General features: G+C 68.3%; 30 protein-coding genes and 1 pseudogene (1 of these 31 only partly in view). 8 read left to right on the top strand and 23 right to left on the bottom strand.

Annotated elements, in window-relative coordinates; genetic code table 11:
• The 4 genes in view from G9Q41_RS20210 to G9Q41_RS20195 are tightly spaced (at most 55 nt apart) and all read left to right on the top strand, a layout consistent with a single transcriptional unit that may run on beyond the window.
• On the top strand, positions 1-906 hold the 3' portion of the coding sequence (locus G9Q41_RS20210; RefSeq protein WP_165633832.1) for a WXG100 family type VII secretion target. It extends 723 nt beyond the left edge of the window; 906 of the gene's 1,629 nt are visible here — the last part of the coding sequence; its start codon lies off the left edge, out of view; it ends in the stop codon at positions 904-906.
• A 35-nt stretch (positions 907-941) separates the two neighbouring features.
• Positions 942-1,412, top strand: coding sequence for a YbaB/EbfC family nucleoid-associated protein (locus tag G9Q41_RS20205; protein WP_207631740.1), 471 nt, complete (start codon positions 942-944; stop codon positions 1,410-1,412).
• Between the two features lie 44 nt (positions 1,413-1,456).
• Positions 1,457-2,053, top strand: coding sequence for a hypothetical protein (locus G9Q41_RS20200; RefSeq protein WP_165633831.1), 597 nt, complete (start codon positions 1,457-1,459; stop codon positions 2,051-2,053).
• Between the two features lie 55 nt (positions 2,054-2,108).
• Positions 2,109-19,157 (top strand): protein-glutamine glutaminase family protein, encoded by a 17,049-nt coding sequence (locus G9Q41_RS20195; RefSeq protein ID WP_165633830.1) that lies wholly within the window; start codon positions 2,109-2,111, stop codon positions 19,155-19,157.
• A 75-nt stretch (positions 19,158-19,232) separates the two neighbouring features.
• Here the strand turns inward: G9Q41_RS20195 and G9Q41_RS20190 are convergent, their stop codons facing one another.
• Complete coding sequence (locus G9Q41_RS20190) at positions 19,233-22,070, bottom strand: AAA family ATPase (protein ID WP_165633829.1); 2,838 nt, start codon at positions 22,068-22,070, stop codon at positions 19,233-19,235.
• 265 nt (positions 22,071-22,335) lie between these two features.
• On the opposite strand from G9Q41_RS20190, the gene G9Q41_RS20185 reads away from it, so the two are divergent.
• A complete protein-coding gene (locus G9Q41_RS20185; protein WP_165633828.1) occupies positions 22,336-25,164 on the top strand; it encodes a LuxR family transcriptional regulator in 2,829 nt (942 codons plus the stop codon).
• Between the two features lie 62 nt (positions 25,165-25,226).
• On the top strand, positions 25,227-27,614 hold the full coding sequence (locus G9Q41_RS20180) for a right-handed parallel beta-helix repeat-containing protein (protein ID WP_165633827.1): 2,388 nt from the start codon (positions 25,227-25,229) through the stop codon (positions 27,612-27,614).
• Between the two features lie 129 nt (positions 27,615-27,743).
• On the opposite strand, the gene G9Q41_RS20175 is transcribed toward G9Q41_RS20180, so the two are convergent.
• The 4 genes and pseudogenes from G9Q41_RS20175 to G9Q41_RS20160 all read right to left on the bottom strand — a co-directional run.
• The gene (locus tag G9Q41_RS20175) at positions 27,744-28,787 is read right to left on the bottom strand and encodes a family 2 encapsulin nanocompartment cargo protein polyprenyl transferase (RefSeq protein WP_165633826.1); all 1,044 of its coding nucleotides are present in this window, start codon (positions 28,785-28,787) and stop codon (positions 27,744-27,746) included.
• Positions 28,788-28,800: 13 nt separating this feature from the next.
• Complete coding sequence (locus G9Q41_RS20170; RefSeq protein WP_165633825.1) at positions 28,801-30,213, bottom strand: family 2B encapsulin nanocompartment shell protein; 1,413 nt, start codon at positions 30,211-30,213, stop codon at positions 28,801-28,803.
• 62 nt (positions 30,214-30,275) lie between these two features.
• The gene (locus tag G9Q41_RS20165; RefSeq protein WP_165633824.1) at positions 30,276-32,624 is read right to left on the bottom strand and encodes a germacradienol/geosmin synthase; all 2,349 of its coding nucleotides are present in this window, start codon (positions 32,622-32,624) and stop codon (positions 30,276-30,278) included.
• Positions 32,625-32,627: 3 nt separating this feature from the next.
• Positions 32,628-33,771: pseudogene (locus G9Q41_RS20160) on the bottom strand (family 2B encapsulin nanocompartment shell protein); the annotation flags it as partial.
• 1,507 nt (positions 33,772-35,278) lie between these two features.
• Here G9Q41_RS20160 and G9Q41_RS20155 point away from each other — a divergent pair.
• The gene (locus tag G9Q41_RS20155) at positions 35,279-36,058 is read left to right on the top strand and encodes an SDR family oxidoreductase (RefSeq protein ID WP_165633823.1); all 780 of its coding nucleotides are present in this window, start codon (positions 35,279-35,281) and stop codon (positions 36,056-36,058) included.
• 1,137 nt (positions 36,059-37,195) lie between these two features.
• On the opposite strand, the gene rfbH is transcribed toward G9Q41_RS20155, so the two are convergent.
• From rfbH to G9Q41_RS20110, 9 genes are all read right to left on the bottom strand, one after another.
• Complete coding sequence (gene rfbH, locus G9Q41_RS20150) at positions 37,196-38,497, bottom strand: lipopolysaccharide biosynthesis protein RfbH (protein WP_165633822.1); 1,302 nt, start codon at positions 38,495-38,497, stop codon at positions 37,196-37,198.
• 11 nt (positions 38,498-38,508) lie between these two features.
• Positions 38,509-39,480: a Gfo/Idh/MocA family oxidoreductase gene (locus G9Q41_RS20145; RefSeq protein ID WP_165638177.1), complete on the bottom strand. Its 972-nt coding sequence runs from the start codon at positions 39,478-39,480 to the stop codon at positions 38,509-38,511.
• Positions 39,477-40,016 (bottom strand): flavin reductase family protein, encoded by a 540-nt coding sequence (locus tag G9Q41_RS20140; protein WP_165633820.1) that lies wholly within the window; start codon positions 40,014-40,016, stop codon positions 39,477-39,479. The genes G9Q41_RS20145 and G9Q41_RS20140 overlap by 4 nt, the downstream gene beginning before the upstream one ends.
• 15 nt (positions 40,017-40,031) lie before the next feature.
• The gene (locus G9Q41_RS20135; RefSeq protein WP_207631589.1) at positions 40,032-41,318 is read right to left on the bottom strand and encodes an NDP-hexose 2,3-dehydratase family protein; all 1,287 of its coding nucleotides are present in this window, start codon (positions 41,316-41,318) and stop codon (positions 40,032-40,034) included.
• Positions 41,319-41,722: 404 nt separating this feature from the next.
• Positions 41,723-42,007 (bottom strand): hypothetical protein, encoded by a 285-nt coding sequence (locus G9Q41_RS20130; protein WP_165633818.1) that lies wholly within the window; start codon positions 42,005-42,007, stop codon positions 41,723-41,725.
• A 632-nt stretch (positions 42,008-42,639) separates the two neighbouring features.
• Positions 42,640-43,488, bottom strand: coding sequence for an SDR family NAD(P)-dependent oxidoreductase (locus G9Q41_RS20125; protein WP_165633817.1), 849 nt, complete (start codon positions 43,486-43,488; stop codon positions 42,640-42,642).
• A gap of 297 nt (positions 43,489-43,785) precedes the next feature.
• The gene (locus G9Q41_RS20120; RefSeq protein WP_165633816.1) at positions 43,786-44,700 is read right to left on the bottom strand and encodes an NADP-dependent oxidoreductase; all 915 of its coding nucleotides are present in this window, start codon (positions 44,698-44,700) and stop codon (positions 43,786-43,788) included.
• A gap of 66 nt (positions 44,701-44,766) precedes the next feature.
• Complete coding sequence (locus G9Q41_RS20115) at positions 44,767-45,696, bottom strand: SRPBCC family protein (RefSeq protein WP_165633815.1); 930 nt, start codon at positions 45,694-45,696, stop codon at positions 44,767-44,769.
• 156 nt (positions 45,697-45,852) lie between these two features.
• A complete protein-coding gene (locus G9Q41_RS20110; RefSeq protein ID WP_165633814.1) occupies positions 45,853-47,289 on the bottom strand; it encodes an MDR family MFS transporter in 1,437 nt (478 codons plus the stop codon).
• A 372-nt stretch (positions 47,290-47,661) separates the two neighbouring features.
• On the opposite strand from G9Q41_RS20110, the gene G9Q41_RS20105 reads away from it, so the two are divergent.
• On the top strand, positions 47,662-49,140 hold the full coding sequence (locus tag G9Q41_RS20105; RefSeq protein WP_207631587.1) for a multicopper oxidase domain-containing protein: 1,479 nt from the start codon (positions 47,662-47,664) through the stop codon (positions 49,138-49,140).
• Between the two features lie 113 nt (positions 49,141-49,253).
• On the opposite strand, the gene G9Q41_RS20100 is transcribed toward G9Q41_RS20105, so the two are convergent.
• The 9 genes from G9Q41_RS20100 to fabG all read right to left on the bottom strand — a co-directional run bounded on the left by G9Q41_RS20100 (position 49,254) and on the right by fabG (position 57,648).
• A complete protein-coding gene (locus tag G9Q41_RS20100; protein WP_165633813.1) occupies positions 49,254-50,426 on the bottom strand; it encodes a nucleotide disphospho-sugar-binding domain-containing protein in 1,173 nt (390 codons plus the stop codon).
• Between the two features lie 48 nt (positions 50,427-50,474).
• A complete protein-coding gene (locus tag G9Q41_RS20095; protein WP_347567621.1) occupies positions 50,475-50,882 on the bottom strand; it encodes a nuclear transport factor 2 family protein in 408 nt (135 codons plus the stop codon).
• 35 nt (positions 50,883-50,917) lie between these two features.
• Positions 50,918-51,934: a hypothetical protein gene (locus tag G9Q41_RS20090; RefSeq protein ID WP_165633811.1), complete on the bottom strand. Its 1,017-nt coding sequence runs from the start codon at positions 51,932-51,934 to the stop codon at positions 50,918-50,920.
• A 58-nt stretch (positions 51,935-51,992) separates the two neighbouring features.
• A complete protein-coding gene (locus G9Q41_RS22795; RefSeq protein WP_207631585.1) occupies positions 51,993-52,943 on the bottom strand; it encodes a 3-hydroxyacyl-CoA dehydrogenase NAD-binding domain-containing protein in 951 nt (316 codons plus the stop codon).
• Positions 52,944-52,956: 13 nt separating this feature from the next.
• Positions 52,957-54,024: an LLM class flavin-dependent oxidoreductase gene (locus G9Q41_RS20080; protein WP_165633810.1), complete on the bottom strand. Its 1,068-nt coding sequence runs from the start codon at positions 54,022-54,024 to the stop codon at positions 52,957-52,959.
• Entirely contained in the window at positions 54,021-54,479 is a 459-nt protein-coding gene (locus G9Q41_RS20075) for a nuclear transport factor 2 family protein (protein WP_165633809.1), read from the bottom strand. The genes G9Q41_RS20080 and G9Q41_RS20075 overlap by 4 nt, the downstream gene beginning before the upstream one ends.
• A 32-nt stretch (positions 54,480-54,511) precedes the next feature.
• On the bottom strand, positions 54,512-54,967 hold the full coding sequence (locus G9Q41_RS21625) for an acyl-CoA dehydrogenase family protein (protein WP_207631583.1): 456 nt from the start codon (positions 54,965-54,967) through the stop codon (positions 54,512-54,514).
• 881 nt (positions 54,968-55,848) lie between these two features.
• Positions 55,849-56,796 carry an aromatase/cyclase gene (locus G9Q41_RS20065; protein WP_165633807.1) on the bottom strand — a complete coding sequence of 316 codons (948 nt, stop codon included), beginning with the start codon at positions 56,794-56,796 and terminating at the stop codon, positions 55,849-55,851.
• A 66-nt stretch (positions 56,797-56,862) separates the two neighbouring features.
• On the bottom strand, positions 56,863-57,648 hold the full coding sequence (gene fabG, locus G9Q41_RS20060; RefSeq protein ID WP_165633806.1) for a 3-oxoacyl-ACP reductase FabG: 786 nt from the start codon (positions 57,646-57,648) through the stop codon (positions 56,863-56,865).
• Between the last annotated feature and the right edge of the window lie 23 nt (positions 57,649-57,671).

Below are 57,671 nucleotides of genomic sequence, written 5' to 3'. Positions count from 1 at the left end.
GTGCACTCGAACGCGAACAACGTGCTGGGACGCGGTGGGAACATCGGCGGCGAGCAGTCCCCCTCGGAGAACGTGCAGCCGACCACGCGCGCGACGGGAGCGGACACCACCTCGGAAGCCTCCCTGGCGAGCACCGCACCGGCCTCGACCGGTGCGGTGCTCGCCGGAAGCGGAGCGCTCGGCCGCGACGGCGCCAACCAGACGACCGGAACCACCTCGGACAACGGCGAGCGGGGTGCGGCGAGCCTGGAATCCACCGACGTTCCCGGCGTGCTCTCGGCCCCCGGAGCACCCGGCACGACCACGACCACTCGCGGACGGGAACGCGACCGGCAGGAGCGACTCCAGGAACGCGGCGAAGGCGACTCCGCTCCCCCAACCACGTGGAACACCAACGATCCGGCAGCCGACACCGCGACGCCGGGCACGGCGTTTCCGGTGCCCGGGAGCGGGTACTCGCCCCCGAGCACGCCCACCTCCCACACCGCGCCCGCTCCCCAGGGCGACACGGCAACCGGCAGGGCCGCCAAACCCGTCTCCTCCACCGCCACTCCCCCATCCCGGGTGTCGACCGTGGCCAGTCCCTCCACAGCCAGCACCACCGGAGGGCTCGGCAGCACAACCAGCGGCGGGATCACCACCGGCGCCACCACGTCGACCACCCCCGGCCGCCTCGCGAACAGCGCCGAAGTTCCCTCCGGCATCACCGCGGCAAGCACCGCACGCACCGGGCCACCCGCGAGCCCGGGAGGACTCGGCGGGGCACCGGCCGGCTCGGTGCCCCCGACTGGAGGCGCGGGCACGGGCAACCAGGACAACCGCGAACGCGATCGCAACACCCTGCAGCACGAGGACGAGGACGTCTGGGGTGGGGACGGCGACTCCGGCGGCGTGCTCGGGCGTTGACCCCACACCCGAATTCCGACGATCAGGGAGGCTAGATGTCATCCGAGGGTTTCCGTCGAGAGATGCCCGATCTGAACTCGGCACTGGAAGTGTTCGAGGAGGAACAGCGGAAGCTGGCGGAGTTCCAACGCAAGTTGGCCGAGACCACCACCGTGGTGGACGCGCCGAAGAAACTGTTCACCGTCACCCTGGACGGCAACGGCGAACTCACCGAGTTGAAGTTCAACACCACCGGCTACCGCTCCATGCCCCCCGCCGAGCTCTCCACGCTGATCACGGAGACGTTGCAGAAGGCACGCCGACAGAGCCTGCAGACCATGCAGGAGCTCATGGGCGGCCCGATGGGCGGGGCGGACATCAACGACCTGGCCTCCGGTCAGGCCGACCTGGCCGACGTGCTCGGCAAGGTGATGGAGCCGTCGATGGACCTGCTGCGCGAGACCAGCGGCGACTCACCGTCGAAGAACACCGACCGGACCGAGGACGACGGCTGGGCCCGGGGATGAACCTTCCCTGAGCCCCGCCCGACAGCGCTACTGCGGAGACGGACATGACTTCCGAGACCTACCTCGACGTTCCCGGCACCGAGAACGCGGGGCGACGGCTGTCGCAGGCAGTCGAGGAGTTCAAGGGCGCGCTGCAGGACCTGCAGTACGCGCTGGACCGCGACCACGGCTGCTGGAGCGACGACGAGATCGGCAAGCAGTTCGAATCGTCCTACCTCGAGCCCGCCGACAAGTCCCGCCAGGCACTGCGCAAACTGCAGAACTCGCTCGAGGAGCTCGCCACCGCGGGACTTCCCAACGCCGTGCGCAACATCCAGCAACTCGACACCTCCTACGGCGAGATGATGCAGCGCTACGAGCACCGGATCGAGGAGTACCAAGCCGGCATGCGCGGGCACATGCTCACGCCAACCGAAACCACCCAGCACAACACCGACACACCCCAAGTCAGCCCACGCGAACACACGCTCACACCAACCGAAACCACCCAGCACAACACCGACACACCCCAAGTCAGCCCACGCGAACACACGCTCACACCAACCGAAACCACCCAGCACAACACCGACACACCCCAAGTCGGCCCACGCGGACACACGCTCACACCAACCGAAACCACGCAGGACGACGCGACGAGCTGACCCGCTGTCACCCGCAGCCCGGCCACCTGTCTGATCACGCGAAGGACGCACCACCATGACCACCGAACTTCCCGAAGGACTCCAGAAGGCACTGGAGATCGTCGGCGGTCAACGCTGGCCGGAGGGAGACGAGGACGGGCTGCGCAGGATCAGCACCGCTTGGTCGGACATCTCCGCGGCGATCGACAAGCTGGAGGCCGCGGTGGATCGCTCGGCCAACGACATCGGCACCACCATGCGCGGTGAGTTCAGCGACGCCTACGGGCAGTACGTCACCGACACGCTGCGGCCGATGCTGCGGGACCTTCGCGCCAAGACCGACCACCACTCGGAGCTGGCGAAGAACACCGCGGCCGACATCCAGTACGCCAAGATCAGCATTATCGCTCAGCTCGTGATCGTGGCCGCGACGCTGGCCTTCTCCTGGCTGCCCGGCATCGGGCAGGCGATCACCGCGGCCGCGGCGGCCACGGCCCGAGCGGTGATCGCGGCGATCTTCCGCACGGTCCTGCAGAACATCATCGCCGGTGCGGCGGCGGGGGTCGCCCTCGAGTCCGGACTGGACGCGGCGATCCAGGGCATGCAGATGCTCACCGGCGTGCGCACCGACTGGAACGAGGAGTTCACGAAGGGCGCGGCGGTCGGCGGAGCGCTGGGCGGAGCGATGGGCGGCACCGTGTACGGCGCTCTCCGAGGCGTCGGCGGGTTCGCCAGGGGTGGGATCGGCGACGTCTCCGACAGCGCTGCCGACGACGTCACCAACAGCCTCGTCAAGGGAGTCGACAACGGGGTCGTCCGCGGCCCGAGCGCGGAGGGCGCCGAGGGCGTCCTCGGTCAGGGCGCCAAGGACTTCCTCGACACCACCGGCGGGAAACTCAGCTTCGACGCGGCCAACATCGTCGGCCAGGGAGGGGCGGGGCTCGCCGCCGACGGGGCGACCAACTCCGCGCTCGGCTCGGAGGAGTGGAACCCCTTCTCCTTCACCTCGTCGATGGCCGACGGGTTCGAAAAACGTGGTGACGGGACGAACAGTTCCTACGGCGGAGGCAACGGCGACGGCGGGACGGACACCAGCGGACTGGACGGGCTGCGGAACGTCGACGACGTCGACACCGACCTCCCCGCGGCGAAGGACACGCCGAAGACGATCGGGGCCCCGGAGGACTCGGGAGGCACCGAGACCCAGGGGGTCGACGACGCGCGAGGTGCCGGCAACGAGTCCTCGTGGACCGCCGAGGAGAGCGACGGCGCCACCCTCCACGACGGAGCCAGCGGCAGGAGCCGGTTGAGCGGTACCACGCTCGGTGCGACCGAAGCGCCCCGAAACACCTCGGCACTCGGTTCGGACGGCGTGAACCAGCGCAACTCCGAGGTCAACAACAGCGCAGGAGATCAGGGAGCAACCGCGCGTGCGCCACGAGCAGGAAGCAGCGGGAGCGGAGACGACCTCCCGCACGAGGAGAGCACCGAGACCGGTACGAACCGGGACCGGTGGGACGGCACGAGTGGTTCCCAGGACCGCAGCGGGAACGCAAGCACGACTCCGATAACCGACGCGAGGACAGCCGGGCCCGGAGAGGTGGCGGGCAACGACTCGTCGGTGGTCGGTTCGCAGCACGACAACCCCGCCGAGAACAGCCAACGGAGTCACGGAACGAATCCGGACAACACCACGAACCGGGACAGCGCGAATCGGGACAGCGCTGTTCAGGAGGACATCGCTCGGGAAGCTCCCACCCAGAACAACACCGCCCAGAACAACACCGGATGGGACAGCACCGGAGCGGACGCTTCGGGCAGGAACGAATTCGACGGCTGGGACGAATCCGGACTCCGAAGCGAAATCCCCCCGGACAACGGAACGCAGCGCAACTCCGAGGACGTCACCTGGCAGAACGACAACGGCAGCACGGGAACGAACAGTACCGCCTCCCTGACATCCGCCGGGCAGCACGACCCCGCCGAACAGCCTCCACCCGCTCAGGAACAGAGCACGGTGCCCGACGAAACCACCCGCACAGCGGCCGGGGGCCGAATCGACACGACGGATCTCACCTCACGACCGGACGTGGAGGACACCGCACAGCAGAACGACCAGAACTCCGCGCGGTTCCAGGACCAGCACGACACCGCCGGAGGGCGACCACCACAATCCGTACCGACGCGGGAAGGTATCGGCCACACCGGCAGCGCGGAAACACCGAGCACCGCCGCTGCGCCTGATTCGGGCGGTGCGAGGACCACCGAACCTCCGTCGAGCACCGGCACGGAATCGACCCCGCTCCACGAGGCGGGACGGCACGAGACCGACACCGCCGACTCCCCGCGGCAGGATCGTGCTAACACGCCCGAACCGACCCGAAACACGGTTTCCGAGCACACCAGCTCCGACGCGCGTCCCCACGAGGGAACGGAACCGTCGACGCAGCAGGCCGAATCGACCGGCCCCCCATCCGAGCAGTCCTCGCGCACGACGACGCACGCCCCCGACGAGACCGCCCCCACCGGTGCACATCGGACACCGGCCCCGGAACGGGGCGCGGACAGCACCGCTCGGCCGGAAGTCGGCGCGAGCACCCCCCGAAACACCACCGAACCCGGTCCGACACCCGCGGTCGCCCCGCAGGGGGGCATCACCTCGTCCACCCCGGGCAGCACCACCGGAGGGAGCGGAACCAGCACCGGCAGCACGACACCGGGGCGTCCGGACACCGCCGACCGCACGGCCGGACCACCCAGCAGAACCAGTCCCGCCTCGGAGCAGCCCCCAGCTGGCGCAACCACGCCCGCACCGTCCCGCACGGACCTCGACAGCACCCCGGTGAACACCACGTCCGCAAGCTCGGCAGAAGCGACGGCCGCACCGCACTCCACCGACAGCGATCCGAACGCGGAAATCACCCACCCCGTGGACACCGGACAGACCACCACTCAGGGGACGCCCCCGGAAAACCGCGCCGAATCCCCCAGCACCGCGGCACCCCTGGTCGACCGGAGCGGTCCCACCTCCCCGTGGAACAACACCGGCCAGCGTGGCCACACCGCACCGTCCTCGACGGGTCACTCGGAACTCACCGCTCCCGCGAGGAGCACCAGCCCGAACGACGACACCCCGCCGAAGGTGCGCACCGAATCCTCGACCGCGTCGAACCGGAGCGGGACCGCACGCTCCACCGGAGGCCCGCACACCTACTCCCCACCCGCACGTTCGGCCCCCGAGGCGGGGACGACACGCCAGGTTCCCGTGGACACCACCGGCGATCCCAACCGCACGAGCGAATCCGCCGGGAACGACGGAGGCCGGGAGGTGGCCGACGGCGACTCGGCAACGACGCGACCGGCTCCGACGATGGAGTCGAACCTGCGCGCCGAGGTGTTGCACGGCTTGCTGTTCACCACTCCGGTCGACAGCGGTGCGGTGCTCCACGAGCTCCACCAGCTGCGGGGCGATCAGGCCGCGATCCAGGCGCTGCAGGAGAGCTTCCGCGCACGCACCGGTGGCTTGGACCTGTGGATGCCGTTGGCGTTGAACCTCGACCAGCCCAGCTACTCGCGGGCGATGGACCTGCTGGGGCTGCCGCGCGACTACGTGACGGGTCCGGTCCAGCCCGGCGCGCCGTCCACCTCCGCACCGCCGAAGATGGGCTACGACCCCGCCTACAACCAGTCGGTGTGGAACTTCGCCGGTCACCTGGTCCAGCACAACTCGACGGGTCGATTCGACGACGCGATGACGCTGCTGCACGGAGTCGGCCGCGACATCCGCGCGCTGTGGGCGATCCAGGACGCCTACAGGATGCAGACGGGCAGCGAACTGAGCTCCGACCTGATGAGCACGGCCCCCTGGCGCTCCCACGAGGTGCTGCACGCCATGGGCGCCTACTCCACCGATCCGGTGTCGATGGAGCAGGCATCGCACTGGCACGAGCAGCTCAAGCGGTCCACCTTCGAGCACCACGCCCGGGGACGCAGCACCATCCGCACCGATCACCCCGAGGACGGCTGCTACATCCGCGCCCACCTGTGGGCGCTGGACCTGCAACGCATGGGGGCCGCGCCGAGCAAGATCTTCGTGGCACGCCTCAACCCGCCCCTGTCGGTGCGCACACCGTACTCCGCCGAGGCGCTACCCGGCCTGCCCGGACAGCTCAACTGGAACTTCCACGTCGCCCCCTCCGTCATCGTCAACACCCCGGACGGCCCCAAGCTGCACGTGCTCGACCCCGCCACCAACGACGGCCCCGTACCGTTCGACAGCTGGCTGTCCAACATGCAGGTCGACGTCGCCAGCGAGACCACCCAAATCCTGGGCGGCTCCCCGCAGCACGTCCAGCAGGTCCTCGACACCGATTTCACGAGCAACCCCACCGGATGGGGGCTCGCTCCCAGCAACGCTTTGCTGCCCAGCGGACGCGCGATGGTCATCGCCTCCGATCCCAGCGCGCTGTTCTTCCCCGAACCGTGGAACCCAATGCTGAACCCGCAGTCGCTCCAGGGCGCCGACGCACAGGTGCGCGAGCGCTACGAGGACCTACTGGTTCAGCACAACGACACGGCCCAGCAGCGGGCCGAAAACCGCGCGCGACTGGAGAACCTGCTCAACAACGTGGGCGCGATACACCAGAACGATCCCGGCGCCCTCTCGCTCACCTCGAGCGATCCCGACTCGCTGAGCTTCGACACCACCAACCTGGCCGGCACCGCCGCGAGCGGCACCGAGCTGTTCGCCCCGGGCGCCTTCGACTCGAGCTCTCAGCACGGCCCGGACGCACTGCTCAACGACCCCGTGCTCACCGCGCTGCTCAACGACACCACCAGCGGATTCGACCCGCACGCGTTCAACACGAGCAACCTCGACCCGAACGAACCGGGTGGGAACGATCCCGCCCCGAACGGGGGCGGAAACAGCGGCGAGCACGACGCACCCGGACCCGGCTCGGCGCCGCCGGACGTACCGCCCTCCGACGAGACGGTGCGGCCCGACGCGCTGTTCGCGCCCGACCCGTCCAGCTCGCGCACCTTCACCGAGTGGAACGACCCGCGCACCTCCCGGGACCGCTCCGGTGGTTCCGGAAGCCGCCCCGCCCCACTGGGCATCGAGGACACGGGCACGTCCGACCGATCCGCGGAAGCGACGTCACGAGAGCACGACCCGAGCACCAGCGACAACGAACCCTCCCCGTGGGACAGGGCGTGGAAGCACAGCACCGCCCCCACCGCCGCGTGGTTCGACCCCGACACCGCCCCCGCGCATCCCGACCAGTGGCGCGAGCAGCGCGAGCACGCACCTGCTCACGAGGTCGACACCGAGGTCCGGGACGTGCGCACGAACAGCACGGCCAACGAGCTGAAGTACTACGAGGGCCGCATCCGCTACGCCCTCCGCCACATGGACGTGGCGGGACAACGCGTGCAGGAGTACACCTTCCACGCCCACCTCTCCCCCGACCCCACCATCACACCGGACCAGCTCCGCGACCTGCGCGACCGGCTCACCGAGACCGTCGACACCCTGTTCAACCAGGGCAACCGCCTGCCCTCGGGCGATCAGTTCCACGCCCGCGTCGAATTCGTCGACGACCCCGCCCAGGCCCACGACACCATCCACGTCAGCGGCGAGGGCCCCACCGACCAGAACCACTGGAACATCCACGCCTCCCCCAACCTCCACGCCCACGAGATCGGCCACTACTTCGGACTGCCGGACGAGTACCCGGACCCGCGCGGCCCGCTCGACACCCCCGACACCCGCCGCCTGTTCAACCGGGGTGACCCGCCCCGAGCCACCGACGTGGACACCGGCGACCCGCACCCCGCGCACAACTCCGTCCAGCTGGACAACGGTCTGATGGGGCACTCCGCCCTCCACGACCCCCACCTCAAACCCCGCCACCTCTGGGCCATCGAGAACACCGCCCACAGCCAGGGCGCCCGGCCCGACATCACCCCCCGCACCACCACCTCCCCGACCAGCACCGACCCCACATCCCCCCACCTCCGACCGGGTCGCCCCACCCCCGCGTCCGCGGGGATCGAACTCGGCGAGCTGCCCCCGAACCCGCCCCGCGACTCCGCCCCGGAGAGCACGCCCACCGCGGAGCGGCAACGCACCACCGACGGTGACCGGCCACAAGCCCCACAGCACGACACCGCACAGCGCAGCACCGCACAGCCGAACCCCCCGGGCGAGACCACACCCCCGACACCGAGGATCACCCTCACCAAACCGGACGAGCCGCGGGAACAACTGGTGGACCTGGGCAACACCCCCGGCTACTTCCAGGAGGGCAAGGCGCTGGGACACGTCGCGCTCACCGAACTGGACACCGGCGGGCTCACCGACCGAGTGCGACAACTGCTGCCGAACCCGAGGGCACTGGTGCCGGTGGGACTCGACGGGATCGAACCGGCGACCAAGCAGAACTTCGAGTCCTTCATGGACGCCGGCCGCGGGTTCCCGGTGCGCGTGGGTACCGAGTGGTTCGAGGTGCGCGTGCGTGCGAGGCCACGGCTGCCGGAGGACCTCGGCCCCGTGGCCTCGGCAACGCCTGCCAGGACCAAGGTCGACCTGACCGCCCAGTCCGGCACCACCAACCCGCGCACGAACACGGTCACCAACTCGACCAGCACGGCGTTCAACGCCACGGGGGGACCACTGCTCGGCCCCTACGGATCGCTGGGCGCGGGTGCTCCCCTGGCCACGCCCAGCTCCTCGCAGCACAGGGACTCCTCCGCGCAGGAGCAGCGCAACTTCCGCTCGGGCAGCAGCTCCACGACCGCCGAAGTGCCCGTCGACTTCGACATCGATGTTCGCGACACCGCAGGACGGCCGGTACGCGCCGCGGGAACCGCTGACGTGCCCGGCACCACCACCGGCAGCGCCGAGCTGCGCATCCCCGACGATCTGGGGAGGATGAACCGCCACCCGGAGGTGGGACCGAAGACCCCGCCCGAGGGGTGGGGAGCGCGCCTGGAGCATCCGGGCACCGAAGCCGTGGTCGACCTCGAGGACGGATTCGACGCGATCGCCGGGCAGCTGCACCCCTCGATCACCAGGTTGGGGGCGCCGGGACGCACCGTGCTGCAGGAGTTCCTCAGCGCCACGAACCTCCGAAACAGCATGGGGCAGCTGCAGCACGGCTGGGTGACCTCACCGGACCTGCTCAGCCCGCACGGCAGCCGGGGCACCGCGGTGCAGATGCGTGCCTCGTTCGGCCGGGCCGAACTGGTCGGCACCTCCGGGGACACGACCATGCGGCTGCACGAGTCCTCCGCCACCAGCAGCAGCACCTCGGCCACCAGCAAGACCGGTTTCGAGGTCGACGCGGGCCTCGGAGGCCGCGCGTTCGGACTCGGAACGATGGGAGGCGCTGCCGGAGTCACCGGCGGCTACAAAGCCAGCCGGAGCTCGAACTCGGTGACCGGGGTGGAATCGACCTCCCGCCCCGGCATGCAGGTCAAGGGCAACCAGGGGCTCTACAAGGTGGACACCACCATCGAGGTCCGCACCCCCAACGGCCGGTCGACCAGCTTCACCGCCACCAGCTACCTGCGAGCGGGGCTGCCGGAAGCCGCTGACCAAGGTCTTCCCGTTCCACCGGGAACCAGGAACTCGATCACCACCGCCACCGAGCAGCGGTTCCCACCGCCGTTCCTGGCCGACAAGGCCGCGGCCGGCGACGTCAAGGTCGGCGAGCACGGCCCCGTGAACCGGGTGCGGCCCGAGATCGAACAGGCGCTGGGCCGGATCAAGGGCTTCGAGGAGTTCCTGCCGGACTGGAGCTCCCGGCGCACCACACGCGAAACCGGCAAACACCTCTCGGACGAGCAGGAGAGGTTCGACAACCTGCGCAAACTCGACGCCGAACTCTCCCCCTCCGCACTGCGCACCAAGCTGGACAGCCTGCTGGGGCCCGGTGTTCAGGTACAGCTCAAAAAACGAGACCTGTTCACCAGCGACTACGTCAACATCGCGGTCAAGGCCCGGCTCGGCACCCCCGAACACCTCGGGCAGGCCGACCAGCGCAACATTCGCTCGATCGCGGCCGGTTCGGCCAAGTGGGAGAACTCCACCGGCGTCGAGAAGGGATGGTCCGCCGGTGTGGAAGGCCGCCTCCGGCTGGTCCCGGACACGGGGGTGACCAGATCGGTGCTCTCCCCCACCGTCGGGGTGAAGTACAGCGACACGACCGCGCACAAGATGAGCGCCAACCCGACGGTGAGCCACCAGTCGCTGCTGGTGGGCGACTCGAAATCGCAGCTCTTCCGCTACCCGGTGGAATTCGACGTCGAGATCAGCAGCTACAGCCGCACCCGCTCCTGGGTCAAGCGCACCACTCCCGGCTCACCGGTGCGCGAAGTGCCGGAACCGAAGGTGCTGGCCCGCACCGCGGCCCCGGACCGCCCGGCGGAGCCAGGTGTGGTGGAGATCCCGGCGCTCCGGGATCCGATGACGCTGTGGATGCCCGATTCGGCGACCTCCGCCCACGACCTCGCCGAGTTCCGCCCCGGCCCGCCGCGGACCCGCGAGCTCGGGGACGCGGATCCGTCCAACATCCGCGAACTGCTCAGCAACCGGAACCGACCGGAAGCGCCGAACTGGCTGCACGTCGCAGCGGTGGCCCACACCGAAGGACTGCGCGACGAGGCGATCCGACTGCTCGACCGAGCAGCGGACGGAGACGGGGCGCTCGGCCTGCCGGGAAGCGTCTCCCGCGACGTGCTGGACCGGTTCTTCAGCCCGGAGAACGTCAAGGCCGAGCTGCGCCAGCTCGTCGATCACGGGCTGGTGGAGGACGGTCTGGTCCACAGCCGCAGGGTGCACGACCGCAGGGGTGGCGTGGCCATGGGCTTCGCCCTGAGCCATCCACGACTGGTCTCCGCCTCCGAAGGACTCAGCACCGAGAACAACGACGTCGGTGGGTTCAAGGCCGGTGCGAGCACCACCCGCAGGACGGGCTGGGAGCTCAACACCTCCTTCACCGGCACCGCCCGCCCGAGCAGCACCCCCGCCGACCCGACCAGCGGACTCGGCGGTGGCGCGCTGTCCGGCAAACCGTGGAGCAGGACCACGTCCGAGACCCACGGCGCCGAGATCTCGGGCAGCCTGGAGCGCAACGTCATCACCCCGGCGAACGCGCGGACGATGCTGGTGCAACTGGACGCCGAAGTGACGCTGCAGGCCGAGAGCCACGAGCGGAACATGCTGCACAACGGCACGCCGCGGGCCGAGGGGTCGGTGACGACGCTGCCCGGCGGGGTGTTCCTGCGCGTCAGCGAGGAACAGGCCCGCGCGCTCGGCGTGCTCGACGAACCAGCAACGGCTCCGACGCACCGGCAGGAACGGCTGGACGCGCCGAGCACGATCTCCAGGGGACAGCCCAGCTCGCTCGGGCTGAGCGCGGTCGACGACGTCCCGGACCTGACCCGGCTGATCGACGAGATGCGCGAGAAGCTCGGCCCGGAGGGCGCGAAGCTGCTGCCGGAATCGGCGCTCAACGACTCGATGCGCAATCTGCGGCAGCTGGCCGGACTGACCTCCCGGGAAAACGTGACCGCGCTGCTGGACACCACGCTGGACGGCGGCGTCCCGCTGCTGGTGCACCGGCCCGGCGTGTTCGGGCGGGACAGCTACCAGGTGATGCTCAACGCCGAGCTCGGCGACCCCGAGTTCGTCGACGTGGTCAACGACGGAGTCGGGGTCGACCACACCCTCGCCAGAAGCGCCAAGGAAACCGGCGCCAATTCCAGGGGACACGCTTGGAACGCCGGGGTGAGCGCTCTCGGCGGAATCACCCCGGGCACCGGTGACCCGAAACTGTCGACCACGGCCGGTACCGGGCTGGGCGCCGGGACGAACGTGGGACACGGCCATTCGACGACCCGGACGGAGTCCTCGTCCCGCCAGGTCGGCTACACGCGCAAGGCCAGCGGTCCGATGGCCCGCTACGAGGTCCCGGTGCGGTTCGAGTTGACCGTGCTGCGCGACGGTCGGGAACCGACCACGGTATCGCTGGACGAGCAGCGGTTGCGGATGCGCCTGCTCGCCGACAACCAGTCGACGAGCACGGACGGCGAACCCGGTCGATCCGGCGGTTACGCGCCGAAACAGCGGGTGGTCGGCCCGCAGGAGGCGCGGGAGCAGGAGTTGCGCACCTGGCAGCGGAACAATCCGATCATCCCGAAGACCGCCGCACCGGAGGGAATGCGCGGTGTCGGGGCGCTGCGGGAGGCCGCCGTGGAGGCCTTGCGACGAGCCGGAGCGGGCAAGGGGCTGACCACCGACGGCACGGGCGCGCTGCACACGCTGCGTTCCACGCTGAGCTCGGAAGTGCTGCAGCCGCACCTGCCGGACATGCTCGACGGGCCCCTGACGGTGCCGAAACTGCACGAGACCGCGCTGCTGACCGACCGGCACGCCGAGGTCAAGATCTACGCACGGGTGCACACCCCACGGTTGGTCGCCCTCAGCGACGGGCTGGAGATGGCCAACCCGCGCGCCGACTCCACCACCAACACGGCCGAGACCAAGCACGAGGAGACCGGATCCAGCTCGGTGGCCCCCGGGCAGGGCCGGGCGCTGTGGAACGACGACCCGGGCGGGTTGCTCAACTCGCGCGGGGCGGACCTCAAGCGCGACGCCGCGGCCGGCGACACCTCGACCGGGGGAACCGCAGGAGGGCGCACCAGCGCCGTCAAACCGGACGAGCGCAGCGGTCTGGTCGAGTACGACGTCGAGTACCGCGTCGTGGGCGAGGTGGACGGAACCACCGGTGTGGTCGACCTCGCGATCCCGGCATCCACGCAGCTGCGGGTCAGCGAGCCGGACCTGCCCGGACTGCTCGGTCGGGATCTGCCCGAGCAGCTCTCGCAGGCCCAGAACACGCTCACGAGCAAGGCCGACGCCTGGCGCAAGGCCGAGATCGCGGCGGACAAGGCGCGGCGGAAATCGGTCGAGCAGCTCAACGAGATCGCACCCCGCCGCGCGGAGGCCGAGCGGGCGCTGACCGAGCGGCGGAGCGAACTCGACCGGGCCGAGCAGCGGGTGCGCACCCTCGAGCAGCAAGTCGACCAGGCCCGGACGAACCAGCAGACGGCGCGGAGCCGGCTGGAGGAGCTGCGCGACGGACCGCGGGCCGCGGAAGCGGACCGGCAGGCCGACGTGGCCGTGAACCGGCTGTGGCTGGCGAGCTCGCAGCGCGCGGAACTGGCCGAGGAAGTGGAGCAGCTGCGTTCCCGACAGCCGCACGAGGCCGAACGCCTGGCGGACGCGGAGCGGGAGTTGCGCGACGCCGCCGACCACGAGCGCGCCGCCGAAGCCGAGTACGCCCGCGCCGACGCCGGGCGGCAGCGGATGCAGGACGAAGTGCGGCACGCCCAGGACCAGCTCACGCACGCGACCGAGACCCTGTACACCGCTCAGCACCGACTGGACGAGGCCATCGCGAACAGGGACCGGGCCCGCGACGGGGTGCTCGGCTCGGACAGCACCGTCCGCGCCACCGGTGACGAAGTGTCCACCGTGGAGCGGGAGCTGGAGCGGGCCCGCGACCAGGCCCACGACGCCCAGTCCGAGTGGTGGGCGGCCAAAGCCACAGCGGACCGCGAGTTGGCCGGCTTCCGCGCCGCCGCGGAGACCGCACCACGCGGCGGACTCGACCTCCCGCGCGATCCGGACCACCAGCGGGAGGCCGAGGCCGAGCGCTCCACGCCTCCAGCGGCTCCGACCCGACCGGCACCGTGGAACGCCCCGGGCGAACACAACCCCGACCCCACCCCGCACACCGGCCCCGCGCCGCGACGGACGACGCACCTGCCCCCCGTGCCCGAGGAGACCGAGCTGGAAAGCCTCCGGGGACGGCCCGACCCCGAACGGGCGACTCCGAACAGCACCGCGGAGAACACCACGCACGCCGGTGCCGAGCACCAGCGGGAACCGGCGAGCTTCACCGACGAGGTGCTCGCCGAGTTCGACCGGATGCACACCGCGACGGAGGACCGGCCCCCGGCTCCCCGCACCACGGCAGAACCACCGGAGGCCCCCGGAGCGTCCACCGCGGACAGCGCACCGGAAGTACCACGCGACGACACCGCGGACAGCTCTCACGAACCCCCGCTCGACCGGCTCAGGGCCGACCGCCCGACCGTGGCGGACCTCGACGGCACTTCCGTGCGCGCGTCGGTGCTCGAACTGCTCACCGGGAACAGGCGGCTGCGGCAGCACCCGAACCTGCGGGAGTTCGTCGAGGTTGCCTTCTCCGACGAGAACCTGCGGAAGCACTTCCACCGGGCGGCCGACGGCGGCTACGAGGTGGACCTGGGAACTCGAGCCGGAGGACGCGGCGCACGGATCACCCTGGACATCGCCGAGCTGCGCGCGGCGACGCCGAACGAGGCGCGCGGCGGAACCGCGGAGCTCACCAGCTCGCGCACGCACGACACCGCCCGGAACAGCTCCACCACCAAACGCTCCCCACTGGGAACCGGAGGACTCGGCCTCCGAGTGCCCTGGCTGTACCTGCTGGCGCAGATACAGGTGGCCGGCCTGGTCAACTCCAGGGACTCGGACCTGACGGCCCGGCACGGGCACGAGGAAACCACCACGCTCACCGAACACCACCGGCCCGGCCGCACGGCCCGGCACGAGACCGACTACCGCATCACCGTGCGCACCCCGGGACGGTTCCCCCGCAGCGACGAGGTGACCCAGCACGCGGCCGCCGACGCGACAGCGCACCTGACCTGGCCCGAGGACACCACGCACGCGGGAGATACCCCACCCGAGCCGTGGCAGTACCCGGGCGAGATCACCCACGCCGAGCTGTCCGGCCTCGGCGCCGTCCACCGCGCGATCTCCGGGGAACTGGGCCTGCGCATCGGTGACCCCGCGGGGCGTGAACTGCGCGACTGGCTGCACTCGCTGGGCGCGGAAGTGCTGCAGGGGCCGGTCCGCAAGACCTTCTCCTTCGACGGCCGACGGGCTCCGATCGAGATCGTGCTCGGCGTCGCCGAGCACGCGCACACTCGACCTCTGCCCGACGTGGAGGGCACCGTCACGCACACCACCACCGACGAGGCCGATTCCACCTCCGGGCAGGCGACCACCCGCCAGCGCGGCGGCACGCTGTGGGTGGCAGGCGGTGACATCAGCGGTCTCACCGGCGCACTGGCCGGACCGGCCGTCTCGCACGTGCGCAGCACCCGCGACGAGCACACCCACACCGCCGGGCACGAACGCGCGACCACCAGCGACCACCGCGGACGGCTGCACAAACAACGAGTCGCGCTGCGCTACCTGGTCCGGCTCGGTGACGAGCAGCGGGAGGTCCCACCCGACGAACCGACCCGGAACGGCGAGCGCGGGACCGCACCCGGCATCGACCCCCCCGCCCCGGAGGCGGTGAGCCGGTACGCGCCGAAACGACTGCTGCACGTGGACGGAGCAGCGACCGTGTGGACGCGCGGCACCACCGAGACGCCACCCCAACAGGAGGCCACCGCAGACGAACCACCAGCCCCCGCCCACCCGGAGGGAACCACCGCGAACACGGCCGGACCACCGGACCGGGACCACACCACGGCGCCCCCCGAAGCCGAGCAGCACCGCATCCCGGACCGGCTCGACGCCCACCACCAGCTGGAGGAACACGCGGTCCAGGCCATCACCGGGCCGGTGCTGAGCAAGCTGCACGCCGACGGCACCCTGCCCGGCAAGGCCCTGCCCGAGCTCGCCGCACGGCTCAACTCCATCGTGCGCGCCCACCCCAGGGAGGTCACCGGCGGCGACGGACTGCGCCTGCCCCTGGGCACGATGCACCCGGGCGCCCCGGACGTGTTCGTGCGCGGCACGCTGGACCGCACCGGGGCGCGCTACCTGGGCCGGCCACACGGCACCTCGACCACCAGCACGATCGGAAACCACGAGACGCACCGCCTCACCCGCGAGCACGGCAGGAGCACCACGGCGGGAATCAACGCGATCGCGCCCGCCTCGATCCCCAACCCGGTCGGCCCCGCCCAGCACAACAGCTACTCCGGGCTGCAAACCTCGCGGGAGGTCTCCCACGGCCACGAGGAAACCACCTCGCACACGACCGGCTACAGCCGCACCACGGACCACGCCCCGGTGCACGAGTTCAGCTACCCGACCGAGTTCGAAGTGCGCATCGGCGGACGGTGGTCGGACCAACCCGACCCGGCCGGCACGAGCACGATCCACTCGCACGTGCGGATCAGCGCCCCCGAACGCGCGCAAACCCGGCTCGACGACGCCCCGGCCGACTCGCCCACCACGCGCGGGAACGACGCCAACGACGACACCGGCACCTGGCAGCGCGGCCACCCACCCCGGCCGCACCGGCAAGGACACCTGCCCGCCGACTTCGAACTCGACTCGCTGGCCCCCGCACCGGGGCTGCGCCGCACAGTGGCGACCATGCTCGGCACGGTCGCGGGAACACGATGGACGAACTGGGCAGTGGCCCCGCTCCTCGGCAGGAAACCCACCGCGTTCGACGAGCACAGCACCGCGCTCGACGCGGTGGAGTCCTTCACCGGTCCCGACGCCCGCACCGCCCGGTTCGAACGGGCCGCGCTGCACCGCGACACCGCGTGGCTGAAGAGCCACAACCCCGGTGGGCCGCTGGGCAACCGGGAGCTGACCGCCCGAGCGGACCTGTCCACCAGACTCGAGACCCCACGGGTGGTCGCCAGGGACGACGCGCACAGCTTCGGCGGTTCGCACGAGCGGGCCGAACGCGGTGCGCAGTCGACCAGCAAGCACAGCCGCAGCTACCGGCTCGGAGGCGACCTGACGCAGTACTTCGCGAGCGGAAACCCCGCTGCGATGCTCGGTCCGACCTCCGAGTTCGGGGTGAGCTACACCTCCGGGAACGCAACGGCCTCGAAGTCCGACTCCGCGAAGAGCACCTCCGCGCACCGCCACACCGAACGGGGCTATCTGGTGCGCTACGACGCGGTGCACGAGGTGCGGACCTCGGCGCGGCGCTCGTGGCAGGACCCCCTCCGGCTGCTGCACCACGGCCCCCCGGACGAGCGGAGCGAATGGGTGCGGGTTCCCGACGCCGTCGAGGCGTGGGTCCCCGCCGCGGAACTGCACCAGGTCGGCCGGTTGCCCGAGTCCGACATCGCGCGGCTGGCCCCCGAAGACGCCGAGCACTACCGGCGGCACGCTCCGGAACCAGCGGACCCCGAATCCGGTGACCAGCAGCACCCCGAGCCCGACCCCGCCCCGCAGCCGCCCCGGGACCACGACGGTTCCGCCCACGCCGCCGAGCAGGAGACCTCAGCGGTGCGTCCCCCGGAGAACGCGGGGCGGGGCAGCGGCAGGATCGAGCTCTACCGGCCCGGTGCCGCGCGGGAGCTGCTGGAACAGGTCCAGCAGCGGTTGTCCGGATGGTCCCGACAGCACGGACGGCCCGGCGCCGGCGCGCGGATGCTCGACCTCGCCTACGAAGCACTGGGCAAGCCGCCAACACCGCAGCAACCGAGCGTGCCGAAGTTCGACGCGATCAACGAGCGGCTCGTCGACGGCGTGCTGGGGCAGCTGGGCAGCAGGTACGGCTTCGACACCGCCCTCGAGGAGATGCTCAACGGCGGACGACCGGTGCACCTCACCGGCGACACCCCCTTCGGCAAGGTCGAGCAGCTGGTGGTGCTGCGCGCGCGGCCCGGCGCGGGGCGGTACCAGCGGACGCTGTCCGAGCACACCACGACCGACTCGCACGAGACGAGCCGGACCACGGGGCGCGGTGACCAACGTGGGTGGGACGTCAACGCCATGCTCGGGGCATCACCCTTCTACGGGACCAGCAACGCGCCCGGCAGCGTGCACATGCACGGCCTCACCGGCGCCTACGGCAGCAAGCGGGGCTTCGAGGGATCCGCGCGGAACGGGCACTCCACCACCGCCGACGGCGCGGAGCCCGCGGTGCAGTTCCTGCACGATCTGACCATCGACATGGAGGTCTACCCCTACTCCCGGCCGGGCGCCTACAGCGGCCTCCTGGGCGGACGGTTCGCCCGGCTCGCTCCGCGCCGGTTCGGGCAGCCGTGGCGCAGCAGCTTCGACCTGCGCGCAGCGGCGCGCTCCACGATCCCCACCTCCGAGGTGCTCCCGCTCGACGGCCCGACACCGCAGCCCCTGGCCCGGGCCGACGGCCCGTTCCGGCGGGAACGCGACGAGCAGGCGGACCGGCCGGCGTGGCCTCCGGAGGCGAAGGTCCGGGTACGACCGTTCGCCGCACCGGCGCTGCACCGCGAACTCGGCAAGCTCGCCCACGGCGATCCCGAACTGGAACCGCCGCGGCCGGACCTGCGTCCGGGCAACGCCGCCCGGCTGCACACCGCCACCGGCGTCGGCCAGCTGCGCTCGCACCTGCCGGAGGCGCTGTCCCCCGGGGGCCACACCATCGAGCTCGCGGGAGGACAGCTGGAGTCGGTGCGGATCACCGCCGACCTGAGCAGCCGCGAGCTGCTCGGAGAGGTGAAGCAGGGCTCGCTGACCAGCACCGACACCGAACAGCAGCAGGTGAGGTCGACCTCGCAGCGCGGAGGCAAGGCGGCAGTGATGACCTCGATGGACTTCCGCCAGCCCGGGCTGGAGGGAGCACCCCTGCGACCCGGCCAGGGGCTGGTCAGCATCAACCGGACCGTGGGCGACCGGAGCACCGACGAGGCCCCCGAGGTCTCCACCACCGAGGAGTCCCCCGGCACCGCGAAGAAAACGCGGTACCTGGTTCGGGTGACCCCGGAGTGGGAGCTGACCCCGTCCTACCGAGGGACGGTCCCACCGGATTGGGAGGCACCACTGCGCACCGGGCCGGATGAACCGGTGCTGCTCGAAGTCGACGGTGACGGGCTGACCCGGCTGGGGCTGAGCGAACCGGCACAGCAGGAAGCTCCCGAAACGGCGCCGGAACCGGGGCACCACCGCCCCGACAGCACGGGCTCCGCCGACGAGCACGCCCCGGACCGGCCGCACGGCGACGCCCCGCCGAGCGCACCGGAACCGCCACCGGCCAGGAGCGAGCTGGAGCACTTCCTCGCCCCGAAGCCCACCTCCGGCGACGCGGACGCCCCCTGAACCACCGGTGCGCACGAACGCGCGGCTCGGCCCCGGAAAGCCCCCCACGGCCACCACAACCACGGCGGGAACGGATCAGGGACGGAACCGCCCGGTGAGCATGGCCGCGGCCAGCTCCACCCGCGAGCGGTAACCGGTCCGGGCGAACATCCGAGTGAGCCGCCCCTCCACGCTCTTCTCGCTGGTGCCGAACACCGTCGCCAGCTGGCGATTGCCCCACCCCTCGGTGACCAGCACCGCGAGCAGCCGCTCGTTCTCCGCCGTGCTCGCGCCACGGCCCGGCACCGAGACGTCGTGCTCCCGCATGACCCGGCGCATCCGGGCACGCCACAGCAGCGCGTCGAGCTCACCGAAGAGCTTGTAGGCCTCCGACAACAACCGCGAGGTGTCCACACCGGACCGAGCCGCCCGGAAGAACGTCCAGGCCATCTCGTCCGGGATCGCCCGCTGCCGAGCCAGCCGCACCGCCTCCCGGCCCGCCTGCCGATCACCGTGGACCAGCGCGCGGGACAGCAGCCAGGCGATCTCGGCCCTGCCGGTGCCCAGCGCCTCGGCGACCAGACCTCCCCGCCGCACGCACTCCTCGGCGGCCGCGACGTCCCCGCGGGCCCACTCACCAGCGGCGAGATCGGCCCACATCCACTCGGTCCCCAGCACGAACCCGTTCTCGTCGGCCGAACGCAGCCCCGAGCGCAGCAGCTCGTCGGCCTCGGCGTGGTCCCCCAGGGCGTGCAGCACCCACGCGTCGGCGTGGTCGAGCACGTGATCGAGAGGCCTGCCCCGAACCATCCCGGTCAGCTGCCGGGCCCGGCTCAGCCACCCCCTCCCGATCAGCACTCCGGCCGCGTCGCGGGCCATCGCCATCAGGGCCAGCGGACGTGCCGAGTAGCTCCCCTCGGCGATGCTGCGCCGGGCGATGTCCAGCGCCGCCGAGTGCTGCCCCCACAGCAGCCGGAGCAACGACCGGTCCGAGCTCTGCAACTGCTCGACGGTGAGCCCCCGCGCGTCGAGCACCCGCATCGCCTCGTCCAGCTCCCCGAGCAGCAGGAGCATGTTGACCTCGTACCGCGCCTGCTCGAAACGGTGCTGCGGGAAGTCCCACGAACGCCACAACCCCGGGTCCCGCAGGAACCGGCGCAGCACCTCCGGCCGCCCCAGCACCACCCCGGCACCCCCGCGGAACATGTCCCCTAAGTCGGCGGTAACCGGATTCGCCCCCGACCACAGCTGCCAGTTCCGCTCCAGCAACCGGGCCCCTTCGCCCCAACGCCCCTGCATGATCAGGGCGAACCCCCTGGTGACCAGTTCGTTCGCCCGCCCACCGGGCACCGGCGGCGCCTCCCCGCTGGCCAGTCGGTCCAACTCCGACCACCGTTCGCACGCGGCGAGACCGTTCACGTACACGATCGCGATCTCCTGGGCCATCTCGACCGACAACCGGTCGGCGTGCTCGGCCAACGTCGCCCGAGCCCCGTCGGCGGCCTCGGCCATCCGGCTGTGGATGCCGCAGACGGCGCTGTACATCCGCATCGCCACGGCGCGCTGCCCCGGATCGACCACCCGATCGACCACCGCGCGCAACCAGCGAACGGCGCGCAGCCCGTCGGTGAACATCACCTCCCCGCTGCGCGCCAGCAGCAGCTCGGCGGAGCGATCCGGATCGACCAACGCGCCCGCGTCGGCCAGCCGGTCCGGCAGGAAGTGCTCGTCGCCCGGTTCGGCCGCCCCGTTCCACACGGCGGTCGCGGCCAGCGCGCAGAACCTGCGTCGCTCGTAGGGCCCCAGGCAGGCCTCGAGCGCGTCCCGCACCGCCGGGATCCGGAACCGCCACCGCTGCCGCGCCCCGCGCGAGCCGACCAGCACCCGGTCGGCCACCAGCGCGTCCAACGCGGCGCGCACGGTCTCCGCGGTGAGGTCGAGCGCCTCGGCCGCCAGCCCCACAGCGCTCTCCCCGAGCGGGGCGAGCACGGCCATCGCCCGGGCCACCGACCAGCACACCGCACCGGCCTCGTGGATCGAGGCCGGTAACGGGTGCCGCTCGGGCAAGGGCGGCCACTCCACCCCGGACCGGATGTAGGCGTGCCGGTCCACCACCCGCAGCACCCCGGCCTGCTGGTGCAGCTCGACCATCGAGCGCAACGCCGCGGGATTGCCCCGGGTCGCCGCGTGCAGCCGGTCGACGAGCTCGGCATCCGGCACGGCCCGCACCGACTCGGCGAGGAACTCCGCGCTCTGCGCCCGCGTCAAGGGACGCAGCGGGACGTGCCGGGCGAGCCCGTCGGCCACCAGCCGCTCCACCTCGCCGGCGAGCCGTCGCCCGTCCGTCTCGGCGGAACGACCCAGCCGCCACGTCGCCACGATCGCACACCCCTGCCCGGCGAACAGGCGCACGAACCGATCGAGCAGCGAGGCGGTGGCACCATCCACCCACTGCGCGTCGTCGATCAGCACGGTCAGCGGTGCATGGGCACGCACCAGGGAGAACACGGTGTTGGCCAGCTGGGCGGGCACCTCGCCGGAGCCACCCCGAGCGGCGTCGGCGCTGAGCCTGGCGACGAGCCCCAGCACCGAGTCCCGGTCGGCGCGTTTCCCCCGTCCGGACGGTTCGACAGCGGTGAGCAGCCGGTACAGCAGCCCGTAGGGGGTGGTTCGTTCGTGCTCGCCGACCCGCACCGACACCACCCGGGCCTCCGCCGCGGCGAGCTCTCCGGCGAGGGCGCTCAACACCGCCGAACGCCCGCTGCCCACCTCACCGGTGAGCACCGTCAACGGGACGCGGCCGGACAACGCACCGGAACGCAGCCGCTCGACCAACGCCCGCCTGCCGAACATCGACGTCACCGACGGCTCGTCCTGCTCCGGAGCGGGGGCCGGGCGCGGCTCCCACCGGGAGGAGTCCACCACGTCGATCACCGGTCCCCGCGCGTTCGCGGCCCTCGGCGCTCGCAGCCGCCGAAACCGCTAGCGCCGGGGTGGGACGGGACGTCGGACGACCGGACGCACCTCGATCTCATGGTGATCCATTGTGGTCCACGCGAGGGATCTCCCTCCATCTAGGGCATCGTGATTACCAACACTGGCGGGGGCGTTCACATCCCGGATAACAACGAGGGCGCCTCGCCCCACCGGACGAGCGACACCGCACGTCGGCACCCACGCGCACCAGGAAGAAAGACGAATGGCTCGCGAGCACAGCACGATCCTCGGCCGGGACGAGCAGTGGGCCCGACTCGACGACACCGTCCACGCCACCGGCCGAGCCGGAGCACTGCTGGTCCTGCGCGGCCCCACCGGCTCGGGCAAGACCGCCCTGATCGAGGCCGCCACGAAGAACTGGCTGCGACACGACGTGCAGGTGCTCTCGCTCTCGGCCACCGTGCCGACACCGCGCATGTTCGACACGCTGCTGGAAGCCGTGCGTCGACGCGTGGACGACCACCGCCGCGCCCCCGAACTGCTCGAGACCGTCGCGGCGGCGGCACAACTGCGGCAGCACGACGCCGGCTCCTCGCTCTGCAACCCGCTGCCCCTGGTGCACGAGCTCACCCGCGCGCTGACCCAGCTGGCGCGCGGGCAGCGCACCGTCCTGGTGATCGAGGACATCGAGCACATCGCCCCCGAGTCGGCCTCCGCACTGGCCTCGCTGGCCCACGGAGTCCGCGCGGCCGGCGGCGTGGTGCTGACCACGGTCGGCGGCACCTCGTGGGGAGCGCACCAGCAGCTGGTGAACCTCGCCGACTCCGTGCTGGACCTTCCTCCCCTGCCCGAGGACGACGTCACAGCACTGCTGGCGCGGTGGTCCGGGGGCCAGGCGGCCGTCGACCCGGCCACGACCGCGGCGCTGCACGCGGCCCTGGGACCACTGTTCGGAAACCCGCGAACGCTGCGTTCGACCGTGCGGGCGCTGCGCTCCGAGGAACGTCTCGTGATCATCGACGAGCACCTGTGCCTGCGATCCCCCGAGGAACCGATCGCGCTGACCGCCGACCACGAACTGCTCCGCCGGGTGCACGACTGCGGCCCCGGTGCCGACCGGATCGTGTGGACCCTGGCAGTGCTCGGCGAGTTCGACGTGAACGACCTGCCGGTACTCGCCGAGACCGCCGACGTCGAACTGCACGCCTGCGGACGGGTGCTGGACCGGCTGGTCCGCGACGACGTCCTGCGCGAGACCAGCGGACGGGTGCACCTGCCGGTGCCCGCGCTGGGAACGGCGCTGGCCCGCGAGGGATCCCGAACACCGCGCGCGGTGCACGACGCGCTCGCCCGACGCATGCTCGTCCAGCACGAGCGCGGGGGCGCGGTGGACCGGTCGGCGCTGGCCCACCACCTCGTCGCGGCGGGCGCCGAAGCCGGTGGCCGCAGCGGTGTGGAAGTCCTGATCGCCGAGGCGGACGCAGCCGCGCGCACGGCCCCGGCACGGGCCGCCGAGCGCTACCGCGCGGCAGTGGCCCGGCTGCCCGGCTCGGACCGGCGGCTGCCGAGACTGCTGGAGGCGATGACCCGGCTGCAGCTGTCCCAGCACCGATTCCGGGAACTGGCCGACGACCTCGGAACCGTGCTGCCCGCCCTGCTGGACGCGTTCCCGCCCGAGGACGGCCCGGAAGGCCCCGCCCCCTACGGAAGCGACGACGCGGCGACCCTGGCCGATCTCGCGATCTGCTGGTTCCTGGTGCAGTTGCACGAAGGCCGCATCACCGAACTCCACCACGCGACGCGGCTGTTCGCCCTGGTGACCACCCGCGACGAGAACACCGACGCGATGCGCCGGTTCTTCTCCGCGCTGTTCCGCGGGCGCGTGCGCGAGGCCACCACCACGCTCAACACGCTGTTCGGCCCCTTCTCCTCCGAACAGGACGAGACACGGGCGACCACCGCCCTCGACGCCGTGCTGGTGCTGCTCAACGCCGCGGAAGGCGAGCACGAGGAGTTCCGGCAGACCCTCGCGTGGTGGCAACGCCGCCACCCGAAACGGCACGCCCCGGACACCGAGCAGCTGCGCGAGGCGGGAAGCATGCTCGACCACACCACGGCCCTGGAACTGCTCCTCGGCAACCACCACGATGGACAGTCCCACCACGGGCGGTCCCGCGGTTACCGAGGAGTGCTGCACCACTACCACACCGGCGAGTGGGACACGGCGCTGTCGACGGCCCGCTCGCTGGAGGCGGCCCGCCCGCACGCCCGAAGTTCCCTGGCGCACCACCTCACCCGAGTGGTCGCGGCGGAGATCTGCGCGGCCCGCGGCCACTTCCGCCGTGCCGAGGAGTGGTTGGCCCGCATCCAGCACGGATTCGCCTGCGGCCACCTCGTCGCCTGGGTGCGCTGCGGCCTGCGGCACCGCCGCGGCCACACCGCCGCGGCCGTCACGGACGGGTGGCGGGACTACCAGCGCCACCGCGACCGGGGCAGCACGGCAGGCCTGGAACGACTGCTCGAACGACTGATCGACTACAGCGTCCGGATCGGCGACCGGGACGATGCCGAGCGGATGCTCGAAGAGCTGACAACGTTCGAGGCGCGCCACCGCACCTCGTCGGCCCGGGAGGCGGCGCTGATCGCGGGCGGAATGGTGCGCTCGGACCCGACGTCCCTCCGCGAGGGCATCCAGCTGGCCAGGCAGCGCGGCGACGCCCACCGGGTCGCCCACGGCTGCGCGGCGGCAGGAGACCTCCTCGACGAACCGCAACCGTGGTTGCACGAGGGCTACGCCCTGGTCAAGCGGTTCGGCTCCTCCTACGGACGCGGGCTCTTCAGCGACCTGATGCGCAGCCGCGGAATCGCGCTGACCCGCTCACGCGGTCCGAAGGAGCCGCTGTCGAGCACCGAGAACCGGATCATCGACCTGGTCAGCGACGGCCACACCAACCGTCAGATCGCGATGGCGGTGCAGGCCAGCGAGAAAACCGTGGAAAGCCACCTGACCAAACTGTTCGCCCGCACCGGCTACCGCTCCCGCGTGGAACTGGCCACCGCTCGGCTGGAGGGAAGACTCCCGAGCGGCTGAGCGCGAAGCGGCACGAACGCCGCTTCCGGGCACGCGCCGACCGAGCACGAGAAAGGACAGCGTTGATCATCGTCTCACCGGGCACGCCCGGCTGCCACCGGTCGATCACCGAAGCGGTGGAGGCCGCTCCCGCAGGGGCCACGGTGCACGTCGCCCCCGGGCACTACGCGGAGAACCTGGCACCGAGCACACCGGTCACGATCACCGCCGAGGACGGGCCCGACACCGTCGAGATCACCACCACGCGCGGACCGGTGGTCGCGGCCGAGGCCACCACGCAGCTCAGCGGGGTGACCCTGCGCTCGACCGACCCCGAAACCCCAGCGGCCGTGACCGGGGCCGGTCGACTGACCCTCACCGAGTGCCGAATCGAGGCGACCGCCTGGACAGCGGCCTACGCCCACGGCCACGGCGTCCTGGCGCTGCGCGACTGCTCGATCCGCAACCCCGAAGGGGCCGGAGCGGTGGTCACCTCGACCGGCGACAACGCGATCGAGGGATGCACCGTCACCGAAACCGGGACCTCGGGAGTCGTGGCAGCCGAGCACGGCGCGCTCACGCTGCGCTCGTGCACGGTCGAACGGGCGGAGGGCAACGGCCTGTGCCTGAACGGGCACGGCCGCATCGACGGGAGCGACCTCACGATCACCGGCGCGCTCAAACCCGCGCTGGCCGTGGAGGACCAGGCCTCGGCCACGCTGACCCGGCTGGCAGCGCGCGAGAACCGCGGCATCGGCTGCTACCTGGCCACCACCTCGACCGTGGAACTGACCGAGTGCTCCGTCGACGGGGCCGAGGCCGACGGGATACTGTTGGCCTCCCCCGGCCACACCGTGCTGGAGCAGTGCACCGTGGCCCGCAGCACCCACCACGGTCTCCGAATCACCGGCGGGGCCACCGGAACCGTCCGCGACTGCGCGATCACCGGCGTGCGCGGGACGGGAGTCACCCTCGCGAACGAGGCGAGCACCCAGCTCGAGCGGCTCACCCTCCACGAGTGCGCGGGAACCGGACTGACAGCGAGCACCGGCGCCACCCCCACGATCCACCGACTGCGGATCACCGACCCGGCGGGCGCGGCCGTGGAGATCACCACCGAGGCGCGGGCCGGACTGGACCACGTCGAGATCGAACGGGCCGGCGAGGTGGGCGTGCTCGTCGCCGACGACGGGTCGGCACTGGTGCACGGGTGCAGCGTGCGGGACACGAGCGGCTCCGGGGTGGCGGTGGTCCGCTCCACGAACGCCACCTTCGAGGACTGCGACGTCCACCGCTCCGGCGGCGACGGAGTCCACATCGGCGAGCGGGGCGGGATCCGACTGAACCGCTGCCGCGTGCGCTCCGGACGATCCGGCGGAACACGGATCGATCCCTCCGGCCGAGCCGAACTGTCCGAATCGGAGTTCGCCGAGAACGCGGCCGACGGCATCACTGTGCGCTCGGCGGAAACCGTGGTGATCCGCGACTGCACGACAGGCGACAACCGGGGAGCCGGTCTGCGGCGCGCGGTCCCCTCGGAAGCGCTGACCGTGGAGCGCCTCACCAGCACCGGCAACGGAACCCCGGACACGCACGACACCGCGAGCCGGGACGACGACGCGGCGACGCCCGAGGAGACGGCCCAGCGCAGCGAACCCATGCGGGAGTTGACCTCGCTGGTGGGGTTGGAAGGCGTCAAGCACGACGTCACCACGCTGGTGAACCTGAACAAGATGGCCAAGCGGCGCCAGGAAGCAGGCCTGTCGGCTCCCCCGATGAGCCGACACCTGGTCTTCGCCGGGGCACCGGGCACCGGCAAGACCACCGTGGCCCGGCTCTACGGCGCGATACTGGCCGAGCTGGACGTGCTCGCCTCCGGGCACCTGGTCGAGGTCTCCCGCGCCGACCTGGTCGCCGACGTCGTCGGCGGCACCGCGATCAAGACCACCGAGGAGTTCAACAAGGCGCTCGGCGGCGTGCTCTTCCTCGACGAGGCCTACACCCTGAGCAACTCCTCCGGCGGGTCCGGGCCGGACTTCGGCAAGGAGGCCATCGACACCCTGGTCAAACTGATGGAGGACCACCGCGACGAGGTGGTGGTGATCGTGGCGGGCTACTCCAGGGAGATGCGCGAGTTCCTGGCCTCCAACCCCGGACTGGAGTCCCGCTTCAGCCGGACCATCGAGTTCACCAACTACACCGCCGCGGAACTGGTCACGATCGTGCGCCAGGAGTGCGCCAAGCACGACTACCAGATCGAGGACGGCGCCGCCGACGCGCTGCTCGAACACTTCGAGGCGCTGCCCAAGGACGGCACCTTCGGCAACGGCCGGACCGCGCGCAAGACCTTCGAGCGGATGGTCGACCACCAGGCCTCGCGGCTGTCGGTCTCGCCGGACACCTCCACCGCCGACCTGACCCGGCTGACCGCCGAGGACGTCGACGGCATCAAGGCGGACGCACCGGGATGAACCGGACCGGGGCAAGCCGGCAAGCCCCGCGGACCGGGACCGGCCGGGATGGACGACCACACTGCCCACCCCGGCCCGTCCCCGCGTCCACACCGGGCGCGCCCGACCGCGCCCGACCGCGCCCGGCGCCTAGTGGTCGCGCCGGGTGACCAGGTGCGCCAGCGCGGTCAGCTCGTGCGTGCGGGCGGTCAGCCCCGCCGCCTCGAGCTGCTCCAGGGCCTGGGCGAGCAGCTGGTCGGTGCGGGCGTGACTCCACTCCCGCCCACCGGCGGCGTCGACGAGCTCGGCGGTGCCGGTCAGATCCGACTCCGAGGTCGGCGGCTGGTGGTAGTGCTCGGCCAGCCGCTGCCCGGCGGAACTGCCCGAGTTCAGCGCGAACACCACCGGCAGGGTCTTCTTGCGGGCGTGCAGGTCGGAGTAGGCGGACTTGCCCGTGACCGCGGGATCGCCCCAGATGCCGAGCAGGTCGTCGACGTGCTGGAAGGCCAGCCCGAGATCGTGCCCGAAGCGGCGCAGGTGCCCGCTCCGCCGCTCATCGGCACCGGCGAACAGGGCACCGAGCTCGCAGGAGCCCGCCAGCAGCGCCGCGGTCTTGGCCTCGGCCATGCGTTGGCACTCGGCGACGTCCACATCGCTGCGCTGCTCGAAGGCCAGATCCGTGACCTGGCCCTGGATCAGCTCCTGGACGGTGGAGTTCAGCAGCCGCAGACCGGGCAGCGCGGCCGAGTTCCCGCTGTCGGCGAGCACTTCGGACGCCAGCGACAGCAGGGCGTCACCGGCCAGGATCGCCGCGCTGGCCCCGAACACGGTCCAGGCCGTGGGACGGTGGCGACGCGTGGCGTCGGTGTCGATGACGTCGTCGTGCAGCAGCGAGAAGTTGTGCACGAGCTCGACGGCCACCGCGGCGGGCAACGCCTCCTCGACCGTGCCACCGACCGCCTCGGCGGCCAGCAGCGCCAGCGCGGGACGCAGCGCCTTGCCGCCGGAACCATCGCTGGAGTTGCCGTGCTCGTCGATCCAGCCGAACTGGTACCGAGCGATGTGGCGCATGTCCTCGGGCAACGTGTCCAGAGCCGACCGCAACGCCGGATCGACCCGACCACGCGCGAGATCCAGGGCGCGATAGGCCTCCTGGACCGGGACGGCGTGCGGGAGCACATCGGGGCTGGCCATGTGCGTGTTCCTTTCAGCGGGCGATTTCGACGTTCTCCAGCACACCGAGCGCATCCGGGGTGAGCACGGCGGCGGAGTAGTACGCGCTGACCAGGTACGAAGTGACGGCCTTGGCGTCGAGGCCCATGAACCGCACGTTGAGGCTGGGGGCGTACTCGTCGGGGATGCCGGTCTGGTGCAGCCCGACCACGCCCTGGTGGTCCTCCCCGGTGCGCATGACCAGGATCGAGCTGGTGTTGGCCGCGCTGATGGGGATCTTGTTGCAGGGCAGCAGCGGAACACCGCGCCAGCCGATCACCCGGGTGCCGTCCACGTCGAGGCTGTCCGGGTAGACCCCCAGGCGGTTGCACTCGCGGCCGAACGCGGCGATGGTGCGCGGGTGGGCGAGGAAGAACTCGGACCTGCGGCGCCGGGACAGCAGCTCGTCGAGATCACCCGGCCCGGGCGGACCACCGGTGGTCTGGAGACGCTGCCGCAGATCGGCGTTGTGCAGCAGCCCGAACTCGCGGTTGTTGATCAGGTCCGCCTCCTGCTGCTCGCGCAGCTCCTCCACCGTCAGCCGCAGCTGCTGGTCGAGCTGGTTCATCGGCTGGCTGTACAGGTCGTTGACCCGGGTGTGCACGCGCAGGATCGTCTGGGCGACGCTGAGCTCGTACTCGCGGGGGTTGAGGTCGTAGTCGGCGAACGTGCCGGGCAGCTCGGGCTCGCCGTCGTGCCCGGCGGACAGCCGCATGACCGCCTCGCCGTGCTTGTTGTGCTCGGGCCGGGCGCGGCCGCGCACCCGCTCCAGGTGGGTGCGCAGCGGCTCGGAGCGCTCGGCGAGCTCGTTCACGGCACGGCGGGACAGGCTCAGCACGATGCACGGGGTCAGCGCGGTGGCCGTGACCGGCCAGGCCTCCTGCCCGCCGAGCAGCACCTGCTCGCCGAAGTACTCGCCGTCGGCGAGCACGTCCCGCGAGGCCTCGTCCCCGTAGGGGCCCGGGGTGCGGGTGTTGACCTTGCCGTGGGCCAACAGCAGCAACGCGTCGGCGGGCTGGCCCGCGGTGGTGATGTTATCGCCCGCGGCGTAGTGGTGCTGGGTGAAGCTGTCGGCCAGCGCGGTCAGCACCGTCTCGTCGTCGAGCTCGCGCAGGGAGGCGATCTCGCGCAGTTCCGGCGGCAGCACGCGGACCTGGTCACCGGTGTTGGAGAACGTCAGCCGCCCGTCGCCGAGCTCGTAGGTCAACCTGCGGTTGACCCGGTAGGAACCGCTGGTGGTCTCGGTCCAGGGCAGCATGCGCAGCAGCCACCGCGGGCTGATCGACTGCATCTGCGGCGGCGTCTTCGTCGTCGTCGCCAGGTTGCGCGCTGCCCCGGTACCCAGGCTGAGCTGCTGCTGAGCGTCGTGGGCTGCGGACGACGCCGTCTCCGGCGCGCTGTCGGTCATGTGGAATCACCCATCGTGTGTCGGGGCGGGAAGCAGGAGCGGGAAAAGGCGGGATTCTTCGCTCAGTCGGTGCTGGAGGAAGCCGCACGGGCGGCTGCCCGCTCGGCCAGCCTTGCCGCCGAGGTGCCCAGTCCGGTCGGGCCGGCCAGCAGTCGCCGCACCGGTGTGGCCCCGGCGTCGACGTCCTGGTCCGGCGCGTGTGGTTCGACGGCGGACGGCGCACCGGAGGAGCGGGGCCGGTGATGAGCACGCAGCTCGGGCTCGGAGTAGCGCACCACGCACTTGCGGTGCCACGCCAGCACTCCCGCCATCCACTCGCGGAGCCCCTCGGCGTGCTCGGTGAGGACCCTGCGGGCCGACTCGTCGAGGTCGAACTCCGCGCAGAGCCGGGGCAGCTGGTCGGTGAGGATCCGCTCGAACTGGTGCCTGCGCGCGTTCATCAGGTCGACCACGACGTCGCGGGCCTGCCACCGGTCCACCTCGAGGAAGTGCTGCACGACCACCACCAGGTTGTGCATCTCGCCTTCGAACTCGACCTCCTTCTGGTAGGAGGTCAGATCGTTGACCAGGGCGGTGTAGTCCTGCGCGGCGGTTTCCAGCTGCCGCATCACCGTGCTCTGCTGCACCTCGGTGGGAACGACGTCGAGCTGGGTCAGCCGGGACAGGCTCATCGTCATGTCCGCCCCGAACGTCTTGCGCCGCATCTCCATGTAGTCGACCGGATCCGGCACCCGGTGCTGGATCTGGTTGGCCAGCTCCCACACCCAGCTGGTGGTCATCTCCTCCACTGCGGTCCGGAACTGGCGTCGCGCGGCCACGGTCAGCGGAGCGGCCGTCCGCTGCCACAGGTCGGCCAGGCCCCGCTCGACGGGATTGGTCGCCTCCGGAACGGCGCCGAGATCCAGCGGCATGAACAGCGCGAGACGTTCGTTGCAGGCCTTGGCCCCGGCGAGGTTGTTGGTGCTGCCGAACACCAGCGGGAAGTAGTCGTCCCCGTAGGTGCCCCAGGTCAACCAGTCGGTCGAGAGGTTGAGCTGGTCCGGATCCGCGTCGGCGTGGATGATCGCCGCGCAGTAGGCGAAGTCGAACCGGACGAACCGGGACTCGCTCCACACCCCACCGGCTTCCACACCGGGCACGGACTCGAACATGCCCATCCGGCGCGCCCAGTCGACCTCGTGGGCCCGCGCGCTGTCCAGGTGCGGGCTCATCCGGGTCGAATACGGCATGTCGAACTCGGGCAACGTCAAGTGCCCCACCGCCTGGAACGGCCGGTGGGAGTGCTGCCGCGCCCGCCGTCGCGCTCCCGGCCGCAACCGGGTGAACGCGTGTGCCGCCGAGGTGCCCAGACCGGTGGGCCCGTGCAGCACCGGGGCGCTGGACCTCGTGGTGACGTGCTCGTTCATGTACCGGCTGGACTGGGCGTGCCACTCGTGGCCACCGGCCTGCCAGTCCTGCAACCCCTTGACGTAGGCCAGCACGCTCGCACGGTCCGCGGGATCCAGGGCGTGCTCGTCGCACAGGGCCGGAACCTCGGTCGAGGCGGTGTTCTCGAACTGCTCCAACCGCGAGGTCAACAGGTCGTTGGTGAGCTCGGCGGCCCGCTGCGGACCGGTGCCGAAGAAGGTCTCCATGACCAGCACCCCGTTGTTGAGCTCACCCTCCTCCTGCGTCTCGCGCTGGTAGGAGAACAGGTCGTTGCGCAGGTGCACCCCGTCGGAGAAGGTGTCGGTCAGCACCCGCATCGGCCTGCTCGCCGCGATGACGTCCGGGACCTCCGCCCGAGCTGCGAGCTCCACGAGCCCGGCCGACCAGGGCGCCCCGCCGACCCTGCGGCGCATGGTGATGTACTCGGTCGGGTTGGGCACCTGGTTCTGGGTGATGTTGGTCAGCTCCCAGACGCAGTCCTCGAGCAGGTCGCGGGTGCTGGCGGCGAACCGGGCCAACCACTCCGGCGACATGATGGAGGCGGTGCGCTCCCACAGATCGGCCAGCCCCCACTCCACCGGATTCGTCGCGGTGGGGGCGTGGTCGGTCGGCCGCGTCGGCATGAAGGCCGCCAACCCCGTCAGGTACTCGCGCGCCCCGGTCAGATCTCCCGTCTTCTTGTAGTGCTCGAGGAAGTGGTCGTCGAAGTAGAACACCCACACGTACCAGTCGGTGACCAGGTCGAGATCCTCGGCGGTGGCGTCCGGATGGGTGTAGGCGCACAGCAGCGGGTAGTCGGCCGAGTCGAACGTGGCTTCGTCCCAGGCGAACGCACCGCTGCTGCCCACGTTGCCCTCGGCGACGAGCATCTCCATGTCCCGCGCCCACGTCCGCGAGTGCGCGCGGGCCGATTCCAGATGCGGATTCGCCCGGGCGGGCCAGGGCAGGTAGAACTCGGGAAGTTCGAACGGTTGCTCCGCCATGACTCAGCTTTCCCGTCCCGTCTGGACGTCGTCCAGCACCGCCAGCGCGTCCGGTACGAGCACCGCGGCGGAGTAGTAGGTCGAGACCAGGTACGAGATGACGGCCTTCTCGTTGATGCCCATGAACCGCACCGACAGCCCCGACTCGTACTCGTCCGGGATACCGGTCTGGTGCAGCCCGACCACTCCCTGGTTGGCCTCACCGGTGCGCATCAGCATGATCGAGGTGGTCCGCTGGTTGCTCATCGGCAGCTTGTTGCACGGGAACAGCGGCACGCCCCGCCACGCGGGCACCTGGTGCCCACCTACGTCCACATTGGCCGGGTACAACCCGCGGCGGCTGCACTCGCGGCCGAACGCGGCGATGGCCCGCGGGTGCGCCAGGAAGAAGCCCGGCTCCTTCCACACCAGCGACAGCAGCTCGTCCATGTCGTCCGGAGTGGGCGGGCCGGTGCGGGTGTGGATGCGCTGGCGCAGGTCGGCGTTGTGCAGCAGGCCGAACTCGCGGTTGTTGACCAGCTCCCGCTCCTGCTCCTCGCGCAGCTCCTGAATGGTCAGGCGCAGCTGCTGCTCGGTCTGGTCCATCGGCTTGTTGTACAGATCCGCGACCCGGCTGTGCACGCGCAGCACCGTCTGGGCCACGCTGAGCTCGTACTCGCGGGGCTTGAGCTCGTAGTCGACGAACGTGCCCGGCAGGTCCGGCTCGCCTGCGTGCCCGGCGGCCACCGAGACCGCGGACTCGCCGTCCTCGTTGTGTGCCCCCTGCGGACCGCTCCGCAGCTGGGCGAGGTGGCTGCGCAGCGCCTCGGACCGGTCCACCACCTCCTGGGCGGACTGGCGCGGCAGCGCCAGCACCGTGCACGGGGTCACGGCCTTGGCGGTGAACCCCAGCTGCCCTGGCCCTCGGCCAGCACCTGACCACCGAAGTGCTCGCCACCGGCCAGCACTCCCAGCACCGTCTGCTCCCCGTAGGGCCCGTGCCGATCTTGTTCACCTTGCCGTGCGCGATGAGCACGACCTCGTCGTCCGGGCGACCCGCCTCGGCGATCACGTCCCCCGCGGCGTACTCGCGCTGCACGAAGCGCTCGGCCAACCTCTCCAGCACCGTGGTGTCGTCGAAACCCCGTAGCGCGGGCAGCTGCAGCTCGCACCCCGACTGGATGACGTGGGGGCCGGCCGCCGGCTGCGGTTCGATGCCGAACTGTCTGAACAAGTAGGCGAACTTGTAGTACACCGGCGGCAGGTGGGCCACCTTCCCGACCTCGTTCACGGCCAGCCAGGTGCAGAAGGTGGCGATAAGCATGCTGGAACCGCCCCCGGCCAGCACCGCGTCCCGCTCGACGGAGGACTCGTCGTAGCGACGGTGGAACTCGGCGATCCGATCGCGCAGCAGCACGTCCTCGTCCACGGCCGCGTATCGCGTCACGTCTCCCAAACGGGGTAACGGAGTGCTAGCGAGCTTGCCGAGATATTCGTCGACGAAGGGGTGACCGCCGTGGTAATCGGACACGAACAGCCGGTCTCCCGGCTCCCGCCTAGCCGCGTCGAGCGCCTCGTAACCAGGGATCACGCTGAACAAACCGTCTGCCATGCGCGGCTCCCAGCACTCGAACTGCTTCAGCGCGCCGAGTCGATCGCGCTGTCACTGCCTCCCTTGGAAAACCCGTGGTTGCAGGGATAGCATCAGCTCCACTTCGGCCTCCCCCACTTCGCCCCCGTTTACCGGGGAGGGGTGTTCGCGAGCACGCCTCGAATCGCACGCGGTCGAGAACGGATTTCGCGTCCCCGGCAGGACCGGTGCCGCCAACGCGGGCAGTCGGGCTGTCCGCGATCCACACGGAAATTTCACCGTCCGAGTCCGGTTGGAATACGAGCAGAGATCGTCCCTGGGTAGGTCATTCCGGGCGAGCTCTTCCACGCGTTCCCCTAGCCCAGCACTTCGCAATCTTCCTATTTTGATCGTAGTTGCTCCCCCAGGAGAGATCAACGATGGACCGTTCCACCCGTGAGTGGATCAGCATCCGGAGCACCGTCGCCAACAGCCCCATCTGTCGGGTGTCCGCCCGGGCGGGAGCACTTCAACTCCTGACGCCCCGTCTGTCAGCGCGGCACGCGTGCGCCGGAGATCGGGGCAGCCGGGCGCTCCCTCGGCACGCCGAGACGATTCGCCGTCCGACTGCGGACCGCTCGGGGGCCGGGCCGGTGCACTCACCCCGGCGTCGAACGGGGGCGTCACTCGGCCCGGGGAGTGCCACGACGGCTCGAGGCGTGCGGCACGATGCCCTGCCGGCGGAGTGCCCGCGTCGCCTGCGGGCCGGTGGCCACGCGGACGCCACATACCGGCGCGGGTGCGACGGAGACCACTTCTTCCTCCGGGACGATGATTCAGCCGTTCCCGTCCCAGAACCGTTCGCCACGCTACGCCAGCTCCTCCTCCGCCCCGGCACACGTGGTCGCCCGATCACCCGGCTTCCACGACGTCACCCCACCGCCACAACACGGCCGCAGGCAACATCCGGAAGACCTGCCCTGACACATTGAGTGATCACGATCCGGGGCACGAGCTGATTGCGAACGTCAGCCGGCAAACGCTTAGCGTTGCCGTACCAGAAAACGGTGCGACAGCGTACTCGAGGTCATGGCACGCTCAATTCGTGATCGATCCTCAACTCGACGGACAAGTCGTTCTCGTCACCGGCGGTGCGGGCGGTATCGGGGCAGCGATAGCCGAGGCGTTCTCCACCCAGGGGGCCCGCCTGGCGGTGCACTACCTGGCCGGCGAACCACCCGCCCCCGCCGGGACACAGTGGCAACACCAAACCCCAACTGCTGAGAGCGCGGAGCGCTTCGCTCGAGGTCTTCCCAGCACTGCCATCACCGTCGAGGCCGATCTCTCGGACTCCGCAGCGATCACGCAGCTTTTGGACGACGTCGAAGACCGGCTCGGCCCCGTGGACGTGCTGGTCAACAATGCCGCCCACTGCGAAAGTCCGGACACCGTCGATGATCTGACCGGTGACGGGCTCCAGCGGCACTACCGCGTCAATGCGATCGCCCCGGCTGTGCTTACGAGCGAACTCGCTCGCCGTCGACGGGGCACTCCAGCGTGCGTCGTCAACATCTCGACCGACGCCGCAGGAACCTTTCCCGGACAGATTGGCTACGGCACCTCCAAGGCCGCAGTGGAAGCCTTGACCCGCGCGACTGCCCTCGACCTGGCACCGGTCAACATTCGCGTCAATGCCATCGCCCCCGGGCCGATCCAGACAGGTTGGCTCGCCGACGAGCACCTCGACCACGTCACCTCAGTAGTGCCTTTGGGCCGTGTCGGCTACCCCGACGACGTCGCCGACGCCGCGCTTTTCCTGGCGTCACACCAAGCCCGGTGGATCACCGGGCAAGTCCTCCAGGTCGCCGGCGGACACGCCCTCTAACTGCAGCTCCCGGGAGGCTTGTTCACAGACCATCCGGGTCTCGCCAGGAACGAGACTACCTCCACCACGCCCAGGAGGTCCGGCTACGGGGTCACGCTAACGCCCCGTGGACACCGTTGCGACGTCGTGCCCCGGTCGCACATGTCGATGCTGGCGAGCTCACTGCCGCCGATGCGGCCGAGCAGCACGACATCGAGAGTACCGCGATCTACGACTCGACGTAGGGCCCGGGAGCAGCACACCGGCCACGGGCGACCGTTCGCATGAGAGGCGGGACTTCGCCCCCCACACGAACGATCCCCGATGCACGGGCCACGCGGGCGAACTTCTGACCAGCGAGAACCACCAGTACGGCCCTTTCCGGCGCATCCCGGACCCGCTGCCACTCAGCCCCGAAGACCGCAGAGGTGCTGGTGCTTCAGGACCTGTCGTACTTCCAGCCGCTGCAGTTCGCGAAGCAAGCGAACAACTCGCAGTCCTTGCAGCGTACCGATGGTCCTTCGATGTCGGACCGACGGTACACGTGGATCTCGAGGCGCCGAAACACGACGGCACATCACTCCACGAGTGCTCGCTGAGCAGCACGTACACGATCGTGACGAACACCGCCTCGCCATCGACATCGGCCGTGCCGTCGCCCTGCAACCGCACCCGCACGACCGGCAGCGATGGTTCGTCGATCCCTCACGAGCCATCCGGGACGGTCCGGTAATGCGTTCCACCACTCACATCAAGATCAACAATTCATCACCACACAGCGCACGACCGTAGGACGGCACCGGATTTTTCGATGATCGTCACGGCCAGGCTCCACCGGAGCGAAAACCCTTCCCCACCAACTGACGCCGAACGCAGGGTAAGCAGAGAGCGCACGGTGCCAACTCCACCCGGAACCAGCTCCACCACCAGTCCGCCACCAAGGCCGGGACAGCATTGAACTACTGATTCCTGACACAACGCGAATCCACCGCTCTCGAAGCCAACCAGTCGCGGTCAACCGAAATCACCTATTTGGTGCTGCTGGACAACCGATTCTGCCGCGCGCCCCAGAAGCGAGGCACTGTGGGAACGTTCGTCCGGATTCCCACCACGTCCGCTGATATGAAATGCCACGGCGTGGGGTGCGGGGCGAGCACTTTACCGGTGGGTGGTGACGAAATCGAGCACGGAAGAAGCGATGAAGTCGATCATCTCGTCGTCCAGGCCCGGGTACACGCCCACCCAGAAGGTATTCTCGGTCACGATATCACTATTTCTGAGGTCTCCACTGATCCGGTATCGAACATCCTCGTAGGCGGGGTGCCGAGTCAAGTTTCCACCGAACAGGCGCCGCGTGCTAATCCGGCGAGACTCCAGATGCTCGACCAGGGCAGCACGGGTGAAGTTCGCATCCGGCGTGACGGTGAGTACGAATCCGAACCAGCTCGGGTCGCTACCGGGCGTGGGCTCTGGCAGCAGTAGGCCCGGAGCATCGTCCAGCGCTTCCCGCAGCCGCCGCCAGTTCCGCCGCCGGACAGCTCCGAAGTCTTCGATCCGGGCCAGCTGACTGAGTCCGAGAGAGGCCTGCAGATCGGTTGACTTCAGATTGTATCCCACATGCGAGAATATGTATTTGTGATCATAACCACGAGGCAACGTGCCTAATTGTTGGTCGAAACGCTTGAGACACTTGTTGTCCTGTCCTGGTTCGCACCAACAGTCACGCCCCCAGTCCCGAATCGACTCCACGATGCGGGCGAGCGCCAGATTGTTGGTCAGCACGCAACCGCCTTCTCCCATCGTGATGTGGTGAGCCGGGTAGAAACTAGTGGTTGATAGATCGCCGAATGTACCTGTACGTTGCCCGTCGTATAGCGATCCGACAGCATCGCAATTGTCCTCGACAAGGAACAATCCCCGGTCCTCAGCGATCTGTGCGATTTCCCGGACCGCATAGGGATTTCCCAAGGAATGTGCGACCATGATCGCACGAGTACGTGGCCCGATCGCGTTCTCGATTCGTTCCGGAGTAGCATTGTATGTACCAAGCTCGATGTCCACGAACACCGGCACCAGCCCGTTGTTGACGATCGGGTTGACCGTGGTGGGGAATCCGGCAGCGGCGGTCACCACCTCGTCACCGGGTCGGAGGCGGTATTCCTCGAGTTTGGGCGAGGTCAGCGCACTCAGCGCAATCAGATTTGCCGACGACCCAGAGTTGGTCAAATGTGCCTTGCGCAGTGAGAAGAAACGTGCGAACTGTCGTTCGAACTGCTGCGAGCTGGTCCCGGCCGCGATGCGCATGTCGAGCGCAGCCTCGACCAGGGCAACCCGGTCCTCCTCAATCAGGGAGGCGCCTGACGCCAGCAGCTGCGTCTCACCTGGGACGAAACGCCCCTGCTCCCGTGTTTGGTGATACTTGCGCACCAAATCCAGTATGAGTTCCTTGTTTTCGTCCATGCGTGATTCCTTTATCTGTGGAGGGAACCGGCGAGCGAACGGGCGCAGCTAACGAGCTCGGCCTGAGCTTCGATCGTGGGGTCGACAAGTGGACCGCTGACGATCGCCTGGACGAACGTCGAGATCGCGGCCTGGTACTGGTCGAAAGCAGGAAGCAGGATCTCCTCCTGGCGCTCCCCGACCTCGAGTCGCAGCATGGGGCGGTGTGTGGTCGGTGGGGTGAACACATGACTAGCCAGCATCGAGCCGCACGAGCCGATCAACTCGTATCGCGAAGTGTAGTGGTGTTCTAGACCGAAACCAGCTTGGGCGAGTACGCCGTCCCGGCTCTCCAGAATGACCTCACCACCGACGTCGACGCCGCTGGCACCCGGACGCAGGGCCGCTCCGGCTACTCGCAACCCAGGACCGAGAAATAGCTGCGCCGCGCGTAGAGGATAGCCGCCCACGTCGAGCAGAGCGCCCCCGCCGAGCTCGGGGCGCAGTCGGATGTCCCTGTCGGGGCGCCGTGGAATGGCGAACGTAGCCGAGAATGACCGAAGCTCACCGATCGAGCCCTGCGCGACCATCTCCCGAATACGAGCATGTGACGGGTGATGAACGAACATGTAGTTCTCTCGTAGCACCAGGCCGCGGGACCGGGCCAGTTCCACCAACCTCCGGCTCTCGGCCAAGTCGGTGGTCATCGGCTTCTCAGCCAGGACGTGCTTGTCGTTCAGCAGTGCCTGCCGGATCCACGGAGCGTGCAGTCCGGCCGGAAGCGGAACATAAACGGCATCGATGTCGTCGCGCTCGAGCAATTCCCGGTAGCCTTGTACCGGAGCAGCGCCAGTACCGCGCACGAACTCCTCAGCCCGCTCGCGTTCCCGACTGGCCACAGCCACCAACTCGACGCCGGGGACCGTGACAAGAGCTGGCAGCACCCGCCGCCGGGCAACGTCGGCGCATCCAAGCACACCCCACCACACCCGTCCCCGGCTCACGAGGCCAACTCCGTGACACGCTGGAACGTCTTGCCCCATAACACCAGCGGGTCACCGTCGCGCACCTGTGCCTGCTGGACCTCGCCGAGCAGGATCGTATGGTCCCCTGCCGGGTGTCGTGCGTATACCGAGCAGTCGAGCACGGCCAAGGCGTCCGCCACGGTCGGCGCGCCTTCGCGGGTGCCATGCATCCGCTTGTCGGCAAACTTGTCCTCCCCCTGTCTCGCGAAGCGCAGAGCCAGGTCAGTGTCCTGTACGGCCAGGACATTCACAGTGAAGGCGTCACTTCCAGCGAATACCGGATGGCACGCCGCCGAGTGGGCAAGGCAGAACGACACCAGGGGAGGATCGAGCGAGACCGAGGTGAACGCGCTGGCGGTGAGCCCGTAGGGTTGCCCGTGCTGATCTCTGGTAGTCACCACGGTCACTCCGCTCGGAAACCGAGCTAGGGCGTCCCGGAACCGTTGCGGGTCGAGTGCCTCGGGGGCAGTGTGTTCGGGTGTATCTTCACGACGCGTCGCGTGTGGCAATGTCATGTCTTCCTCTGCTCGTCAGCGGCCAATACAGGTGAGCAACGACCGGGCACCCACGTTGACGTGGTTGCCGTAACGCACGAAGCTGGTCAGCTGGTCGACTGTCATCCACACGAAGTCTTCCGGGACCTCCAGCGGAAATTCCTCGGCTACCTCGACCACCAGGTATCGGTTCTCCGCGTGGTAGAAACGCCCCCCTTCCTCCGAGTGCACGACATCGACAAGCACCCGCTCCGGCGGCGCATCGAGCACTTCCCGCAGGAATAGCGGATATTGGTCCTCAGCACCCCGGCGATAGTTCTCCGGAGTACAGTTCACCGTCGAGGACATCTCCACGACGTCACCGGTTCCGGGCTCTGTGCGGGCCGCGACCAACAGGTGCAGTTGTTCCCGTATGCGCTTGGCCAAGAACGCGATGATGCCGTGGCCGATCGGCGCGATCATCGGCTGGGACCAACTCGCCACCTCTCGGCTGGTGGCTCGCACGTCGACACCGATCACGTCGAAGAACAAATGGTCCTCGTGCGAGATCCGCTCGGCTGATCGCTCCCAGTGCTTCACCGCGGACAGATTGATCAGCCTCCGGTCGAGCCGGTAGCGCGACCGCGCTTCGGTGAACCAGCTCAGCAGCTCCTGAGTGGTGTGCAAGCCACTGCCTTGGCTATCACTGTAGAGGAAGGACATGCCGGAGAGGACTGTTCGAGAGTCCATATTGACCAGATTCGGTTCATGCACCAGATCGCGGAGCTCGTCGACGCTGACCCAGCGGAAATCGTCCCGGACCTCGATCTCGGAATCCACCTCGACGATCATGTTGCGGTTACGCTTGTTCAGGAACCAGGAACCCTGCTCGGACTGCAGCGCGTCGAACACCACCCGTCCACGCCGTGGAGACAGGAAATACTCCAGGTAGGGAACTTGGTTGCCGCCATGCACTTGGGTGTAGTTGCTGCGGGTGGCCTGCACGGTGGGCGAAAGCTGCAGCATATTGACGTTGCCTGGTTCCATCTTCGCCTGCATCAGGCAGTGTGTGACCCCGCCGAAGTCCTTGACAAGGATGCCGAGGATTCCGATCTCGGGCTGCAGGATGATCGGCTGACTCCATGCGCCGACCTCGCGGTGATCGGTGGTGACGTCAACCCCTTCGATTGTGAAAAAACGTCCGGACCGGTGAACTAGATTTCCCGATTCTGGGTCGCTGAGCCAGCCATCGAGCTCGTCCAGGCTGACCACCGAAACCTCGTAGTTGTTTACGGTCCGTCGCTCATCGAACCAGCGGTGAAACTCTGTATGAGCCTGAGACAAGGACCGGCCTCCGGGGTGAGCGAGGGTTCCGCACCGGAGGACGAGATTTGCGTTCCCATCGGTCCTTCCGATGCGCGCGGACACCATCCATACTCGTTTCCACTCCTCGAACCACCACCTGATTCCACTCAAGAATCGGTGAACGCCGTGCGTGTCAGCAGGGCATTACAGGCCAGGCGAGCACATGGCTTCCTCGGTCAAACTCAGTAAGGTCGTTCGGCCCTGGCGTTGGACAACGCCCGCGTCCACCAGGTCAGCTGATCGAGCATCACAGCTGCGGCCTCGTTGCGTCCCCGCGGATCCGTGGGGTTCCCGTCCACGTCAAACTGGTTCCGCGCTTGGGCAAGCCGAACGCACCACCTTTGATCACGCATGTAACTGAGCGAATGCCTTCCGCGAGTGCTCTACCGAGTGCAGTTCCCTGCCTGGCTCGTATAAGGCACGAACACCACCGGCTTGTCCGCACGCTCGCCGTGGGACCGGTCGATCACTCTCTTGAGGGCCACGAAGAAGCTGTGCGTGTGCTCCGTCGTGACGACGGCGGAGGCGTCCGCTCTGGCCGACCGCGGTGCCAGGGCACCGCGACCGTACGGGATGTCGGTCAGGTCGACGGCGTCGCCTGCGAGGCCGTCGTGCACGGCGGATCGGCCGAAGAACCATCGGACGATGGTGGAAGCGGAACGAGTCAACCCAGTACTACCTATGAGCACTGCCACTCCGATCTTCTAGGCAGGTGTTCTCGGCCGGTCTTCTCCCGCATTGCATGAGGCGTCGGCCCCGGGGGACCGACGCCGGGACCTCAACCAAAATTGAGGTCGATCATCTCGGTAGATCCGCTGTGATCATGGCCACGTCCCCTCGCGCGTGCCGGAGAACGCGATCACTCGGTTCTTCGAACACAGGGCGCCACGATCCCGGCTCCAGACTTCCACGAAAACAAGCGGCTGGTCATCAGCCGACATGCGGCCGGCAACCAACTCCGCCGTCTCCGGGACGCTGCGGGGGTCACCTCTATCCGGTTTGTCCCAGTGTCTCGACATCTCCCTGGCGACCATCCGCAGCGCGCTGGCCGGGCCCCGACGAGCCTTCCACCCACGAAGGCCGAGCGCTGCTTTCCGATGCATGACACGGTGCACTCAATGAGCGCGTCCTGCATCTGCAACGGCTGCGCGACCACCTGACAGACTGCATCGGGGACGGATACCCTTCGATCAGCACGCACCGACTGGGCGATCTCGAGGAAAGCTAGACAAACTTGTCCCGGGACCGCTCGTGCGTTGAGGAGCCTCGCTCATCATCCTGAAACCGACTCCGGGACGGCCTACGAATCTCCATGGTCGACGGTTTTCGCGAAATCATTCCAGCGCTGCCACTCGCTGAGACGCTCCTGGTAGACACGTGGGGCGAGCTCAGCTGCGCGACTCCCGAGCAGCAGTCTTAGCGGAGGGGCGTCGTGGTCAACCACGTCTAGCAGAACCTGCGCCGCCCTACGGGGATCTCCCGGTTGCCGATCAGCGAAAGCCCCGGACAGGCCGTGTCGCCACGTAGCCAGCACCTCGTCGTATTCGGACATTGGCTCGGCCCGGACCATCGAATCCGCGCTCCACGCGGTGCGGAACTCGCCGAGCTGGACCAACGTGACTCGAATGCCGTGCCCCTCTACCTCATGGGCCAACGTCTCGCTCATTCCTTCAAGCGCCCACTTGCTCGCGCAGTACATGCTTAAGTTGGGGTAGCTGGTGATGCCGGCGATGCTGGATATCTGGAAGATGTGTCCGCTGCCTTGCCGACGCATGACAGGTAGCGCGCCCTGCACAGCCCAGAGCATCCCGAAAAAGTTGACGTCCATCTGATCACGGACCAGCTGCTCATCGACCTCCTCGACACCGCCGGCGAGGCCATAGCCAGCATTGTTCACCAGCACATCGATCCCGCCTGTCAACTCGGCGGTATCGGCGAATGCGGAGAGCACTGCTGATCGGTCGGTGACGTCCAGCGTCAGCGGAACCAGCCGATTACCGTGCGCGGCCTTGAGATCGTCGAGCGCGCCGGGCTTCCGGGAGGTGGCCACCACGACCTCCCCGGCCTCCAGCACCGCCTCGGTGAAGGCGCGCCCCAGCCCTTGGGAGGCTCCAGTAACTAACCATGTTCTGAGTCGCTCATCGCTCATCGCTCCAGTGTCGGCGCCGGGGCTCGAGAGAGAGGACGGTGCGCACTTGAGATCGGCTCGATGCACCTGCTCGGAGTCGATGCCGGAGAACAGCGGTTGGAGCGAAACTTCCGAGCTGTGTGGACGGTCTGACGCCGTTCACCCGATGCGAAAGTACGCACAATGCCCGTCCGAGTTCAGCAAAGCCGAATGCTCCAACCGCCCCTTAACCGCCGAATGGCCTAACGGTGAGCCCGCAACGGCCAGCCAGTGGGGCCGGTTCCCGGGGCGGCGTGAGTACCGCCCCGGGCGGAGAGCTCAGTCGATCAGCAAGACGACCTTGCCCCGGCCGTGCCCGCTCTCGACGTCACGGTGTGCCTTGACCACCTCCTCCAGCGAGTAGGTAGCGCGCACGTTGATCTTGATCTTGCCCTCGCTGTGCAGAGTGACCAGCTCGGCGAGTCGTTCGGCCGAACGGGTGCCGGTCAGATCCGGGACACCGAGCTCCTCGGCAGCTTCGAAAGAGATCATCGTGCGGATCCGTTGCCGGTTTTCAACCAACTCCGCCGACGCGCGCAGGGCCTCGGGGCCGGCCGCGTCCAAGGCAGCGTCGATTCCCCACGGAGCCACCTCCCGGACCCGCTCAACCAACCCGTCGCCGTAGGTAACCGGGACCACTCCCAGTGATCGGAGGTAGTCGTGGTTGGTTTCGCTCGCAGTGCCGATGACCGTATCCGCCCCCATCGCCTGCGCCAGTTGAACTGAGAACGTCCCCAACCCACCAGCTGCGGCGTGGATCAACACCGTGTCTCCCCGACCGACTCCGATGGCCTCCAGCGCCATCCGCGCACCCTGGCTGTTGCTGGGATAGCCGGCGGCAATCTCCCAGGGCATGGCGGCAGGTTTGGCCACCACCTGCTCGGAGCTGACCACCAGCCACTCGGCGTAGGCTCCTAGCATGCAATAGCCCATCACCTCGTCACCAACAGCGAAGCCGGTTACACCTTCGCCAAGCTCATCGACGACGCCGGCGAACTCGTTTCCCGGCACGACCGGCAGGTCCAGTTTCAGTGCCGGCGGGGTCCATCCTTTGCGTACCCGGACATCGAAGGGCAAGACGCCCGCAGCTCGAACCCGCACCCGGACCTCACCCGGCCCAGGGGACGGCTTCTCACGCTCAGTGACCTCCAATACTTCGGGAAGCCCGAATGATGACAGTGCTGCGGCTCTCACGAGGATCTTCCTCCTGTCGTATGCGATGCCGGGCCGATGCCGGATGCACCGGCCCCAGGGGCCTGGTCATCGTGACCGGGCACCCATGCGTTCCCGTGCGCGCCGTTCGGCGAACGCACTAGCTCCATCCAGCACGAGCCTGGCCTTCGTGCTCAGCTCGTTGCGGACGAACGACTCGGCAGCGTTCAGGTCGACTTCCGACCCGAGCATCTGCTTAGCTCCCTCCGGGTCGATGACCACGGTTTGGCTGGACGTGATCGTGGCCCCGTCGTCGGTCTCCTGTACCGCCCACCGCACGTGGTGCACGCGGCCGATCGGGGGCAGCACCAGATGTCGAAAGAAAAGGGTGCGTCCAGGTCGCCGGACACGTGCGACCCGCGTAGTCAGCTCCCTGCCCTCGCCCTCGTCAGTCACCGTCTCCACTATTTGGGTGCCCTCCGGGCCGGGCCGCACCGACACTCGCGCCACGTGGGAAAGCCGTTCCGTCCAGTGCTCAGCATCGTGCAGGAACTCGAATGCGTCATCCGCACCGCCAGTGGTCGAGACGGTGTCCTCGACCACCACCACCAGATCCGGGCGCGCGTGTTCCAGCTCAGCTGCCGCGGCGAGCGCGTCCAGCTCGCCTTCAGCGACCTGGTCGATCGCCCCGGCGACGTTCTCCTCGGCACCGGAGGGGTCGGTACGGTAGTCGTGCCGCAGCACCACCTCGGAGCGGTCCGAGCTCAGCGGACGCACCTCCAATATCCGGAGCATCTCAGTCAGGGGCGGCTGCGGGTTCTCCGGAGACATCTCGATGCGCAGCTCGTCCGAGTGGACGGTACGCCGAATCCCCCAGAAGTCGATCGCTTCTCCGGAGACCGTCCACACGTGAATCCGTTCCCGGTCCTCCACCGTGCCAACGGGCTCCAGGTGCACGAACGACGGGAACACCCGCGGCCAGTTCCCGAGGTCGGCGATCAGATCGAAGACCGTCTGCGCGGGGGCCGCAACCCACATCCGGTGAACTTGTCGACTTGACTCGCCTGCTGTCCCCTGTGCGTGCTGCACCTGCTTCCTCTGTTGCGTCATGATCTTCCTCCAAGCTTGTGGTCTGCGGGAGACGCTGCCAGCTCGTTGTCGCTGCATGCTCGATCCGAGCTGGAGAGCGCTCGGCTACGCGGACTCCACCGGGCGTCGCGTGGGGAGAAACCATGCCAAGACCAGCGCCACAGTGGTAAAAGCCATCGTCCAACCGAACGTTGCCGCGAATGCCGAGGCGACCGCCTCCGGACTTGCGACCCCGCCAGACGGTGCCGCCGATGCCAGCTGGAGGTTCAACACAGTCGCCACGAGCGCGGTGCCGAACGCCCCGCCGAGCCGTTGGGCCACGCTGACCGCACTTACCGCACGCGGCATGGCCGATTCCGGGAGCCCGGCCTGGTAGATCGAGGCCATCATCGGCACTGCCGCGGCCCCCAGACCGAAGCCACGCACCAGCAGCGAGGCACTCAGTAGTACCTCGCTGGTCTGCGGAGTGACCCATAGGTAAGCGACCGTGCCAAGCAGGACGATCAACAGGCCGCTGACCACCACCGGTCGGGCACCGTAGCGGTCGGCCAACGAACCGCAGACGAACAGCGCGGCCGCGATTCCAATGCCCTGCGGGGCGAGCAAGAAGCCCGCATCCAGTGCTGTGTCACCACGGGCCTGCTGATAGTACAACGGGAGGAGGAAGGTGACGCTGAACAGCGAGGAGCCGGACAGAAACACCAACGCCGCTGCAACTCCGAACTTACGGAAGGCGAACAGCCGCACGTCAATGATCGGGGTGCTGCGCATCCGTAGAGCATGCACAGTGTAGGCCCCCAGGAGCAACACCCCGACCAGGGAGCAGACCAGCACTGTGGCGCTGCCTGCGTTGGCCACGCCCTCGGCTCCCGAAATCCCGGACAACCCGTAGACGAGGGCGGCCAGTCCCGACGAAAGCAGTGTCAGCCCCAGCACGTCCAGGGACGTTGTAGCCCTTCCTTCCTCGCGTGGTAGTCCCCGCCAAGCAATAATCAGACCGATCAACACCAACGGAACGTTGAGATAGAACGCCCACCGCCAGTGCAGCGAGTCCACGATGAGGCCGCCAAGGACCGGACCGAGCACTGGAGCCAGCTGGGTGGGACCACCGAGCAGAGCCATCACGCGACCCATCTGGTCCGAGTTGGCGGCGGCCCCGAGGATGACCTGTGCGATCGGGATGATCATGCCGCCACCGACGCCCTGCACGATGCGGAAGACCACCAGACTGGGCAGGTCCCAGGACAGTCCACAACACACCGATCCGACCAGGAACGTGGTCAACGCGAACATCCACATCCTGGTGCCGCCGAACCGCTCAATCGCCCACCCCGTCACCGGGATCGACATACACATCGCCAGCAGGTAGCTCACGTTTACTGACTGAACGGTGGCCGCTGAGACACCGAAGTCCTGACCAATGCTGTGCACGGCGACGGCGAGCACAGTGCTGTCCATTGCTGACAGCATCGCGCCGAGCATCATGATTCCGACGAGCCGCACGAGTCGCGGTTCGAGTTTGGCAGGCCGCGTGGACGTCATGATGCACACTCCGTTCGGCGAGGCCCGTCCAGACCGGAGCCAGGTATTGTCACTGCCGCCTTCCCTCCAGAGATCGCCAGTCTCAGCACTCGTCGATCGAGCAATGAACAAAGCTTCCAACTTCAACCACGGTTGAAGTCAAGCCGACCCGCATCCAGTGGCTCTCGAGCCAGCCTCCGAAACCGGTCGAGATTCTCGGTCGCGCTGAGAACTCAACACTGACTCGTGGCTCGTGTCCGTCGGAAACCGTGCGGTGTCCTGCATGATCAACCGACAACCGCAGCAGAAAGCCGTTCTCCAGAGCACCGCCAACGGCTCACCGCGTCGTCGACGTGCCGCGGACCGGCGTTCACACACTCAGCGGAGCGGGACATGAGCGCACACGAGGAACCAACTGATGAAAATGGAGCTCGAATGCTCAACCGAAGAGGCATGATAAAGCTCGCGACGGCTGGTGGCGCGGTCGCCGCGATGCCCGCCGGAAATGGACTGGCGGCCTCCGCCTCTACCGACCCGGCACCGTCGAAGCCGTTCACTCTCCCCATGCCGATACCGCCTGTGCTCTCCCCGAAACGTAGTCTCGACGACGTCGACTTCTACCGGGTTCACATGACCGAGACTCGGACGGAGATAATCCCCGGTCTCCAAACTACTGTGCGCACGTACGACGGGACGTTTCCCTCACCGACGATCCGGGCGCGGCGGGGAAGGCCGGTGGCGATACAGCAGATCAACAATCTCGACGTCGAGACAGCGGTGCACCTGCACGGCGGGATCGTGGCTCCGGAACACGACGGCCACCCGACGGACGTCCTGGCTCCGGGAGCCAGCCGAACCTACTACTACCCGAACGAGCAACCAGCGGCCGGACTCTGGTATCACGACCATGCGCACATGCTCTCGTCGGAGAATGTCTACCGCGGCTTGGAGGCATCGTATCTGCTCAGCGACGAGAACGAACGCGCGCTACCACTACCGAGCGGCCGTTACGAGATCCCGCTGCAGATCAGGGACGCCCGTATCGAGAAGAACGGAACGCTGACCTACACACGAGCTCAGGACCGACCACACATGCTGGTCAACGGCAGGGAACGGCCTTTCTTCCGGCTAGAGGCCCGAAAGTACCGGTTGAGAGTCTACAACTTCTCGATCGATCGTCTGCTGAACCTTCAGCTGGCCGATGGGTCACCGATAACCCAGATCGGCACCGACGGCGGCCTTCTCGAAACCCCGGTCGAGCAGACCGAACTGCGACTGTCCGCCGGTGAACGCGCCGATATCGTCGTGGACTTCTCGCGCTACACGCCCGGGAGTTCGATCGTTCTGGAGAACACGAACGCATTGTCCACGGAGAACGCCGACGTCATGCGATTCGACGTTATCGCCTCCCGCGAGCCTGATCCGAGTTCAGTACCAGACCGGCTGGCCACGCTGCCGGCGGTGCCGGAAACCACGGTCCACCGTGACTTCGAGCTGCGATTCGATGAGGACGCGCGCAAGTACGTGATCAACGACAAGCTCTACGACCCCGATAGAGTCGACGTGCGCACCCGGCTCGGCAACTCGGAGATCTGGACGATCACTAACGCGGACACGCCCAAACCACCGCCCAATTTTCACCTCAACCACAATTTCCACACGCATCTCGCACATTTCCGCGTTCTGGAGCGCAACGGCGTTCCTGTCGGGCCCGTCGAAGCCGCGATGAAGGACGTGGTGCTGGTCGCTCCGGGCGACACCGTACGTATCGCGCTGACCTGGGGCCCCCATACCGGCCGCTACGTATACCACTGCCACCAGCTGCCGCACGCCGCCGAGGCCCAGATGGGCACCATTGAGATCCTGCCCTGATGACGCGGCGAAACACAGCACCCTCGTGGGGAATCGTCGATTCCCCACGAGGGTGCTGTTCCTCTGGTTCGGGTCGAAGCGACCCCAATCCAGGGACGTTCGCAGCGCGGACCTCAACCCGCCGGTATCGCGGAACGATTGGTCGCGAGCGCGGCCAGCTGCGGAACCATCAGATCCGGCCCCGGCTGTAGGGCTATGTTTCCTGCAACCTCCGCGCACCGACTACGCAAATTCGTATCGTCGAGGATCAGATCAAGATCTTCCTTCGTGAAGTCCTCCAATTCGCGTTGGAATCCGATTCCGCAATCCTCGATCATGTTCGCGTTGATCCAGTTGTCCGCGCCGTGCGGGATGGCCAGCTGCGGTACTCCTGCCTGAGCCGACGACAGGGTCGTGGCGCAGCCTCCGTGGTGGATGATCCCGTCCAGCGTCGGGAGCAGCGTGGACAACGGCGTCCATCCGACCGGTCGCACATTGTCCGGTAGCGTACCCAGCGGACTCAGATCGATGTCGTCACCCAGAGCCAGGACGAACTCAGCATCGGACTCGGCGGCGGCCTCGATCAACCCGTGCAGGCTACCCGCCCCGCTGACACCGGGTACGACCGTCCCGAGGGTTACCACCACCCGGCGACGCTCGCGCGGTCGCAGTAACCAGTCCGGAAGCACCGAACCACCCTGATACGGCGTGAACCGCACCGACCAGCCTTCACCCTCACCACGCATCATGAATTCCGGAGCGAAGTGCAGCTGCACTGTTTCAGGCAGCTCAACCGGGATTTCATGCCGCTCATAGAGGGGCTTGAGATACGGCAGGAACCTTCCGGGCAATTCCCCCTCGCGCAAGAAGCTGTACCCATTCTCCACCGCAGGTATCCCCATCGCACGAGCAACCACCAACGCCGAGCCCTGCACTCTGGAGTAGACCACCAGGTCCGCGCCCCAGGTGCGAGCCAGGGAGAGCGTCCCGTCGAGCATCCGGTCGTTCACCGCGGCGAAGCGATCAAGGATGATCTCCGGGGTGGCCAAGGTCTCGGTCATCTTGCGACCGCGTTCCCTCATCATCCTGGCACGATCCTCCGTGGATTCGGGCTTGGGAAACAGGGAAGCGAAGTCCACCCCTGGTGCCACGTCGACGGCCGCGAGCCCGGCCCGGGTCGCTGCGTCGGTGGCCGGACCAGAAGTCGCCACGACAACATCGTGGCCGGCGATACGCAGGCTCCACGCCAATCCAAGCGCCGGATAAAGATGGTCGAGGCCAGGTGAGATGGCGAACAGGACACGCATGGCTCACTCCTGATCTGTGTTTTCGGGTCGGGATCGGAAGTAGGAATGTCAGCCGGTACCATCGATACGCAGTCTGCGGTGGCACACCAGCCAGCTGGATCCGTTCGGAACGAGGTGATCGTGGCCGACGACGTTGCCGCGGACTTCCAGCTGGCCGCCCGGTGGCGTCACCACGGCCAGCGAGGAGAACCTGGCCCGCACACTGCTGTCGGGCAACTGTTCGACGTCGAGCATGCCAAACCAGTGACGGAAGTCCAGGCCTGCGGCTTCGATCTCGGTGACGCCGTCGCGCACCGAATCCCGGATCATCTCTCGACCACACAGCGCTTCCGGCATCGAGGTCTCCTCGAAGACCGCGTCCTCGGTGAACGTCGCCGCCCACTCGCTGACACGCCCGTCATCGAGCAGAGTCATCTGTCTAGTATAGAATTGCTGAACTCGGACGTAGGTGGACACCGAGGGGTACGTGCCGGGCTCCTCCGGTAGCTGTGTCACGTTCGATCCCCGGCGCACAACGAGTCAATGTTCCAGCGGACCGCTTGTGGCCCTTCCCCGGACGGCGTTCGCTGTCCTACTACGGTGCCGGCGCGGTTGACCGCGTAGGCCTCGCTGCTTTGCCTGCCGGACACCCCCAGGTCCACCACTTGGCCGTCGGGAGTCCACGCCACAGCGCTGGACTCTCCACCCGGGTTGTAGGAGTATCCCACGGCCACACCGGAATCACTCAGTCCGAACACCGCGGATCCGCTGAAACCAGGTAACGGCCGCAGGCGGGTGACCTCACCGTCAGGGCTCCAGCGCTGGGCGAGATACGGGGAGTCCAGTCCGGCCGATGACTTGAACGTGTTGCCGACCACGCTCCCCTTGTCGTTGATGGAGCTGGCCTGGCTGGAATCGTAGCCTGGAGCGACACCACCGAGATCGCGGACGTGGCCCCGCGCGTCCCAGAGCACTGCCCTTTGGACGTTGTCCGCTGTGGCCGAGTAGCCGGCTACCACTCCTTGGTCGTTGATGACGCTGGTCGCTCCGCCGACGTGACCTGGCAGGACAGGAAGCCGGACCAGCGCACCGCTCGGTTCCCAGCGGACCGGCTGGTAGAGCCCGTCCTGGTTGGCGGAGAAACCGGTCACCCAACCTTCATTGTTGATCGAGTAAGCGCGAGTTCTCTCACTGCCGGACAGGCCTGGCAGCGCGACCGTAGTCCCGTCGGGCTGCCAGCGCACTGCGCGGCTCCGCGTACCCAGGATCGATTCGCCGACTATGGTGCCGTCTCGATTGATCGCGTGGGCGGTTCCCTCGGTGTCACCAGCAAGCGTGCCCAGGTCGGCGACGGTGCCGTTCTGATCCCAGCGAACGGGCCGGCTACGTCCTTGCGCATCGCCGGATTGCCCGACTATTACCCCCTGCTCGTTGAGCGCGAACGCCCAGCTCGTGCTCCCCCCGGATAATGACGATAGATAGACCTGGTTCTTGGCAGCCACCGCCGACGCGGAGAACCCAGGCACCATGATTAGCGCACCGGCGAACACGGCCAGCAGCTTGGTAGTCCGTCGACGACGAAGATCATCAGCGCATCGTAGCATTGTCGGCACCCCCAGTCGCTTCCAGCACTGCTCGTTGCAGACGGTCGCGCCGCGCCGCGAGCTCTGCATATGTCGATCCACCGAACGCCTCGTCGGCCTGAGCCAGGAGTCGTTCGATCAAGTCCTCATCGAGCACCGGCTGCCCCAGCTCCTCCCAACCACGCTGCAGTCCGGCGCCGAGGGTGGTCAGCCACTTGCGGAGCCCTCCCTCGCCGCCACCGAGATGGAACGACTGAAATGGCCCGACAGTTGACCAGCGCAGGCCGATCGAGTTCGTTACCACGTCGTCGAGCTCCTCGACCGTCAGAACTCCTTCGGCAACCAGGTGAATGCTTTCCCGCAGCAGAGCCGACTGCAGGCGGTTGGCTGCGAACGCGGCGATCGGACGCCGCAATACGATCGGAACCTTCCTCGCTCCCCTGTAGAACTCAACTGCCGCGGAGACCGCGGTCGGGTCGGTGTGCTTTCCGCCAACGACCTCCACCAGCGGCACCACATGTGGCGGGTTGAACGGGTGCCCCACGACAACGCGACTGGAATCCCGCATGTCGGCGCCGATATCGTCCGGCAGCAGCGTCGATGTTGAGGACAGCAGAAGCGTATCCGGTCCTGCCAGAGTATCCAGCCGAGTGAACAACTCTCGCTTGATATCGAGGCTCTCCGGAGTGTTCTCCTGCACTACGTGCGCGCCGTCCAGCGCACTTTCGAGCTTGGGATGAATCTCCAGGTTCTTCGCCAGTTCCGCTGTGTCAATCGGTGCTTCGAGAAGTCCCGGCGCGAACAGCTCCAACGCTTCGTGCACCACGCCCTCGACCTCCGGGCGAGTGCTGTTCACTCGGACTGTGTGGCCACACGCCAGAAACTGCGTGATCCAGCCCAGGCCGATCGTGCCTGCCCCGATCACGGTCACTACTCGGGCTTGTGTGTCGTTCACCTGCTGCCTCCAATCAGGTCTGTTCGATCGAGAGCTTGGGGAGCACGCTGTCGACGAGCAGCCGCAACGTCGTCGCCGCGTCCTCCTCCGAAAGGTGTCCGGAGTGGATTCCCAGGCTGACGGTGATGTCCTCGCCACAACGCTCGGCGATCCGTTCGATCTGCGCCCGCACCTCGTCCGGATCGCCGATCAACAGCTTGTCGTCGGCAAGCTTGTCATCGAAAACGTCGCGCTTGCCGATGTCAGCCAGCCGTTCATAGCCCGGGTAGGCCGAGCTGCTGGTCTCCGCCCACGCTCGGACCGCCTGGCTGATGGCTGCGGTGTTTCTTTGCTCGTCGAGGTGGCCCATCCGCCGGGCCCGGTCCCCGTCCTCAGCGATCACACAGGGGAACGTGAGGTGGACCCGCCCGTCGTAACTATGCCCTGCAGTACGCCACTGCTGACGAAACAGGTTTACTCGCTCGTCCAGCTCTGACTTGGTCATAGCGTTCGGCACGGTCTGCAGGTGGTGCCCCTGCGAGGCAGCAGCAGCGACGGAGTCCAAGCTCCGGGCGGAGGTGACGAAGACAGGCGGGTGAGGGTGCTGCATCGGACGAGGTAATAGGGTCACCGGGCCGAATCGGTGGAATCGGCCGTCCCACACCGCGTCCTCGTTGGTCCAGAGCAGCTTAACCGCCTCGACGCTCTCGACGAACCGATCCCGACTCTCGTCCATCGGTATGCCGAAGGCTTCGAACTCGTCGGGCAGAAAGGCTCGACCGAAGGCGGCATCTAGTCGACCGCAGGAAATATTGTCCAACATTGCCAGTTTTCCGGCGAGCTTAACCGGGTGCACAAATGCCGGAATGGTCGCGCTGGTACCCAGGCGGATTCGCTCGGTACGGCCGGCCGCCGCGGCCAGGAAAGTCACCGGATCCGGGCTGTATCCACCGTAGGCGAAGAAGTAGTGCTCAACTATTTTGACGTGGTCAAGACCAAGTTCCTCGCCCAGGTCGGCCAAGCGCAGCGCCTCCTGGAAATATCGCGGCGCCGGCTTGTCGGTCGGACCCACAGTCGGGAAAAAGACGATTCCGAACCTCACCGCGGATCACCACCCGAGGCGTCGTGGGCCAGATCGCGGTGGCGGACCTGCCATCCATCCCCTACCGGGACCAAGTGATCGCGGCACACCACGCTGACGAAAACATCGAGGTCACCACCCTTGGGCGTGCGCATGACCAACGCGTAACTGCGGGCGCGCACGCTGCCGTCGGACTGCGGATGGACCTGCAGCATCCCAAGCCAGTGCCGGATCTGGACGTGCGCAGCGGACACCCGGTCGACGGTTTCCCGGGCCGAGTTACGGATGGCCTCCCGGCCGTGCAACGGCTCCATTCGAGCGGCCTCTTGGAAGACCGCATCCTCAGTGAACGTTTCTGCCCAGCACTCCGGCTCACGATCGTCCATAAGGCCCATTTGCCAGGCGTAGAACTGCTGAATCTGTTGGTATAGTTCAGCTGACGCGTAACTGATCGCTACCTCAGCTTGCTCGGTCATCGATATTTACCTCTTCATTTCGGAGGGATGTATCATTCGGGCCGGTACGCGCGCAGGAGATGGCTCCCGTAAGCGATACCGGATGGTTCGAGCTGCAGGGCGACGTGACTGGACAAGCAGTGCACGTCGCGCCAGAAACGCTGTAGCGCGCTGCTGCACAGCTGCCCGCGGGAACCGGCCGCGCGGAACAGTCGTTCCACCACCCCGACCAGGAGGTCAGTCGCGACCGCGCAGTCGTAAGCACCACGCAGTAACTCCTCATGGGTGGGGTCCCCCCGATCCACGACGTGCCCGACGCGACTCAGCAACAGCTCTGCCGCGTCGACCTCGCTTGCGCTCCGGGCTGCGACGGTTTGGACGGCGGGCTGCTCCGCACGCGACTGCCCGGAGCTGGAGGTGCGGGAGATCTGGCGAGACCACTCACGCAGCGCACCGCGAGCGGCCCCCAGCGCAGGTGCGGCGAACAGCAACCCACTGATCGCCTGCAACGGTGCGGTGTGACAAGACGCCGAAGAGCCAACCGCTCGACCGGCGAACATCTCTTCCCGGTCAAAGGCTCGATACGCGGGGACGACGATGTCGTCCAAGACCAAAGTGTTGCTGCCTGTCCCGCGCATCCCAGTGTTGAACCAGGTGTCCTCGACCCGGAACTGCGCACTAGGAACAGCAAAGAACCAAGTACCGGAAGGATCCGTGTGCGAGACTGACGCCGCTACGAGAGCCCAGTCCGCGTGGTCCACCCCGCTGGTCCAATCCCAGCGCCCACGCAACCGCATACCGCCGGCGACCGGTTCCGCGGTGCCCTGGGGAATAAGTGCACCGGCGATCAGAACGTCCGCGGTGTCGGCCCAGATCTCGGCCTGTCCCCGCTCTGGCAAGTAGACACCCATTCGAGCTGCCCCAGCAGCCAGCGCCCCGCACCAGGCCGCCGAGGTGCACTCGGCTCCAACCAGCGCGGTGGCCTCGAGCAGTGCGTTCGCACCCCCGTCTGCGCCCCCCCACCTGCTAGGCACGAAATGCCGGGCAAAGCCGCTGGTGATCAGCGCTCGAGAAACGACGGCGGGCAACATCCGGTTAGTGTCGGCAGCCTCGGCGTGGTGGGCCGCTGCGCCGACCGCTTCAGACACCGTCGCCGGTGTGACCCCATTCTGAACTGACTCCGCTGAGTCCATCGTGTTTGCTGTACTCACCGTCTCACTACCGATCCGTATGTCATGCCGTGATGGCCTCGAGCACTCGTCGGATACTCACGAGTGCTCGGCTGCCCGTTCGAGTCATGGGAAGTGGGGCGGCAGCCATCCTTCGCGGCGGATATCGTCGGCTGCTCGAGTCCTGCTAGACCGCGCTGGCTTCGCCCCGGTGCGCCGGCTCAGTGTCGCCGGGACTCCGCGTACTCCTTGGCCAGGTTGAGGGTGGTCAGGCTGTTACCACTCAGCGCTGTGCGCACGAACGATCGTGCTTGGTCCACATCGGCACCTGCGCCAAGCACGGACTCGACGTTCGCTTCGTTGATCGCAACTGTGTGCCGGGAGGTCACCTTGGTCCCGCTCGCAGTCTCTTCGATCGACCACCGCCCTGTGTGCAGCGTCATCAGGGCCGGCAGCACGGTTTGCTTGTAGACGATTTGGCTCGGAGCCGAGCAGACCCGCACGGATTTCGTGGTATGCGTGGACCCGTCCTTGGTCCGAGTGTCCATCTCTAGGGTCTGCAAGCCAGGGGTGTCCTCGGTGAGCGCGACCCGGGCCACATGCGGCAGTCGCTGCTCCCAGCGCTCAGCGCGGTCCAGAAACTCGTAAACGTCGGCCCCCGAACCATCGACGGTCACTGTGTCGTCGAAGGTGAGCAGCAGGTCCGAGCGGTTGCCGAGCAACTCGGCGTTGGTCTTCATCGCTGCCAGCTCGGCCTGGCTGTTGCGGTTCACCGCCTGGTCGATCCAGGCAAGGTCATCCGGGTCGTCATCGACGGCGCGGTAGTCGTGTAACAGTCGCACCCGACTACCGCCGTCGGCGCTGGGCTCGATAATCCAGGTACCGCCCATCGCGGCCACCGGCGGGGCAGACACCTCCTGACGGAAACGGACAGTCAGCGCCTCCGGATTCAACTCGCGCCGAGACACCCAGGTCTTCGGGTTTCCGTTCGCGGTGGCCCAGATCTGGATGCGCTCCTCCCGTTCGCCACGCTCGAGGTATTCGACGTGGACACTCGGCGGGAACAAGTGCGGCCAATTCTCTACTTCGGCAATCAGACGGTAGATGTCCTCGGGTTTTGCGTCCACCGTGATCTCGTGCTCGACTTCAGTCGTTGCGTCCAGTGTCATGCTGCGTCCTCGATTCGGTGTCGGTCTGGTGACGCCCAGACTCCGCGGGTCTGGACACTGGGATGGTCAGAAGTTGCCGAGTCCGCCGCAGACGTTGATGGCCTGCGCTGTGATCGAGCCAGCCGTGTCCGAAGTCAGGTAGCCGACCATTCCGGCGACCTCCTCCGGCGTGGAGTACCGTCCCAGCGGGATCTTTGCCTGGAACTGCTCGAGAATGTCGTCCTCGGTGGTGTTGAACGCGGTGGCGTAGCGCGCGCGGACCCCTTCGGCCATGGGGGTTTCAACGTAACCGGGGCACACCGCGTTGACCGTGATTCCGCTCGCGGCGAGTTCCTTGCCGAGAGCCTTGGTCAACCCGACGACCCCGTGCTTGGACGCCGAGTAGGGCGCTCCCAGAACCACGCCCTGCTTACCGGCGGTGGAGGCGATGTTGATAACGCGCCCCCAGGACTTCTCACGCATTCCCCCCGCGGTCAGAACCTCACGGGTCATCAGGAATACGCTGTTGAGGTTGGTGTCGACGACGTCGAACCACAGGTCGTCGGCGATGTCGGCGGTGACGCCTCCCCCACCACGACCGGCGTTGTTCACCAGGACGTCCACGGATCCATACTTCTCCACGGCAGTGGCGACGAATTGCTTGACGCTCTCCGGATCACGCACGTCGCAGCTCGTGCCCTGCACGTCGTGGCCATCCGCGCGGAACTGCTTGATCGTCGATGACACGTTGTCGGCGTTGCGGGCTCCGATGAACACGCTGTGTCCGCCATGGGCGAGGCTCCGGGCGACCTCGAGGCCGATTCCGCTGGTGGCTCCGGTGACTACGGCGATCCGCCGATCCTGTTCCGACATGCTTTTCCCTTCGATTCGTTGAG

It is taken from the genome of Actinopolyspora sp. BKK2, assembly GCF_011291845.1.
In the GTDB taxonomy this organism is placed as follows: Bacteria; Actinomycetota; Actinomycetes; order Mycobacteriales; family Pseudonocardiaceae; genus Actinopolyspora; species Actinopolyspora saharensis.
Note: the sequence above shows the minus strand (reverse complement) of the source record. Positions and strands in the feature narration are given on the sequence as shown.

Excerpts from the sequence above, each read along its gene's own strand:
- G9Q41_RS20110 (WP_165633814.1), bottom strand. The coding sequence starts at position 47,289 with ATGACGTCCACGCGGCCTGCCAAACTCGAACCGCGACTCGTGCGGCTC.
- rfbH (WP_165633822.1), bottom strand. The coding sequence starts at position 38,497 with ATGGACGAAAACAAGGAACTCATACTGGATTTGGTGCGCAAGTATCAC.
- G9Q41_RS20075 (WP_165633809.1), bottom strand. The coding sequence starts at position 54,479 with ATGACCGAGCAAGCTGAGGTAGCGATCAGTTACGCGTCAGCTGAACTA.
- G9Q41_RS20090 (WP_165633811.1), bottom strand. The coding sequence starts at position 51,934 with ATGGTGCCTGGGTTCTCCGCGTCGGCGGTGGCTGCCAAGAACCAGGTC.
- G9Q41_RS20125 (WP_165633817.1), bottom strand. The coding sequence starts at position 43,488 with ATGAGCGATGAGCGACTCAGAACATGGTTAGTTACTGGAGCCTCCCAA.
- G9Q41_RS20200 (WP_165633831.1), top strand. The coding sequence starts at position 1,457 with ATGACTTCCGAGACCTACCTCGACGTTCCCGGCACCGAGAACGCGGGG.
- G9Q41_RS20100 (WP_165633813.1), bottom strand. The coding sequence starts at position 50,426 with ATGCGTGTCCTGTTCGCCATCTCACCTGGCCTCGACCATCTTTATCCG.
- fabG (WP_165633806.1), bottom strand. The coding sequence starts at position 57,648 with ATGTCGGAACAGGATCGGCGGATCGCCGTAGTCACCGGAGCCACCAGC.
- G9Q41_RS20170 (WP_165633825.1), bottom strand. The coding sequence starts at position 30,213 with ATGACCGACAGCGCGCCGGAGACGGCGTCGTCCGCAGCCCACGACGCT.
- G9Q41_RS20165 (WP_165633824.1), bottom strand. The coding sequence starts at position 32,624 with ATGGCGGAGCAACCGTTCGAACTTCCCGAGTTCTACCTGCCCTGGCCC.
- G9Q41_RS20115 (WP_165633815.1), bottom strand. The coding sequence starts at position 45,696 with ATGTGGGTTGCGGCCCCCGCGCAGACGGTCTTCGATCTGATCGCCGAC.
- G9Q41_RS20105 (WP_207631587.1), top strand. The coding sequence starts at position 47,662 with ATGAGCGCACACGAGGAACCAACTGATGAAAATGGAGCTCGAATGCTC.
- G9Q41_RS20140 (WP_165633820.1), bottom strand. The coding sequence starts at position 40,016 with ATGACATTGCCACACGCGACGCGTCGTGAAGATACACCCGAACACACT.
- G9Q41_RS20195 (WP_165633830.1), top strand. The coding sequence starts at position 2,109 with ATGACCACCGAACTTCCCGAAGGACTCCAGAAGGCACTGGAGATCGTC.
- G9Q41_RS20185 (WP_165633828.1), top strand. The coding sequence starts at position 22,336 with ATGGCTCGCGAGCACAGCACGATCCTCGGCCGGGACGAGCAGTGGGCC.
- G9Q41_RS20065 (WP_165633807.1), bottom strand. The coding sequence starts at position 56,796 with ATGACACTGGACGCAACGACTGAAGTCGAGCACGAGATCACGGTGGAC.
- G9Q41_RS20175 (WP_165633826.1), bottom strand. The coding sequence starts at position 28,787 with ATGGCCAGCCCCGATGTGCTCCCGCACGCCGTCCCGGTCCAGGAGGCC.
- G9Q41_RS20205 (WP_207631740.1), top strand. The coding sequence starts at position 942 with ATGTCATCCGAGGGTTTCCGTCGAGAGATGCCCGATCTGAACTCGGCA.